We start from the raw sequence: 56,134 nt of genomic DNA on the forward strand, positions 1-56,134 counted from the left end.
TGACGGCCTTGCCGCGCTGCATGACGAACTTGAACACGCCCGTGACGCTGGGCCCCTCGAGCAGCGCGTAGACGGTCATCGTGGTGGTGTTGCCCGCGGCCGGCGTTTCGAAATAGAAGCGCGTGAAGTTCGGGAACTCCTCGGGCTTGTCGGGCACCGCGACGTCGAGCGCGATGCCGCGCGCCGACAGGCCGTATTGGTAGAGCTCGCCGATGGCGCGGAAGTACGAGGCGCCGAGAAAGGCGACCCAGTCGTTCTTCTGCCAGTCGAGCTTGCCCTTGTCGCCCAGGCGGCTTTCCTGCAGGCGAAAGCCCGCGAAGCCGGCGCCTTCGGGCAGTGCGCGCGCGGGGCTGTCAGGGGGCATCGAGAAGTACGACGGGCTGTAGAGCACCTCGCGCGCAAAGCTGTCGCCGCCGGCGGTCTCCAGCACGTGCATGCGCACCGGCGTCTGGAAGAAGCGGCCGAGGTGGAAGAACGTGACGGGAAATGCGCCAGGCCCGTCGCGGAAGAGGGCGTTGGCGGGGTCGAAGCGGATCTTGCCGTGCGCGTCGTAGTCGATGCGCTCCAGCACCTGCGGCGCCAGCGGCGCGGCGGCGGTGTAGGGGCGGGCCGCGAGGCGCTTGGCCTGCGCGACGAGCGCATCGAAGGAGAAGGGCGCCGGCTGGCTCAGTTGCAGGCCGTTGGCGGCCAGCGCCTCTTCGGGCAGTCCCAGGGCGGCGAGTGCGGCGGCGGCACTGCCGGCGGCGAGGAAGGATCGGCGATCAAGCATGGGTTCTTGAGGGGCGGCGAAAGCCTTTGGAGGAGAAGGGAAAAGAGAAGCGTCGGGGAGACGGGGGAAAACAACGCCAAGCATGCCCCGGACCACAGGGTACGGCGCGTCAGCCATTCCGCGCAAACGGGGCCGGACAAGGCCCCGCGCTGTCTTGCGGCAGCGGGCGCCGATCGGGCCCTTTTCGGGGCGTCGCCGAGTATTCTCGCGCCATCGAAAGTGCCAGGAGACAAAGGACATGTACACGGAACAAGGCGGCGAAGGCCCGGACCTGCTGGTGCTGCTGCACGGCATGGGCGCGACAAGCGCGGTGTGGTCGCCGCTGTGCGCGCAGGCGGATGCGCGATGGCGCGGCCGTTGGCTTGCGCTCGACCTGCCCGGGCACGGCGCATCGGACCGGCAGGCCTCCTACGCCATCGGCCAGCACGCCGCCACCGTGGCGCGCGCGGTGCTGCCGCATCTGCAGCCCGAAGGCCGCCTCGTGGTGCTCGGCCATTCGCTGGGCGGCGTGATCGGCCTGGCGCTTGCGACGGGATGGTTTGGCGTCGTGCCGCACGCGGTGTTCGCGGCGGGCATCAAGGTCGGATGGAGCGATGAAGAAGTCCGCCGCATGGAGACGCTGGCGACGCAGCCCGCGAAGAAGTTTGCTACGGAAGAAGAGGCTCGGGACCGCTATCTGAAAGTCTCCGGTCTCGCGGGGATCGCCGACGCGACGGCGCCCGTCGTGGCGCGCGGCGTGACGAAAGATGAGGAGGGTTGGCGCCTCGCGATGGACCCGCGCGCCAACGCCGTGGGCAAGCCGCCGCTGTCCGAACTGGTCGGTCTGGCGCGCTGCCCCGTCCATCTCGGCCGGGGCCGCCACGATGCGCTGGTGACGATGGAACAGACCCGTTCCCTCGACCCCGACGCCCGCGACCTGGGCCCGCACGGCCACAACGTGATGGTCGAGGTGCCCGGCGCGGTGTGGGACTGGATGGCCTCGCTCAGCTGAGCCGCTCGTCGGCGCGGCGGATCGGCACCGTCACCCGCACCTCGGCCGCGCGTGCCCGCAGCTGGCCGCAACCGCCGTCGACGTCCTGGCCGGCCGAATAGCGCAGCTTCGTGAGGATGCCGCGTTCGTGCAGCGTGCGGGCCATCTGCTCGCAGCGCTCGCGTGACGGGCGGCCGAAGGCCACGCCGTCCACCGTGTTGAACGGGATCATGTTCAGCACGCCGTACTTGCCCGACAGCAGACGCACGATGCCCTCGACTTCCTCGGGCCCGTCGTTCACGCCTTCGAGCAGCGTCCACTGGTACTGGATGGGGTAGCCGGTGGCTCGGGCATAGCGCTCGCCCGCGTCGATGAGGGCTTCAGGCGTCAGGTTCGGTGCGCGCGGCAGGAGCTTCTTGCGCAGCTCGGCATTGGTGGTGTGCAGCGAGAGCGCCAGCGCGGGCCGCACGCGCGCTTGCAGCAGCCGCTCGAACACGCGCGGATCGCCCACGGTGGAGAACACCAGGTTCTTGTGGCCGATGTTGCCGACCGTGCCGAGCAGCTCGATGGCCTCGATCACGTTGTCCAGGTTGTGCGCCGGCTCGCCCATGCCCATGAACACCACCTTGCGTACGGGCCGGCGCAGGCGCGCGAGCGCCACCTGGGCAATGATTTCGGCGCTTTCGACCTGGCGCAGCAGGCCGTCGCGGCCCGTCATGCAGAACTGGCACCCGACGGCGCAGCCGACCTGTGACGACACGCACAGCCCGTCGCGCGGCAGCAGCACGCTTTCCACCGTTTGGCCATCGGCCAGCGCGACGAGGAGCCGCTCGGAGCCGTCGGCACCGGGGTGAACCGCGTGGATGCGCGCCAGGCCCGCAAGCTCGGCCTCGATGGCTGGCAGGGCCTCCATCAGCGACGATGGGAAGAAGGTGGCCGGCAGGCGCCTGCCGCTGTTGCGCGGCAGCGCATGCGACCACAGTCGCAGGATGCGCTGCTCGTGGCTGGGGCCGGCCCCGGCCTCGCGGAGTCGTCGTTTCAGTTCGTGGATTCGCATGCGCGGCGTGGGGCAGAGGGGCTCTGGTCTCGGGAGCGCCGATTGTGCACGGCAGGCGTGCGAAGGCGCAGCGCGCCAGAAACGGTGCGCTGCGCCTTCGTGTGCGCGAATTGGAACAAAGGGGAGGGCCGTTGCCGGCCTCTCCCTCCCTTCGGTCAGCCCAGCAGGCCGTGCAGGATGTTCGTCACGGGCGCCAGCGCGGAGCCTGTGCCGCTGTGGTCGACCAGGCTGGTGATCGGGGCCACGACCTCACACACCAGCGGCGTGACCGCGTGCTCGACGGTGTTCACCACCTCGGCGACCACCGGGGCAACTGCCGAGCTGGCGCCGGCCAGGATGTCGGCCGCGGGCACCGCGGCGCCGGATGCGGCTTGCGTGGCCTCGGCCACGACCGGTGCCACGGCATCGCTTGCATGGCAGAGCACCGACGACACCGGCTCCAGGATGTCCGCGACGGGGCTCTTGCCTCCGAGCAAGCCGCCGAGCAGGCTGCCCACGAGGCCGTCTTCGCCGACGATGCCGCCGAGCAAGCCGCCTTCGCCGCCACCGAGGACGCCGCCCAGCAGGCCGTCGTCACCGAGCACGCCGCCGAGCAAACCGCCGTCCCCGCCAAGGACGCCGCCCAGCAGGCCGTCGTCACCCAGTACACCGCCGAGCAGACCACCGTCACCACCGAGGACACCGCCCAAGAGACCGTCGTCACCGAGCACGCCGCCGAGCAGCCCACCGTCACCGCCGAGGACGCCGCCCAGCAGGCCGTCGTCACCGAGCACGCCGCCGAGCAGACCGCCGTCACCGCCGAGGACGCCACCCAGCAAGCCATCGTCGCCCAGCAATCCACCGAGCAGACCACCGTCGCCGCCGAGGACACCGCCCAGCAAGCCGTCGTCACCCAACACGCCGCCAAGCAATCCGCCGTCGCCGCCGCCGAGCAGGCTGCCCAGCAGGCCTTCGTCACCCAGCAAGCCGCCGAGCAGGCCTCCCTCGCCGCCGAGGACGCCACCCAGCAGGCCGTCGTCACCCAGTACGCCGCCGAGCAGGCCACCGTCGCCACCGAGGACGCCGCCCAAAAGGCCGTCGTCGCCGAGTAAGCCACCCAGCAAGCCGCCGTCACCGCCGAGCAGTCCGCCCAACAAGCCATCGTCACCCAGCACACCGCCGAGCAGGCCGCCGCCGTCGCCGCCAAGGACGCCATTCAACAGGCCGCCGACCGGGCCTTCGGCACCGAGGATGCCGTCGTCGCCCAGCACACCGCCCAGCAGGCCGTCGTCACCGAGGACGCCACCCAGGAGCCCGTCATCGCCCAGCAGGCCGCTGAGCAAGCCGTCTTCGCCGCCGAGCAGGCCGGCCAGCGGGGTCGCGTTCAGCAGGGAGCCGACTGCGCCGTCGGGACCGAGCAGGCTGTCCACGAGCCCGTCGCCACCGAGCAGTCCGCCGGTGAGGCCTTCGCTGCCGAGCAGGCCGGACAGGGCGCCGTCGCCGCCGAGCACGCCGCCCAGGATGCCTTCGTCGCCGAGGAGGCCGTTGACAAGGCCATCGTCGCCCAGCACGCCCCCGAGCAAGCCACCTTCGCCGCCGAGGACGCCACCCAGCAGGCCGTCGTTGCCCAGCACGCCCCCGAGCAAGCCACCTTCGCCACCGAGGACACCGCCCAGCAATCCGTCGTCGCCGAGCACACCGCCGAGCAGACCTCCATCGCCACCGAGCAAGCCACCCAGCAGGCCGTTGTCACCCAGCACACCACCGAGCAAGCCGCCTTCACCGCCGAGGACGCCACCCAGCAGGCCGTCATCGCCCAGCACACCGCCGAGCAGGCCCCCGTCGCCACCGAGCAAACCGCCCAACAGGCCGTCGTCACCCAGCACACCGCCCAGCAAGCCGCCTTCGCCACCGAGCACTCCACCCAGCAGGCCGTCATCGCCCAGCATGCCACCGAGCAGCCCGTCATCGCCCAGCAACTGCCCGATCAACCCGTCTTCGCCGAGCACGCTGCCCAGCAGGCTGCCGTCACCCAGCAGCCCCTCGAGCACCTGGCCGACGACACCGTCCGTGCCGAGCAGGTCGTCCACGAGGCCGTCCAGGCCCAGCGGGGTAGTGATGCCGCCGAGCAGGCCTTCGCTGCCCAGGACGTTCTCCAGCGCATTGCCCAGCGCGTCGGTCAGGTAGTCGACCTGGCCAATCAGCGAGCCGACGAGGGCGTCGGTCAGGCCTTCGCCGAGCAGGCCGTCGACCACGGGGGTCAGCACGCCGCCCACGTGAACGGCAATGTTTTCGACCGCGTTGTCCACCGGTTCGAACTCATTGGGATCGTTGGGCTTGAACTCCTCGCCGGTGACCGGCGAGAGCAGGTCGTCGACCAGGTCGGTGAGGCCGTCGGCCACCGGCATCAGCGAGGCCAGCGTGCCCGACGAGCCGGAGGCGCTGCGCACGTTGGTCGCACCGCCGCCCAGGCCGAGCGCGTTGTCGAGGGCGCCCAGCAGGTGCCCGGCGAGGCCGTCGCCCGGATCGAGCAGGTGGTCCGCGTCGGCATCGGCATCCGCGTCCGAATCGGCGTCCGCATCAGCGTCGGCGTCTGCATCCGAATCCGCGTCGGCGTCCGAATCGGCATCGGCATCGGCGTCTGCATCCGAGTCGGAGTCGGCGTCTGCATCGGCATCCGAATCGGCATCCGCGTCGCTGTCGCCGATGCCCGAGACGAACAGGGGAAAGCCGCCGCCGTCGCCGCCGCCACCGCCGCTCAGTGCGGCGCCCAGCCCGATGGCGCCCAGCGCGCCGAGTGCGAATTCGCCCAGGCCGATGCCGCTGCCGGCTGCGGTCTTCTTGCTCACGGCGAGCGCCGCGGCTTCCGCGTCGCTGTCGGGCGAGGTGACATCGAGGTTGCCGGCGGCCACGTCGACGTTCACCTGCTCCAGGCCGCTGGACAGCTTGGTCGAGGTGATGGTGGCGTCGGTGCCGCCCGCGAACACACCGGCCAGCGGCGCCTTGTTGGTGGCCGAGCCGGGGAAGAGCACGTTGGCTTGGCCGCCGTCGGGCACGATCACCCGGTCGCCGGCGACGAGGGTCTGGTTGCCGTCCACCGGCATGCGAAATCCGTCGCGCATGACGACCGTGCCGGGCGTGGCGTTGGACAGGGTGCCCAGGCTGGTCGGCCCGGCGGGCGCGGCCATGGGGGCGCCCGATCCGACGGGGCCCAGGGGGGTGACGCTGGCCTGTGCAAGCACCACGGGGGCGCCGCTTTCGGCGGCGGCGGGGATCGAAGCGATCGGCGATACGGTGGTGGTCATGCGGCCTCCTCGTCAAATAAATGACTACAGAGGGCAACATGCGTGCCGCCTTCGACTTCAGCCGTCAGCGACGGGCCGAAAACGCCGTATCCCGTTGATTCGAAACGAATTTTGTGCGAATGGCCCTGTCAGGCCCGTGGTGCAAAACGGGCAGCTGTCGCCACTCGTTACGTAACACGGCGCACGCTTTGGCCGGAACGCCGGGCGCGTTCAGCGCGGTTCAGCCGCGCAGCCGGACCTGCAGGCTCTTCAGGTTCGCCAGCCACGCAAGGTAGTCCTCGTCGTCCTCGCCCAGCTCGGCCCAGGTGTCGTGCCCGTCCGCATCGGGGTCGTCGAGGATGGCCTGCAGCGCGTCGGCGGCGGCATGGCGCAGGTCGGTGGGCGGCGCGGCCTTGCCGGCGCACCAGTCGACGGCATCCGGGTGCACGTCGGCGCTGCCGTGTCCGGCGAGCAGTGCCAGCACTTCGGCCGCGGCGACGGTGCCTTCGGTCGAACCTGAATCCAGCGTCTCGCGGATGAAGGCGAGGGCGTCATCGGCTTCCTGCAGTTCAGCCAGCCAATCGAGTGCCTCGTCGTTGCCGAAGCCTGCTGTCGACCATGTACCCATTCGTTTGACTCCCGTGTGTGGCGTGTCGCGGTGCGGCCACGGTTTGAAGATGCGGTGATGCTAGCGGCGCGAATCTCGTGATCGCGCGGCCTCGCAGAATTCGTCAGAATGCCAGGCGACGCTTCCCAGTAGCATGGCCGCGCCCCTGACATGGGGGCGCGTGATCATCCAGTCCGTGAGCCGCCGGGGAACACTTCCCTTGGGCCGGCGTTGCGGCGGTGTCCTTCCAGGACACGCCGCGGTCACGGCCGATCTGCCGTGCATGGCCCACGGAAGCAGATGCCGGGCCGCTTACCCATTCACAACCACGGTTTCAGGGAGAGATTCAGCATGTCATTCGTTTTTTCGTCGTTCACCGATCACCTGGGCGCGTTGCCGCCCGAACGCGCGCGCCACGGCGATGCCTTGCGCGCACGCGTGCAGCAACAGGTGCAGGCACCGTTGCATGCCGACCTGTCGGCCTTTTCCTTCCTGCCCGACCAGGCAGACCACCCCGACCACGAAGACGCACCGCAGGTGTTCGCGCAGGCGGTCGAGCAGATGTACCTGCCCAGGCCGTGGCTGGGCGACGAAATTCCGCTCTTCTTCCTGGGCTACCACGCGATGAACCGGCTCAGCGGCAAGCGCACCTCGCAAGGCCTGCTGCTGACCGACCAGGCGGTGTACGTGCAGGACGACTTCACCGTGCTGTCGGCCGCACCGCCGCCGGCGCAGGGCCATGCCTTGCCTGCGCGCGCGGACGATGCACCTTCGTTCGTCTCGATGCTGCTCGCGCGCTTCAAGGCCTGGAAAGACTGGTCCGGCGTGGCCGACGCGCCCGAGCCGGTGCTGCTCAAACGCTGCGGCGAGTTGCTGGCGCCGACGGTCGCGGCGGTGGTCGCGTACCACGCGGAAAACGGCAGCCAGCGGCAGGCGCAGCAGCGCGTCTGGACGCTGGCCGAGCTGGTGGCCGACCACGGCGCGACCGACACCTTGCTCGACCCCGCCAACCCGAAGCTGGCCAAGAAGCTGGGCAAGGTGACGGACAAGTTCCAGATTCCCGCGGGCGAGACGCTGCAGTTCGCGCTGGCCGACTTTCCGCTGTTCGGCGGCCCCTACGGCGTGGCGCTCACGGCGCAGGCGCTGTACGGCAAGGATCTGATGGAGTCGCCGCTGCGCATCGCGCTGGAGCGCGTGGAAGTGCGCGCGCTGCAGATCGGAGAGAAGGGCGACCAGCTGCTGACGGGCTCGACCCCGCCGATGGCGCTGCCCGCGCACATGAAGGAATCGCTGCGCGCACCTTTCCTCGCGTTCCTGCAGCAGGAGGTTGTGCGCCTGCAATCGAAGGCCTGATTCGCCCGCGCGGCATTCAACAAATCTCGGAGGAGTTTTCATGGGGTTCAAGGACACGCTCGCGCACGCGATGCTCGACAACGACAAGCTCAAGTTCGACGCCGCCGCGTCAGCGCTTTCCGCGCAGGAGCAGTGGCTGGTCACATTGAGCACGCCGCTGTCGGCCTTCAACGGCGACTGCGTGAACGCGGTGCTCACCGGCAAGGACAACGACACCCTGCGCGAAGGCATCGCGCAGGTGTGGAACGTGAGCGACCGCGCGAGCTTCGAGCAGACCGCGCGCTGGCTGACCGAGGACGGGCAGCGCGCGAAGTACCTGCCGGCCTGGAAGGCCATCGGCGCGATCGATGCGGCGGTGCAGTCCACGCCCGGCGTGCTGCGCCTGGTCATGGACGCGTGGTTTCCCGCGTTCTTCCAGATCAAGGCGCGCGAGCACCTGGACATGCGGGCGCTGTCCGCGCAGACCGGGCACTCGAGCGCCGAGCTGAGCCAGCTGATGACCGGCAGCCAGAGCTGGGTCAGCGCCCTGCGCAAGCACTTCGGCGTGGCGCCGGACCAGCTGACGAACCTGGTGGCCTGGGACGCGGTGCGCCTGGCCAGCCTGTCGCGCTGGGCGGTGCAGCTGGGCTTCATCGAACGCGCGGAGTTCGCGGACTTTGCGGGCGGCCTTGCATCGCAGGTGCGCGCGGCCTATGCCAGCTGGTCGCAGGTGAGCGCCGCCTACATCGCGGCGGGCCTGATCTGGCAGTACTCCGACGCGCGCGAAGAGCATCTGCTGCGCACCAACCGTCTGCTGCTGAGCGACACGCGCAGCCCGTGGCGCAGCGTGCCTTTCGCTTGAACCAGTTCTAGTCCTTCGCCCTCAGCGCGTACACCGCATAGATCGGCACGCCGAGAAAGAACAGCACCATCGGTGCGAACAGCGTGTAGGGCCAGCCGATGCCTTCCATCACGCGGTAGGTGCCGTCCAGGTGCAGGCGCGGATGAGGCTGCGTGAGGTCTTCGTACCGGCGCAGGCCCCACTGGAATTCCGCGCCGGTCGCGCGCACCGAAGGGTGCTGGCGCGCGCGGCCCACGGCCAACCAGCACATCGCGTCGAAGGCCAGCACCGAGCCCGCAGGCGCGCGTTCGCCGAAGGTGGTGAACACGGCGTTCACCTGCTCGGGCGTGAGGTACATCAGCACGCCCTCGGTGAACAGGAAGACCGGCTGCGCCTGGCGCTTGCGCGGCAGGCCGAGCTGCTCCCACCAGCCGGGCGCCGTGAGGTCGAGTTCACGCAGGTCGTGGCGCGGATGCGTGTCGGGCAGCAGCTCGCGGCGCAGGGACAGCACCTCGGGCAGGTCGGCATCGGTCATGCGCGACTTGCCGTCGTCCAGCCATTGGAAGTAGTGGCTCAGGCCGCAGCCCATGTTCACGACGCGCGCGCCCGGGTGCAGCTTGAGGAAGTCCTGCGCCAGGCTGCGAAAGCGCCGCGTGCGCGCGAGGATGCCGTAGATGGTCGTGCGGTCGTCCGGCAGGGCATGGTCGTCGTCGCGGATCTGCTCGAGGATGCCGGCGGCGTAGGCGTCGCGCACGGCCATCTGCGGAAAGAGCGCATCGCCCGAAGCCCGCGCGGCCAGCGGAATTCGCAAGGTGGACGGCACGGCCGAGAGCTTGCGCGCGGATTTGCCGGTGGTCATGAATGCGGGGGCAGGGCCATGCGCAAAGTCTGGCCGCTCCCGCGCGTGCGGGCAAGTCAGTCTTTGGTGTTGCCCGCGGGCGGGCGCTGGCGCGCGAGATGGCGGTACACGGTGCTGCGGTGAACGCCGAGCCGGCGGGCCGCGCGCGCCACGTCGTGGTCGCAGGCGCGCAGCGCTTCGTCGATGGCGTGGCGCGTGATGGTCTGCAGGGGCGCGTTGGGTTGCGACAGTGTGGCTTCGCTGAAGTCAGCGAGGGGTGCGGCGTCTTGCAGGTGCGCGGGCAGCGCATCGGCCGTCACCGCATCGCCCGGGTCGGCCAGCGCCACGAGCGCACGCAGCACGCTGCGCAGCTCGCGCACGTTGCCGGGCCAGCGGTAGGCGGCCAGGCGTTCGAGCGCGTCGTTCTCCAGGCACAGGTGCTTGGCGGCGCCACCCGATTCGAGGAACAGCCGCGCGATCAGCGCGCGCCGGTCGGCGCGCTCGTGCAGCGCGGGCAGGGCGACGGTGAAACCGGCCACGCGGTACATCAGGTCGGCGCGAAAGCGCCCGGCCTCGACCAGCGCGGGCAGGCCGGCGTGCGTGGCGCAGACCAGATCGAAATCGACCGCCACGCCCTGGCCGCCGCCCAGCGGCGTGACCACGCGGCCTTCGAGCACGCGCAGCAGGCGCGTCTGCAGCGCGAGCGGGATCTCGGCGATCTCGTCCAGAAACAGCACACCGCCGTGCGCTTCGCGGATGCGACCCGGCATGCCCTTGCGGCGCGCGCCGGTGAAGGCGCCTTCTTCGTAGCCGAACAGTTCGGCCTCGATCAGCGTCTCGGGCAGCGAGGCGCAATCGACCGCCACGAACGGGCCCGCGCTGCGGCGGCTGGCGGCGTGCAGGCGGCGCGAGAACACCTCCTTGCCGCTGCCGGTCTCGCCGTTCACCAGCACCGGCACGCCTTCGTTGAGCACGCGCACGGCGCGCGCCAGCAATGGGCGCACCACGTCGTCGTTGTCGACGGGCGCGGCGTTCGCGGCCATCACCTGCCGCGCGCCGGTGCGGCCCGTGCCGCTGTTCGCTGTGCCCGTGCGCTCCATGACCGTCGCGATCTGCCGTCCGCCCGGCAACGTGAGCAGGCTGCGCCGGTGCTCCACGCGTGGCCACTGCGCGCCCAGGAATTCTTCGGCGTCGAGGTCGAGCAGGCCCTCCCACGAGCGCCCGAACAGGTCGAGCGCCACGCGGTTGGCCGCCACGATGCGCCCGCCCTCGATCACCATCAGCCCTTCGCGCGCGGTGCCGATCAGCGCCGGCCGCGCATGGAAGCGCAGCACGTGGCCCGAGGCCTCGGCCAGCAGCATGCGGTGCTCGACCTGCTGCGCCGCCATGCGCACCAGGCCCAGGGCATGGTGGTTCACGCGCGCGGTCTCGCCCGAGATGTCGAGCGCGCCGGCCAGCTCGCCGCGCCCGCTGAAGATGGGCGCCGCCGCGCAGCCCAGCCGGCCGTTCTGCGCCAGGTAGTGCTCGCCGCCCAGCACCATCAGCGCCTCGCGCTCGGCCAGCGCCGTGCCGATGGCGTTGGTGCCGCGGTGGCTCTCCGACCATTCCACGCCGGGCTGCAGCGCCACGCGCTGGGCCTTGGGCAGGAAGTCGGGGCTGCCGATCTCCTCGAGGATCAGGCCGCTGGCGTCCGACAGCGCGACGATGCAGCCGTTGCCCACCGCGTGCTCGGCGAGCCCGTCGAGTTCGGGCTGCGCGCAGCTGAGCAGGCGCATCGCCTGCTCGCGGCGCTCGTTGAGCAGCGAAGGCGCCATCGGCGTCGGGTCGATGCAATGCGGATCGACCGGCCGGCTGCGCTGCCACGAGCGCGAGATGTGCGGCGCGATCCACGGCGCCGGGTCGCGGCCCTGCGCGAAGAACAGCTCGCGCGCCTGCGCGACGCTGACCGATGGCGCGGAAGCTTCACTCGTCATGCGTGACTCCGTGGACGGGGATTGCCGGCGATTCGCCTTGTGCGACATCGTAGTCGCCACCGTCGCGCCCATCTGTCGCAGATTGCGAATGGAAACCCTCTGCGCGGGCCGCGCCCCTGTGGCGCGGGGCTTGGGGATTGTCCCGATCCCGACGGGTATGCCGCTTGCGGTGCCTGTGCGGGCCGCCGCATGTCGTGGCGCCGCCTGTTCACACCTTACCCAACGGAGACAACCCATGGACATGCTCGAACCGGGCAAATTCGGTACCGCGGTGCCTTTCAAGGCGCGCTACGGCAACTACATCGGCGGCGAATGGGTCGCGCCGGTGGAGAACCAGTATTTCGGCAACATCACGCCCGTCACCGGCAAGGTCTTCTGCGAAGTGCCGCGCTCCAGCGCCGCCGACATCGAGCGCGCACTCGACGCCGCCCACAAGGCCAAGGCCGCCTGGGGCCGCACCTCGACCACCGAGCGCGCCAACATCCTGAACCGCATCGCCGACCGCATGCAGGAAAACCTGGCCATGCTGGCCGCCGCCGAGACCTGGGACAACGGCAAGCCGATCCGCGAGACCATGGCCGCCGACCTGCCGCTGGCCATCGACCACTTCCGCTACTTCGCCTCGTGCGTGCGCTCGCAGGAGGGCGGCATCAGCGAGATCGACCACGAGACCTTCGCGTACCACTTTCACGAGCCCATCGGCGTGGTCGGCCAGATCATTCCGTGGAACTTCCCCATCCTCATGGCCGTGTGGAAGCTCGCGCCCGCGCTGGCGGCCGGCAACTGCGTGGTGCTCAAGCCCGCCGAGCAGACGCCGGTGTCGATCCTGGTGCTGCTGGAGGTCATCGGCGACCTGCTGCCGCCGGGCGTGCTGAACGTGGTCAACGGCTTCGGCGTGGAGGCGGGCAAGCCGCTGGCGTCGAGCAACCGCATCGGCAAGATCGCCTTCACCGGCGAGACCACCACGGGCCGGCTGATCTCGCAGTACGCGAGCCAGAACCTCATTCCGGTCACGCTGGAGCTGGGTGGAAAGTCGCCCAACATCTTCTTTGCCGACGTGATGGAGCGCGACGACGCCTTCTTCGACAAGGCGCTCGAAGGCTTCACGATGTTCGCGCTGAACCAGGGCGAGGTCTGCACCTGCCCGAGCCGCGCGCTCATTCAAGAGTCGATCTACGACCGCTTCATGGAGCGTGCACTGAAGCGCGTGGCCGCCATCAAGCAAGGCAGCCCGCTCGACGCGGCCACCATGATCGGCGCGCAGGCCTCGAGCGAGCAGCTCGAAAAGATCCTGTCGTACCTGGACATCGGCCGGCAGGAGGGCGCGCAGGTGCTCATCGGCGGCGAACGCCAGCAACTCGAAGGCGACCTGGCCGACGGCTACTACGTGAAGCCGACCGTCTTCCGCGGCCACAACAAGATGCGCATCTTCCAGGAAGAGATCTTCGGACCCGTGGTGTCGGTCACCACCTTCAAGGACGAGGAAGAAGCGCTGTCCATCGCCAACGACACGCTCTACGGCCTGGGTGCCGGCGTGTGGAGCCGCGACATGAATCGCGCCTTCCGCATGGGCCGCGGCATCCAGGCGGGGCGCGTGTGGACCAACTGCTACCACCAGTACCCGGCGCATGCGGCCTTCGGCGGCTACAAGCAATCGGGCATCGGGCGAGAGAACCACAAGATGATGCTCGACCACTACCAGCAGACCAAGAACCTGCTCGTGAGCTACAGCGAGAACAAGCTGGGCTTCTTCTGATGACCGGCGAGGTCCTGCGCGTCACCGCGACCGATGCGGCGCTCGCGCTTATCGACGACCTCGCCGCACGGCACGGCCCGCTGATGTTCCATCAGTCGGGCGGCTGCTGCGACGGCAGCGCGCCCATGTGCTACGCCCAGGGCGAGTTCATCGTGGGCGACTACGACCGGCTGCTGGGCCGCATCGGCGGCATGCCGTTCTACATCAGCGGGCCGCAGTTCGAGTACTGGCAGCACACGCAGCTGATCATCGACGTGGTGCCGGGGCGCGGCGGGATGTTCTCGCTGGAAGGGCCGCTGGGGGTGCGCTTCCTGACGCGCTCGCGGCTGTTCACGGAGGCGGAGTGGGCGGTGCTCGAGGCGGAGGCGGCGGGGTAGGGCCCCGGCCGGTCGTCAGTTCGACGAGGCGAGCAGCTGCCGCACCAGCAGCTGCGTCGCCGGCGTCAGCGCCGCGCCCGTCTTCGTCGCCATCAGCAGGCGCCGCGTGGCCCACGCGTCCTTCAGGTGCACCACCTTCAGGTCGAGCGCGGCCACCTGCGCCTTGCAGGCGGCGAGTGGCACCACGCCGATGCCGAGGTTGGCCGCGATCATGTGGCACATCGCATCGAAGCTGCGCACCTGCACGCGCAGCCGCATCGGAATGCCGGCCTGCTCGGCCGCGCGCGAGGTCAGCTCGAGCAGCGAGCTGCTGCGGTTCAGCCCCACGAACTCGTGCGCCAGGCAGGTCTTGAAGTCGACCTGCTTCGCACGCAGGCGCGCCAGCGGGTGCGGCCGGGCGCACAGCACCACGAGCTCGTCGGTCTGGAAGGGCGCGACGTCGAGGCCGTAGGCGGGCGTGTTCTCGGCGAATACGCCGACGTCGGCGAGGCCATCGACCAGCGCGCGCACGATGTCGCCGCTCAGCTGCTCCTCGACCTCGACGCGGATATCGGGATGCTGTCCCAGGAACGCCGCCAGCGTGGTCGGCAGGAACTCCGTCAGCGCCGACATGTTGGCCCACAGCCGCACATGGCCGCGCACGCCGCTGGCGTAGTCGCCCAGCTCGTTGCTGAACTGCTCGAAGCCCTGGAAGAGGCGCATCGCATGCTGCATCGCCACATGCCCGGCCGGTGTGAGCGCGATGCCCTGGGCGCTGCGTTCGAGCAGCTTGGAGCCCGTGGCGGCTTCGAAGTCGGACAGGCGCCGGCTCGCCGCCGAGAGCGCGAGGTGACACGCCTCCGCACCCTTGGTGATGCTGCCCGACTGCGCCACGGCGCAGAACAGGCGCAGCGTCACGAAATCGACACGCGCGGGGTTGATGGTGCTGGCCATCGGCGGATTCTAGAGAGCGCGCCAGTGCCGAAAGTCATGCGCACGGGTTAAAAGAATTTTTGACATGTTATGTCGCTGCACCTATAGTGAATCCATCGAAGCATCGCGCGCTTCCCACGGTAGACAACCCAAAGGAGAGGTATGCAATCACTGCTGGATCAACTCGAAGGCCTCGATGTGCTGGCCGGTGCCGCGATGGGCGGGCTGTCTGTTCAGCTGCAGCCGATTCCGGGCAGCACGCCGGTGGTCCAGGTGAGCATCGAGGGGCGCGATGAGCTGCCGATCTTCGTCACCAGCTCCGACATGCAGATCATCTGCATCTGCTACCTCTGGACCGAAGAAGACGTGAAGCCCGCGCGGCGCACCGAGCTGCTCGAATCGCTGCTCGACCTCAACCCGTCGGTGCCGCTGTCGTCCTTCGGGCGCGTCGGCGGGCGCTACGTGCTCACGGGGGCGCTGGGGCGCAACGCGAGCGTGGAAGACATCGCACGCGAAGTGGCCGTGCTCAGCGACAACGCGCTCGATGCGCTCGACGCCTTGTCCGAATTCCTGAACTAAGCGGAGATCACCATGACAGTCATCAAGAAGCTGGTCACCTTGCTGCGCGGCAGCGCCCGCGAAATCGGCGAGAGCGTGATCGACAGCAATGCCACGCGCATCTACGAGCAGGAAATCATCGACGCCAAGCACAGCATCGAGAAGGCCAAGGGCGACCTCACCGGCGTGATGGCCAAGGAGATGCAGTCGGCCCGCGAAATCGAACGCCTGAAGGGCGAGGTCGCGCGCTACGAAGGCCTGGCGCTCGAAGCGCTCAACAAGACCCAGGAAGGCCTCGCACTCGATGTGGCGGCCAAGGTCGGCACGCTCGAGCAGGAGCTCGAGGAGCAGGCCAAGGCCCACGCCTCGTACGCGCTGCAGGTGTCGCGGCTCAAGGACCTGATCAAGTCGGCCGAGGCGCGCATTCGCGAGCACGAGCGCGAGATCGGCATCGCCAAGACCACCGAGAGCGTCTACCGCGCCACGCAGTCGATCTCCGAGAACATCGGCAGCGGTGGCTCGCGCCTTGCCAGCGCGCGCGAGTCGCTGGAGCGCATCCGCTCGCGCCACGAAGACCTGTCGGACCGCATGGCGGCGGGCCAGCAGCTCGAGGACGAATTCGGCCACAGCGCGCTCGAGAAGAAGCTGGCCGCGGCGGGCATCGGCAACGACGCCGACCGCACCGGCAAGGTGATGGAGCGCATCCGCGCCCGGCAGGCCAAGCCGTCCGAACCGTCCAAGCCGGTTCAGGAGTGACGATGGTGCGGGTCAAGCCGGTACGCTGGCAGGGCTCGGACGAGGCGATCCGCGCGGTCCAGGTGGCCTTCGACGTGGAAGAGGCCGTGCTCGAGGCCGTGCGCACCGCGGCCTTCGAGCAGCACGTGTCCACGCCCGACCAGATCCGGCAGGTGCTGGGCCTGGCGACCACCTCGAAGCCGAAGCGGCCGCGTCTCACGGTGTCGTTGAACACGGCCGACTACGAATTCCTGGCGGCGCGGTATGGTCTGTCACCCGACGACCGTCTGGCCATCAAGGAGAGGGCCACGCGCGAACTGATTGCCTTTGCAGGCAAGGCGAACAAGAAGAACACCGGCACGAAGAAGCCGGGCGGCAGGTAAGAAGAAAAGAGAACAACAACCAACCCGCACGCGGGAGGATCAATGGGCGATTTCATGGGAGCGGTGACGGGGTACCCCACCGCGATCTACACGGTGCTGCTCGGCGTCGTGGTGATCTATTGGGTGCTCGCGGTGGTCGGCATGGTCGACTTCGAGAGCAGCGGGATCGACGTCGACCTGCAGACGCATGCCGACGGCGACACCAGCGACATGGGCCAGATCGCGAGCTACGTGGTCGCCTTCGGCCTGAACGGCGTGCCGTTCTCGGTGGCCGTGAGCCTGCTGGTGCTCGTGGCCTGGACGCTCTCGTGCCTGGGCGGCGAGTGGCTGCTGCCGCTGGTGCCGACGATGGTGCTCAAGCTGGTGGCCGGCACGGTGCTGCTGGTGGCCAGCGCGGCCCTTGCCATCCCGGTGACGGCGGTGGCCATCCGACCGCTCAAGGGCCTCTTCGTGAGCCACACGGCCGTGAGCAATGCGGCGCTGGTGGGCCAGGTCTGCCGCGTCGTCACCGGCGTGGTGAACGAGAAAGACGGCCGCGCCGAAGTGGCGCGCCGCGGCGCCAGCCTCAACATCCGCGTCTGGGCGCCCACGCCCAACGCCCTCAAGCGCGGCTCGCACGCGCTCATCCTCGAATACGACGAGGTGGCCGCGCGCTACCTCATCGCGGCGCACGAAGACATCGTCTGAGAAGGCGTGAACGACCCCGCCATGTCCGCTCATCGGCCACGACGGATTCATTCACACCTTCTGCCCGCGCGCATCCCTCACCCAAGTTCGTTCGCTCGCTCTTAAAGCATCTGGAGAAAAAATGGAGCCCATCATCTTCGCCGTGGTCATACTGGCCGTCGTCATCCTCGGCCTGTTCGCGATGTTCGCCAAGTTCTATCGAAAGATCGAACAGGGCCACGCACTCATCGTGAACACGCTGCGCGCCGAGCCCGAGGTGACCTTCACCGGCCGCATGGTCTACCCGATCATCCACAAGGCCGAGCTGATGGACATCTCGGTCAAGACCATCGAAATCGACCGCTCCGGCAACGAAGGCCTCATCTGCCGCGACAACATCCGCGCCGACATCAAGGTGAAGTTCTTCGTGCGCGTCAACAAGACCGCCGACGACGTGCTGAAGGTGGCGCAGGGCATCGGCTGTGCGCGGGCCTCCAACCACGAGACGCTCGAAGAGTTGTTCTCCGCCAAGTTCTCCGAAGCGCTCAAGACGGTGGGCAAGTCGATGGACTTCGTCGACCTGTACCAGGCGCGCGACGGCTTCCGTGACGAGATCATCAGCCAGATCGGCAACGACCTCTCGGGCTACGTGCTCGAAGACGCCGCGATCGACTACCTCGAGCAGACCCCGCTGTCGGAGCTCGACGCCAACAACATCCTCGATGCGCAGGGCATCAAGAAAATCACCGAACTCACGGCGGTCGAGCATGTGCGCACCAACGAACTGCGCCGCAACGAGGAAATGCAGATCAAGAAGAAGAACGTCGAGACGCAAGAGGCCTTGCTCGAGCTCGAACGCCAGCAGGCCGATGCCACCGCGCGCCAGCAGCGCGAGATTGCCAGCGTGCGCGCCCGCGAAGAAGCCGAAACCTCCAAGATCCAGTCCGAAGAGCGTACCAAGTCCGAAACCGCGCGCCTGATGGCCGAGCAATCCGTCTCGGTGCAGCAGGAGAACGTGCAGCGCGAAAAGGAAGTGGCCGAGAACAACCGCAAGCGCGCGGTGGCCATCGAGGAAGAAAAGGTCACGCGTGCTCGCGACCTCGAAATTGTCGATCGTGAGAAGGAAGTGACCCTGCAGCGCATCGAGAAGGACAAGGCCGTCGAAGTGCAGAAGAAGGCCATTGCCGACGTGATCCGCGAGCGCATCGTGGTCGAGCGCACCGTGGCCGAACAAGAAGAAGCCATCAAGGAACTGCGCGTGGTCGCCGAAGCCGAGCGCACCAAGAAGTCGGTCGTGATCATGGCCGAAGGCCAGGCCGAAGAGAAGATGGTGCTCGACGTGAAGGCCGCCGAAACGCAAGAGAAGCGCGCCCGCCACAAGGCCGCCGAAGAACTCACGCTGGCCGACGCCAAGCTCAAGGTCGCCGAGCGCGACGCCGAATCGAAGAAGCGCGAAGCCGAGGGCGTGGAAGCCATTTCCGCCGCACCGGGCCTGGCCGCTGCCAAGGTCGAAATCGCCACGGCCCAGGCCAAGCTGGCAAGCTTCGAAGCCGAGGCTTCGGGCAAGGAAAAGCTGGGCTTGGCCGACGTGCATGTGCGCCAGGCCGATGCCGACGCGATCCTCAAGGCCGGCCAGGCCGACGCGCAGGTCATCGAGGCCCGTTCGCAGGCCGAAGCGGCCGGCATGCGTGCCAAGTTCGAGGCCGAGGCCTCGGGCAAGGAAAAGCTCGGCCTCGCCGAAGTCAACGTGCGCACGGCCGATGCCGAGGCCACGCTCAAGTCGGGCCAGGCCGATGCGCAGGTGATCGAAGCGCGCTTCAACGCCGAGGCCAAGGGCCTGCACGAGAAGTTCGAGGCCATGAAGTCCATGAGCCCCGAAACCCGCGACCACGAAGAGTTCCGCATGCGCCTGGAAAAGTCGCACATCGAAACCATGAAGGGCATCGACGCGCAGACCTCCATCGCCAAGGAACAGGCCGACGTGCTGGGCACGGCACTCGCCAACGCCAAGATCGACATCGTGGGCGGCTCGGGCGACTACTTCGACAGCTTCGTGCGCTCGCTCTCCGTGGGCAAGGGCATCGACGGCGTCATCTCCAAGAGCCAGGCGGTGCAGGTCGCCTTCAAGGAACAACTCTCGGGCGAGCGCGACGTGGTGAAGGACCTGCGCGACATCGTCGGCGCGCTGGGCAATTCGTCGGGCGAAATCCAGAACCTCAGCGTCGCCTCGCTGATGAGCAAGATCGCCAACGACGGCACCGAAAGCCAGAAGTCGGCGCTGCAGAACCTGATCTCCTCCTTCCGCAACTGAGCCGGGGGCGCGCGATGAACCCGAACCTGAAGTGCAGTTGCACCGCCCATGCCGCGATGCAGCCCGTCGCGCTCGCCGAAGCCCTGCTCGGCGTGCAGTGCGGCGACTGCCACGGCATGGTGATGGACATGGACGACTGGCGCAGCTGGAAGGCCGCCGACCCGAAGCGCGTGCCGCATGAGGTCGACGATGAGGTGATCGAGGTGTTCGACATCGCCGCCGTGCGCCACTGCCCGGAATGCGAGCGCCTGATGCAGCGCCTGCGCGTGAGCGCGGGGCCCGACTTCCGCATCGACCGCTGCGTCGCCTGCCAGAACCTCTGGTTCGACCAGGGTGAATGGCGCGCCCTCGTGAGCCGCGGCCTGGCCGGCCGGCTCGACGAGCTGCTGTCCGACGGCTGGCAGCGCCGGCTGCAGACCGAAGAGGTGCGCGAGGCGCGCCTGGCCGCGCTGCGCCGCCGCTACGGCGACGACTGCATCGACGAGCTGGACCGCATCCGCGCCTGGCTCGACACCCAGCCTCACCGCGACGAATTGCTCGCACTGCTGCGCGCGGACTGACCGCGCCGATCCATGCAACCCACCGACGACACCGCAGCGCCGCCCGGCGCCCAGGCCCCCATCGACCAAACCGAAGCGCTGGTCTCCGGCAGCGGCAGCTACGACCTGCTGAAGAAGCGGCTCGAAACCCAGGGCGAGGGCCTGCTGAAGAAGACGCAGGCGCTCAACGAGCAGCGGCTGGCCGAGTTCGGCCGCTCCGACCAGGCGCTGATCCTGCGCACCCGCGCACGCACCGAGAACAACGCCGTGGCGCGCGACATCGTGCGCATCGGCGACCTGCTGCTGTTCGGCTACAACGTCTTCATCGGCCTGCGCAAGGAAACGGCCGTGGGCGACGTGTTCGGCCTGTACCGGCTCGCATCGCCGGGCGAAGCCGCCACCGAGAACGACGAGCTGCAGCCCGTGCCGCTGGCCGGCACCTTCCTGGAAGACGCGCGTTTCGCCTCCGACTTTCGCGAGCTCTACGCCTACTACAAGCAGGCCACGCTGCTGCAGCTGCGCGTCACGCAGGACAAGCTGCTCGCCTCGTTCCAGATCGGCCAGCAGCTGCACGACGTGCGCGTGTTCCGCTGGGCCATCGAGCGCGACGGCAGCATCAATTACATCGACAACCGCGGCGAGCGCGACATCGCCTTGCCTGCGAGCCACGATTTCGAGTGGACCGTGGCCACGCGCGAAGACCACGTGGGCGGCAAGCATCCGCACGTGAACGTGCTCGACACCGTGTTCGTCGAGACGCTGGGCGGCGACCTCACGGTCAAGATCGAGAACAACACCGAGACCGGCTTGGGCATCTACAGCGAGCCGGTGGAGGACAAGAGCCAGTCGCTCACCGACGCCGAGATCGCCTGGGCCAAGCTGGGCATGCTGATCCTGCTGCGCGTGAAGCCCTACCGCGAGCAGGTCACGCGCTACCTGGTGTTCAACATCCGCACGCAGCAGGTCGAGCGCATTGACGCCATCGGCGGCTCCTGCGTGCAACTGCCCGAAGACCACGGCATCATCTTTCCGGGTGGCTACTACCTGCAGTCGGGCGAGTACAAGCGCTTCGACCTGCCGGCCGAGGTGGTGGAAAACCTGCGTTTCAAGCGCATGCTGCGCTCGCCCAACGGCGAGGACGTGGCCTATGTCTTCTACGACCCGAAGCCCGGGCGCTATGCGCTGTTCAACTACAACCTGATCGACAAGAAGCTCGCCACGCCGATCATCGCCAACGGCTACGCGCGCTTTGCCGACGGCCGCATGCTGGTGTTCAACGGCGACGACGTCGAGCCCACGCGCGTGCACCCGATGCAGCTGTGGCAGACGCCCTTCGCCAGCGAAGAGCACGTGAGCGCGCAGCCGCCCGCCACCGGCTTCTTCGGCAAGATCGGCAACGCCGAGCTGGTGCGCGGCGTGAGCGACCTCATGGGCATCGCCCGCGCGGTGCGCGAGCAGGCGCCCACGCGCGCCGCCTACGAAGACCTGATCCGCCAGTGCACCCGCGTGAGCGACGCCTACTTCTGGCTCGACGCGCCCGAGGCCACCGGCCTCATGGGCGAGCTGCGCAGCATCGCCGAGGTGGCGCGCAGCACGCTGGCCGAGTTCGAAAAAGTTGACACCATCCGCCGCGAAACCGCGCGCGCGCTGGCCCGCGCGGAAGACGAGCAGCACGCGCTGCTGGTCGACATTGCCAGCACCCTCTGGCGCGCCCCCGACGATTTCGTGAAGGCGCTGGGCCGGCTGCGCGAGCGGCGCGGCGCGCTGCAGATGCTCAAGGAGCTGCGCTATGCCGACCTGCCGCGTATTGCCGCGATGGACGCCGCGCTCGAGGTCGAGCAGCAGCGCATCGGCGAGCGCGCGATGCAGTTCCTGGCGGCCGACACGGCCTTCCACGGCCAGCGCCAGGCGCTGGACAAGCTCGCGCTCGAACTCCCCAACCTGGCCACCTCGCCCGCGCTCGGCCAGATGCTCGCCACGCTCGACGAGCAAGCCGCCGGCCTCGACCTGCTGACCGAGCAGCTGGGCAGCCTGCCGGGCGGCGACGCGGTGATTCGCACGTCGATCCTGGACCGCATCTCGCTGATCTACGCCGACATCAACCGCATGCGTGCCGACGCACGCGCGCGGCGCAAGTCGCTGGGCGCGACCGAGGCGCGTGCCGAGTTCGGCGCGCAGTTCAAGCTCTTCAGCCAAGCGGTCGAGAACGCGCTGGAGTTCGCCGACACGCCCGAGAAGTGCGACGACGCGCTCACACGCCTGCTGGCCCAGCTCGAGGAGATCGAAGGCCGCTTCGCCGAGCAGGAAGACTTCCTGGCCGACATCGCCGAAAAGCGCGAGACCGTGTACGAAGCGCTGTCCGCGCGACGCCAGAGCCTGGTCGACGCCCGCCAGCGCCGCGCGCAGGGCGTGGTCGACGCGGCAGGGCGCATCCTCGACGGCATTCCGCGCCGCATCGCGCAGTTCGGCGACCTGACGCAGGTGCACAGCTACTTCGCGGCCGACCCGATGATCGGCAAGCTGCACACGCTGATCGCCGACCTGCGCACGCTGGGCGCCGCGGTGCCGGCCGACGAGCTCGACACGCGCCTGAAGACCGCGCGCGACCAGGCGCTGCGTTCCATCCGCGACAAGCGCGAGCTGGTGAGCGAGGGCGGCGACACGCTGCGCCTGGGCCGCCACGCCTTCACCGTGCACCGCCAGCCGGTCGACCTGACACTCGTGGCCCGCGACGAGGGCATGGCCTATCAGGTGACGGGCACCGACTACCAGAGCCCGGTCGATGAACCCCGGCTGCTGCCGCTGCAGCGCTACTGGAACCAGTCGCTGGTGTCGGAGACCCCCGAGTTGTCGCGCGCCGAGTACCTCGCCGGTCGCTTGCTGGAAGCCTTGCTCGACGGCAAGACCGAGCGCAGCTGGGCCGAGGTGCTCACCTTGCTGGCCGAAGACCCGCTGCATCCGCAGCTGCTTGATATGGTTCGCCGCTTCGCTGCGGCGCGCTACCAGGAGGGCTATCAGAAGGGCATCCACGACGACGACGCGATGCGGCTGCTGGGGGCACTCGTCGGCATGCAGGACCAGGCGGGCCTGCTCGCCTGGGGCCCGACCGAACGCGCGCTGGCCTTGCTCTACTGGCAGCACGGCCACCTGATCGCACACCGCGAGTCGATGCTGCGCCGCGCACGGGCCGCGATGCAGATGCTGGCGCTGTTCGGCCGGCGCGATGCGCTGGAGCAGCTCGAAGGCGATATCGCGCGTGCCTTGAATCACTTCGCCCGCGACGTGGTGCCCGACCTGCTGCCTGTGGCCGACACCGCAAACGACGAAACACGCGACGCGCACGACGGCCGCGTGAACACCCTGTGCGACCAGGCCGCCGCGTACCTCGTGCGCGAACTCGCCGGCCCGCATGGCGGCGAGACCTGGGCCGTGTCGGGCGCGGGCGAGGACCTCGCGGCGGCGTTGCTGCGCGAGCTGGAGCGTGGCGGCCGGCGCGATGCGTGGCAGCACGACCTCGATGCCGCACCGCCCGCCGAGCGCTGGCGCCTGGCGCGCGACTGGGTGCGCGCCTACGCGACGCATCAGGCGCCGCAATCGGTCGACTGGACCGACGACGCGGCCAGCGTGCTGGCCATGCCGTTGCAGCGCACCCGCGTCAACGCGGCGCTCGACCGCACCGTCGAGGGTCTGCGTGGCGAACACCCGCGCGTCGCCGAAGGGCGCCTCACGCTGAACCTCAACGACTTCTGGCGCCGCTTCCTGTTCCACACCCTGCACGCGGTGCCGGGCTACGAGGCGCTGCACAGCCTGCGCCACGAGCTGCTCGAACGCGAGAAGGCGCGGCTCAAGCTGAGCCAGTTCCAGGCCAAGCCCCTGTCGACCTTCGTTCGCAACCAGCTGATCGACGAGCTGTACCTGCCCATCATCGGCGACAACCTCGCCAAGCAGATCGGCTCGGCGGGCGAGGGGAGCCGCACCGACCGCATGGGCCTGTTGCTGCTGATCTCGCCGCCCGGTTACGGCAAGACGACGCTCATGGAGTACGTGGCCGACCGCCTCGGCCTGATCTTCGTGCGCATCAACTGCCCGGCGCTGGGCCATGGCGTCACGGCCATCGACCCGGTGAACGCGCCCAACAGCGCCGCGCGGCAGGAGCTGGAAAAGCTCAACCTGGGCCTGGCCATGGGCAGCAACGTGATGCTGTACCTGGACGACATCCAGCACACCAGCCCCGAGTTTTTGCAGAAGTTCATCGCGCTGGCCGACGGCACGCGCCGCATCGAGGGCGTATGGAACGGCGAGCCGCGCAGCTACGACATGCGTGGCAAGCGCTTCGCGATCGTGATGGCGGGCAACCCGTACACCGAGTCGGGCGACGTGTTCAAGATCCCGGACATGCTGGCCAACCGCGCCGACATCTACAACCTGGGCGACGTGCTCTCGGGTCGCGAGGCGGCGTTCGCGCTCTCGTACATCGAGAACAGCCTGACCTCCAACCCCACGCTGATGCCGCTGGCCTCGCGCGACCCGAAGGACGTGCAGCTGCTGGTGAAGATGGCGCAGGGCCACGACGTGCCGAGCAGCGCGCTCTCGCACGCCTACAGTTCGGTCGAGCTGGAAGAGATCAAGGCGCTGCTGCAGCGCCTGTTCCGTGCGCGCGACCTGCTGCTGAAGGTGAACCTCGCGTACATCGAATCGGCCGCGCAGCAGGAAACCTACCGTGTCGCGCCGCCGTTCAAGTTGCAAGGCAGCTACCGCAACATGACCAAGCTCGCGGGCAAGATCACGCCGCTGATGCGCGACGACGAGCTCGACGCACTGCTGCGCGACCACTACCGCGGCGAGGCCCAGACGCTGACCACCGGCGCGGAAGAAAACCTGCTGCGCCTCGCGCAACTGCTCGGCAGCCCGACGGCCGAGGAGAGCGCACGCTGGACCGCCATCTGCGACGAGTTCGTGCGTCAGCGCAAGCTCGGCGGCGCCGACGTCGACGGCAGCCAGCGCATCGCGAGCAGCATGCTCGACGTGGCGCGCGCGGTCGATGCACTCAAGCCCGAGCCCACGCCGCCGGCCGAGGGACCGAGTGAAAGCCAGCGCCTGGCCGACGCGATGCTGCAGATCGCCGTCACCTACCGTGAGCTGATCCTGCCGCTGGTGACCGCCACCGAACGTCGGCTCGAACTCGACCGCTCGATCAAGCAGGACATGGAGCGCCTCGCGGCCGAGGTGCAGGCCACGCGGGCCGCGCCCAAGCGCGTGCCACCGCCGCCATCCCCGCCCAAAGCCGACAAGGATCACTGATGTCCGCACTGCCCGAACTGCTGGCCCAACTCGACGCCACCCTGGCCGACGCGCGCCTGAGCGACGACGAGCGCCGCGTGCTGGTCCACACCCTGCGCGAAGCCTCGCCCCCCGAAGACGGCCTGCGCCAGCTGCGCAACCGCGCCTTCGACCTTGTGCGCTCGCGCACCGCCGACCCCGAGCAGCTGTCGCTGCTCAAGTGGCTCGAAGGCGTGGTGCGCGCGATCGACACGGGCCGCTCGCCCGACAGCGTCACGGTGCGCTCGCAGGCCTATTTCAGCCCGGGCACCGCCTGCCTGCAGGCGATCAACCAGCAACTGCGAACGGCGAAGCGCGCGGTCGACCTGTGCGTGTTCACGCTCTCGGACGACCGCATCACCGCCGAGGTGCTGGCGGCGCACCGGCGCGGCGTGACGGTGCGCTTCATCACCGACAACGACAAGGAATACGACCGCGGCAGCGACGTCGGCCAACTGCGCGCGACCGGCATTCCGGTGGCGGTGGACCGCACGGAGGCCCACATGCACCACAAGTTCGCGATCTTCGACGGCGCGCGGCTGCTCAACGGCAGCTACAACTGGACCCGCAGCGCCTGCGAGTACAACGAGGAGAACCTGGTGCTGAGCAACGACCCGTCGCTGGTGCGCCGCTTCGCGGACGAATTCGACACCTTGTGGAAAGAACTGCAGGCCCCCTGATGGCAAGACGAATCGACTACGACTGGGAACTGCCCGCCGCCATGCAGCAGCGGCTGGGCGGCAGCACCTATGGTGCGCAGCGCATCATCCACGAGCAGGAGCACCTGATGGTGATCCTGCACGAGCCGCCCTCGGGCACCGGCGCCGAGCGCAAGCCCATCGTGTTCCTGCGCAAGCCCGACGGCGCATGGCTGCACAAGGGCAACAACCCCGGCGAGCGTGCGCTGGCCAAGCTGCTCGAAAGCTACCGCGCGGCGTTCAGCACCTTCGAGATCCGCCACCAGGCCGCCGAGACCTCGGAAGACCTGTTCCAGATCCTCGGCCCGCTGATCCCGCTCAGCCGCGCCGCGCGGAACATGCAGGACACCCTGCAGGCCGCGCGCGATGCGGTGAAGGGCGACCTGATGCTCATCGACCAGCGCGACCTCGCGGTGGAGATCGCACGCGGCTTCGAGTTGCTGCTGGCCGACACGCGCATGTCGCTCGACTACCGGCTCGCACGCGCCGCCGAGGCGCAGGCGCACTCGGCCCTCGAGATGAGCCGTGCGCAGCACAAGCTCAACACCATCGCCGCGCTGACCTTTCCGCTCATGGCCGTCGGCGCGGCCTTCGGCATGAACCTGCACAGCGGGGTGGAGAACCTGCCTTCGTGGGTGTACTGGCTCATCTTCGCGGCCGGCATCTGCTTGGGCGTGATGCTGCGCGGCTGGGTGAAGACGCCGGCCGAGCCGCCGGTGGTTGCCAGGCCTGCGTCCACGCTGAAGAAAAAGTAGGGCGCACCGCAGGGGGCTTCGCGTTTCGCGAAGGCCTGCTGCCATCCGAGCAATTCCGTTCGTCGCCATCTGTTCCTAGAGTCGGGGCAACCCACCTGGAGACAGAGAAAAGATGAACGCACTCGAAGGCCTGAAGGTGCTGGAGCTTGGCCAGCTCATCGCCGGCCCGTTCGCTGGCAAGACGCTCGCCGAGTTCGGCGCCGACGTGATCAAGGTCGAGCCTGCCGGCGTCGGCGACCCGCTGCGCAAGTGGCGGCTGCTGCGTGACGGCACTTCGGTGTGGTGGGAGGTGCAGTCGCGCAACAAGCGCTCGGTGTGCCTCGATCTGCGCAGCGCCGAAGGGCAGGAGGCCGTGCGCGCGCTGGCGCTCGAGGCCGACGTGCTCATCGAGAACTTCAAGCCCGGCACGCTCGAAGGCTGGGGCCTGGGCTGGGAGCAGCTGCATGCGCTGAACCCGCGGCTCATCATGCTGCGCATCTCGGGCTACGGGCAGACCGGCCCCTACCGCGACAAGCCGGGTTTCGGCGTGCTCGGCGAATCGATGGGCGGGCTGCGCTACCTCAGCGGCGAGCCCGGCCGGGTGCCGGTGCGCGTGGGCGTCTCGCTCGGCGACACGCTGGCCGCGCTGCATGGCGTGATCGGCGTGCTCACCGCGCTGCACCACCGCACGGCCCACGGCGGCGAGGGCCAGTTCATCGACGTGGCGCTGTACGAATCGGTCTTCAACGTGATGGAAAGCCTGCTGCCCGAGTACGACGCCTTCGGTGCCGTGCGCGAGCGGGCCGGCAGCGCCTTGCCGGGGATCGCGCCGACCAACGCCTACCGCTGCAGCGACGGCCACTACGTGCTGGTGGCGGGCAACGGCGACAGCATCTTCCGCCGCCTGATGCGCGCCATCGACCGCGCGGACCTGGAGACCGACCCCGGCCTCGTGCACAACGACGGCCGCGTGCTGCGTGTGGAAGAGATCGACGCCGCCATCGAAGCGTGGACCCTGCAGCGCAGCCGCGACGAGGTGCTGGCCGTGCTCGACGCGGCGGGCGTGCCGGTCGGGCGCATCTACACGGTGGCCGACATCGCGACCGATCCGCAGTACCTGGCGCGCGAGATGATCGTGCAAGCGCGCGGCTCCGACGGCGCGCTGCTCAAGGTGCCGGGCGTGGTGCCCAAGCTCAGCGCCACGCCGGGGCGCATCGCGCATGCGGCGCCGCGGCTGGGTGAACACACGGCGGACCTGCAGGGCGCGGGCTGGCCGGTGCGTGGCGTGGAAAGCGAGGCCGTATGAAAACCGGCAACGGCACGCGGCTGTTCATCAACGAGGTCGCCACGCGCGATGGCTTCCAGATGGAAAGCCGCTTCATTCCCACCGACGACAAGGTCGCGCTCATCGACCGGCTCGGCACGCTCGGCTACGCCAAGATCGAGGTCACTTCGTTCACTTCGGCCCAGGCCATTCCCGCGCTGCGCGATGGCGAAGAAGTGATGCAACGCATCGCGCGCCGGCCTAGCGTGGTCTACACCGCGCTCGTGCCGAATGTGCGCGGCGCCGAGCGCGCACTCGAAAGCCGCATCGACGAGTTCAACATCGTCATGTCGGTCAGCGAGACGCACAACCTCAGCAACCTGCGGATGACGCGCGAGCAGTCGTTCGCGCAACTGGCCGAGGTGATCGCGCTGGCGAGGCAGGCGAGGGTGCCGGTGAACGTGTCGCTCTCCTGCGTGTTCGGCTGCCCGATGGAAGGCGAGGTGCCGCTGGCAACGGTGCTCGGATGGATCGACCGCTTCGCGGCGTTGGGCGTGCAGGGCCTCACGCTGTGCGACACCACGGGCATGGCCTATCCGACGCAGGTGCAAGCGGTGTGCGAGGCCGTGCGTGCGCGGCATCCGGCACTGGAATGGACGGCGCATTTCCACAACACGCGCGGCATGGGCCTGGCGAACACCATCGCGGCAGTCGAAGCGGGCCTCGATCGGCTCGACATGTCGCTCGGCGGCATCGGCGGCTGCCCCTATGCGCCGGGCGCGACGGGCAACGTCGCGACCGAGGACGTGGTCCACATGTTGCAGTGCATGGGCTACGACACCGGCATGGACCTAGATGGCCTGATCGGCGCAGCGGCTGAACTCGAATCGCTCGTGCAGCACGAACTGTCGAGTCAGGTCTCGCGTGCCGGTCACCGACTGACGCGGCATGCACCGCCGGCTGATTTCAACGCCATCGTCGAACGCGCAAAGGCGCGCCCCATCAAGAAGGAGAACGCATGATCGACCACCTGGATCACCTGGTGCTCACGACCGCCAACGAAGAAGCCTGTGTCCGCTTCTACGTGGAGACGATGGGCATGACGCTGGAAACCTTCGGCGCCGGCCGCAAGGCCTTTCGCTTCGGCAACCAGAAGATCAACCTGCACGTGAAGGGTCACGAGTTCGAGCCCAAGGCCGAACTGCCCACGCCCGGTTCGCTCGACCTGTGCTTCATCGCAAGCGTGCCGCTCGAAGAAGTCGTCGCGCGGCTGCAAGCGCAGGGCGTGCCGATCCTCGAAGGGCCCGTGATGCGCACGGGCGCCACGTCGCGCATCCGCTCGGTCTACGTGCGCGACCCCGACCTGAATCTCATCGAGATTTCGGAGCTGGCGTCCTAAAGCCCGCCGCCCGAAGACAGTCCACAAAAACCACCGGAGACAAACCCATGAACCCCGCTCACCGCCTGCTCGCGGTCGGCCTCGCGCTGGCCGCTGCCGCCTCGCACGCCGACACTTGGCCTTCCAAACCCCTGACCTTCGTGGTGCCCACGGCACCCGCGGGCTCCACCGACATCATGGCGCGGCTGGTCGCCGACCCGCTGCAGCGCGCGCTGGGCCAGCCGGTCGTGGTCGACAACAAGCCCGGCGCCAGCGGCAACATCGGCACCGAGTTCGTGGCCCGCGCCGCGCCCGACGGCTACACGCTGTTGCTGCAGTACTCGGGCTACCACGTCGGCAACCCGTCGCTGTACCCGAACCTGCGCTGGAGCCCGACGAAGGACTTCGTGCCGGTGGCGATGGTGATGCGCGCGCCGCATGTGGTCGCGGTGAGCGGCAAGCTGCCGGTGACCTCGATGAAGGAACTCATCGAGTACGGCAGGAAGAAGGAGGGCGGCCTGTTCTACGCCTCGTCGGGCAACGGCTCGATCCAGCACATCGCCGGCGAGCTGCTGTCGCGCCAGACCAAGCAGCCGGCCACGCACGTGCCCTACAAGGGCTCGGGGCCGGCCATCAACGACCTGGTGGCGGGCAATGTCGACATCTTCATCACCACGCCGCCCTCGGTCATCGGTCACTTCGCGGGCGGGCGCATCAAGCCGCTGGCGTACACCGGCAGCAAGCGGCACGCGTCGATGCCGAACGTGCCGACCTCGGCCGAGGCCGGGTTGCCGGGCTACGAGGTCGAGTCGTGGTTCGCGGTGTTCGCCCCGGCGAAGACGCCGCCCGAGGTGGTGAACAAGCTCAGCGCCGAGATCAGGAAGATCGTCGAGAGCGAGGCCTTCCGCAAGAAGGTGGACGAGCAGGGCGCCTTCGCGACCTACATGGACCCGGCCACGCTGGGCAGGTTCGTCGACCAGGAACTCGCAGCCTGGTCGAAGGTGATCAAGGGCGCCGACATCAAGCCGGAGTGAAGGCCCCCGGCCAGGCTCAGGGCTTGACGCCCAGCACCGACAGGATCACCGCCGCAAGGCCGAGCGCCACGGGCACCTGGTGCCCGGCCAGCGCGCGGGCCTGGGCCACGGACAGCCTGGTTTGCTGAAGGAGGTTCTTTTCCGAATGAAGGGGTGTGGACATGGTGTCTGCTCCTGTGTGGGGCGAACGGTGTGTTCGCGTGGGTTCCACGATAGGCCTCTCGATGGGCGATGGCGCATGGGTTTTGTCGACACGGCGTTTCCGTTTTCGCAACGATCCGGGGCCTCTGGCAGGGAACTTCTGCCCAGAACTCAGAATGGAGTCATGCAACGGAAAGAACGAAACACTCGCATGAAGGGTTTGACGATGCGCACGGCCACCCCGGCGGACGCCGTGCCCTGGCCGCTCCTGTTCGACGCGGACGGCCCGCGCCCCGAGATCGAAAAGTACCTGCTGCGCGGCGAGCAATGGCTGGCCGAACAGGCCGGCGAGGTTGTCGGCCAGATGGTGCTCATGGCCACGCGCGTCGACACGTGGGAAATCATGAACATCGCCGTGGCTGAAGCCCACAAGGGCCAGGGCATCGGCACCGCGATGCTGAAGAAGGCGAAAGCTCTTGCCAGGCAGCGCGGCGCGCACCGGCTCGAAGTCGGCACAGGCAACAGCAGCCTGCGCGAGCTGGCCTTCTACCAGCGCTTCGGCTTTCGCATCGTCGGGGTCGACGTCGACTACTTCGTGCGCCGCTGGGGCAAGGCGACGAAGCAGAACGGCATTCCGCTGCGGGATCTGGTCCGCATGGAGATGGTGCTCTAGCGCGCCCCGCACCACGACCGCACTCGGTGTGCGCAGGACACTGGGTGCTTCCCGCAGCGAAATCAAGGAGGAGGGGCGAAGCCCCGGGGGACATTCGCGGAGGGAAGTACCCGGTGGCCTGTGCACGCGCCCTGAAGGAATCACCCCGCAATCAACTTCTGCACCAGCTCCGCAGTCGTCGCCGCCGCGTACTTGCGCATCAACCGCGCCCGATGCAGCTCCACCGTGCGATGGCTGATGCCCAGAGCCTTCCCGATCTCTTTGGAAGTCAGCCCGCGCATCACCTGCGCCGCCACCTCCCGCTCGCGCGGCGTGAGCTCCGCCTTCACCGCGCGTCGCGAACCCAGGTCCTCGAAGGTCCAGATGCCGGCTTCGTGCGGCGCCGCGCGGTTCATCGCATGGCCGGTGACGTGGCACCAGAAGGTCTCCCCGGCCAGCGCACCGTGCAGCCCGCCCAGGCGCTTCATCATGCGGTTGTCGGCGTAGTGGCCGCTGGCGTTCAAAAAGGGCTCCATGCGCTTGCCGATGCGCTCGAACTCCGCCACGCTGGGGTACAGGATGCTGAACGAATGCCCGACCAATGCAGAGGGCTCCGCGCCGAAAATTTCGCACACGCGCTGGTTGCAGGCGACGATGGTGCGGTTGCTCGAGACCACCATGCCGACGGGTGCATGTTCAAAAGCCAGCCGGTAATCGATCTCGGGCATCGGGTGTCACCATTACGAAATACTACGTATACGAGTAGGTAGTATCGTTGAAGCCTTTCCCACCCACTCTCCACCACCCATCAAGGAGCCCGAGTGAACAAGATTTATCCCTCCGCAGACGCGGCACTCAAGGGGGTCGTGGCCGACGGGCAGACGCTCGCGGTCGGCGGCTTCGGCCTGTGCGGCATTCCCGAAGCGCTGATCGACGCGCTGAAGGATTCCGACGTGCAGAACCTCACCGTCATCTCGAACAACGCGGGCGTCGACGGCTTCGGCCTCGGCAAGCTGCTCGAGACGCGCCAGATCAAGAAGATGATCGCGTCGTACGTGGGCGAGAACAAGGAGTTCGAGCGCCAGTACCTGGCCGGTGAACTGGCCCTCGAATTCACGCCCCAAGGCACGCTGGCCGAGAAGCTGCGCGCCGGCGGCGCCGGCATTCCCGCCTTCTTCACGAAGACCGGCGTGGGCACGCAAGTGGCCGAAGGCAAGGAGCTGCGCGAGTTCGGCGGCGAGACCTACGTCATGGAGCACTCGCTGGTGCCCGACGTGGCACTGGTCAAGGCCGACGTGGCCGACAAGGCCGGCAACCTGCGCTTTCGCCTCACGGCGCGCAACTTCAACCCCGCCGCCGCCATGGCCGGCAAGGTCTGCATCGTCGAGGTCGAGAAGATCGTCGAAGTGGGCGAGCTGGCCCCCGACGACATCCACCTGCCGGGCATCTACGTGCACCGCCTGGTGCTCAACGCCACGCCCGAGAAGCGCATCGAGAAGCGCACCGTGAGCGCCTCGGTCGATGCCGCCGCCGCCAAGGTCGAGGCCCAGACCGCCATCGCCCAGGCCGCCGCCGCCGGCAGCGAATCGGCCGTGAAGGCCGTCAACAAGAAAGAAGGAGCCTGAGATGCCCTGGACCCAAGACCAGATGGCGGCCCGTGCCGCCCAAGAACTCGAAGACGGCTTCTACGTCAACCTCGGCATCGGCATTCCGACCCTGGTGGCCAACCACACCGGCACCAAGGAAGTCTGGCTGCAAAGCGAAAACGGCATGCTCGGCATCGGTCCGTTCCCGACCGAAGACAACGTCGACGCCGACCTCATCAACGCCGGCAAGCAGACCGTCACCACGCTGCCCGGCTCGGCCATCTTCGGCAGCCATGACAGCTTCGCGATGATCCGCGGCGGCAAGATCAACCTGTCGATCCTCGGCGCCATGCAGGTCAGCGCCAAGGGCGACCTCGCCAACTGGATGATCCCCGGCAAGATGGTCAAGGGCATGGGCGGCGCCATGGACCTCGTGGCCGGCGTGAAGCGCGTGATCGTGCTGATGGAACACGTGGCCAAGAAGAAGGACGGCACCGAAGACCTGAAGATCCTCGAGCAATGCACGCTGCCGCTGACCGGCGTGGGTGTGGTCGATCGCATCATCACCGACCTGGCCGTGATGGACGTCGTGCCTGAAGGCCTCAAGGTGATCGAGCTGGCGCCGGGCGTGAGCTTCGACGCGCTGCAGGCCAAGACCGGTGCGAAGCTGATCCAGTAAGCCATCGGCACAAGGTCGCGAACGCAACGACAACAACAAGGGCAGGGCCGCGCAAGCGGACCCTGCCTTTTTCATTTCTTTTTTTCCTTCCCTGAAGGGGCGACGCATGGCAACGAGTGAAGAAGTCCTGGCCGGTCTCTGGCAACTGGCGGGGTTGCCCGCCGAGGCGCTGGCTTTCGCGCGGCTCACGGGCGCCGACCCGGTGCTGCCGTCGTCCTTCGCGGTCGGCCTCGCGGCGCAGGCCAGCATCGCCGCCGCCGCGCTCGCGGCCTGCGAGCTGGGGCACCGGCGCGGCGTGGCGCGGCAAGAGGTGGCGGTCGACACGCTGCACGCCGCGCTCGACTGCACGGGCTGGTTCAGCCTCGACGGCCGCGTGCCCGATCTGTGGGACACCTTCTCGGGCGTGTACCGCTGCGCCGACGGCTGGGTGCGCATCCACGCCAACTTCAAGCACCACCGCGAAGGCGCGCTGCGCCTCATGAAGCTGGACCCGACCAGCGCCACGCGCGCCGACGCCGAGGCCGCGATGGCCGGTTGGCGCGCGATCGATTTCGAATCGGCCGCCGCCGCGCAAGGCCTGGTGGCGACCGCACTGCGCCGCTTCGACGAATGGGACGCCTCGCCCCACGGGCAGGCGGTGGCGGCGCAGCCGCTCTTCACCATCGAGCGCATCGGCGACGCACCGCCGCGCGCGCTGCCGCCGCTGCGGGGCGACCAGCGTCCGCTCGAAGGCCTGCGCGTGCTCGACCTCACACGCATCCTCGCGGGGCCGGTCGGCGGCCGGGCGCTGGCGGCGTATGGCGCCGACGTGATGCTGGTCAATTCACCGAACCTGCCGAACATCGAATCCATCGCCGACACCAGCCGCGGCAAGCTCTCGACGCACGTGGACCTGTGCACGGACGAAGGCCGCGCCGTGCTGCACGGCCTCGTCGCCGACGCGCATGTCTTCGTGCAGGGCTACCGCCCCGGCGGCATCGCGGCGCTGGGCTTCGGCCCCGAGGCGCTGGCGCGCGAGCGGCCGGGCATCGTCTGCGTCTCGCTCACGGCCTACGGCACGCAGGGGCCGTGGGCCGATCGGCGCGGCTTTGATTCGCTGGTGCAGACCGCCATGGGCTTCAACCATGCGGAAGGCGAGGCCGCGGGCGACGGCAAGCCGCGCCCGATGCCGATGCAGATCCTCGACGAGGCCAGCGGCTACCTGATCGCCCTCGGTGCCGCCGCGGCGTTGTGGCGCCAACAGCAGGAGGGCGGCAGCTGGCATGTGCAGGTGTCGCTGGCGCAGACGGGGCAGTGGCTGCGCGGGTTGGGCCGCGTGGACGGCGGGCTGTCGATCGCGCGGGCCGATGTCGCGCCGTACGTCGAGACCTCGGCCTCGGGCTTCGGCGAACTGGCCGCGGTGCGCCACGGCGCGCAGCTGTCGCGCACGCCGGCCGCCTGGCCGCGGCCGTCGATGCCGCCGGGCAGCCATCCGCCGGTGTGGCCTGCCGCTGCCGGGGGATGAGAAACTGGGCGCATGGCCTATCTAGACATCGACAACCTCCAGAGCATTTTTCTTGACGGCGAGACGCTGCGCGCACGGCATCTGCAGCGCCAGCCTTGCGGGGCCCTGAACATCACGAGCGGCCGCATCGTGGCCTGCGATCCACTGGTGCAGCCCGAGCGCGAGCCTTTTGTTCGCAGCGTGAGCGGGCGCGGCGCATTCCCCGTGGAGGTGCTGCAAGGCGGCGGCCGCCATGCGCTGGCCGTGCTGTGGCTGCGTGAGCGAGGCAGTCTGCAGGCGAGCGAGTTGCACTGGGAGGCGGCGCTGCTCGAAGGGCAATCGCAGGACGAGCTCGGCAGCGACGAGTTCTATGGCTACCCGGTCGATGCCGGCGTCGGCTGCTTCATGGACGCCGACGGCGCCAAGGCCATGGCCGAGCGCGAGGCGCGCGAGTCCGCCACCAACCCCGAGTACGTGAGCTACTACGACGATGTGCTCGGCGCCGACCTCGCTTCGGCCGACATCGCCGATCACTACCCGTTGGGCGCGGGCAGCGCGAACAACGTGCTGATCTTCAGCGCCGGCTGGGGCGACGGCAGCTACCCGAGCTTCTGGGCGCTCGACGCCGCGGGCGAGCCCGTGGCGCTCGTGACCGACTTCATGGTCATGCAGGGTGGCGACGCGCGCGACGAGGACGACAAGCGCAGCGACGCCTACCTGGCCAGCCTCTCGCCCGAGAAGCTGGCAGCGCTTGAGGCGCTGGGCGCGGCGGCGGTCGCAGGCGATGCAGCGGCGATCCAGCCCCTGCTCGACGGCGGGCTCGCGCAGCCCAACGAGATCATTCCCTCGCTCGGCGAGACCGCGATCATGAGCGCCATCCGCATGAACCAGCTCGACGCGCTGCGCGTGCTGCTGGCGGCGCTGCCAGGCCAACTGCCGATGCCGCCGCAGTTCTACCGCATGGACGAGGAAGAGAGCTACCTCGACTACGCGCGCCGGCTGAAGAAGCCGCGCGTGGAGGGGCTGATCGAGCTGCTCGAAAAGGCCGCGGCGCCGGCGCCGGCGGCCAAGCCTGGGTTCCTGAAGCGCCTGTTTTCCTGAGCGCGCGAGCCGGTCACCTGGCGTTCGCCGCGCTGTCGGGCAACAGCACCTGCTGTTGCGCCGTGGCCGTCGCGCGCAGGAATTCCCACACCGTCTGCATGCGCGCCAGGTGCTTCGTTTCCGCCGGCATCGACATCCAGAAGGTCCGCGTGAAGTTCGCCGCGTCCGGCAGCACCGGCTTGAGCGCGCGGTCGTCCTGCGCGATGAACGCCGGCAGCACCGCAATCCCCGCACCCGCCGCCACCGCCCGGTGCTGCGCCAGCACGCTGGTGCTGCGCAGCGCAAAGCTGTCGGGGCGGTGCAGTTCGTCCAGGTACTGCAGCTCCTTGCTGAACAGCAGGTCGTCCACGTAGCTGATGAAGGTGTGGCCGCGCAGGTCTTCGCGCGTCTTGATGGGCTTGTGCGCCGCCAGGTACTGCTTCGACGCGTACAGGCGCAGCGTGTAGTCGGTGAGCTTGGTGACCACCACCGGCCCGCGCGCCGGCCGTTCGAGCGAGATCACGATGTCGGCCTCGCGCCGCGACAGGTGCACCAGCCGCGGCATCGCGAGAAGGTCGATGGTGAGCTTCGGGTGCTGCACCGCGAACAGCGCCAGCTGCGGCGCCAGCACCACCGTGCCGAAGCCCTCCGTGGCGCCGATGCGCACCAGCCCCGACAAGCCTTCTTGCGAGGCCGGCGCGGTGCTCTCCACGGCCTGGAAGGCGCTCTCCATCGCCTCGACCTGCGGCTGCAACCGGCGGCCCGCCTCGGTGAGCCGGTGGCCGCCGGCCTCGCGCGAAAACAGGGGCGCACCCACCTCCTTTTCGAGCGCCTGGATGCGCCGCGCGACGGTGGTGTGGTCGACCTCCAGCCGGCGCGCCGCGCTCATCAGCGTGCCCGAGCGGGCGAGTTCGAGAAAGTAGCGCAGGTTGTCCCAGTCCATGTGCGTGCGGCCTCGTGCAGGGTGGCGTGCGGTGCTTTGCATTTTTGCAAAGCGATGACGCATATTTGTCTATTGTCATGGCAAATCTGCAAAGCTAGGATGCCGGCTGCACCGGTTCGAACCGGTCCCGTATTCACAGGAGACAAACCCCCATGGACGCCACCACCACCCCCTCGACGCAGGTCGCCACCGTCAAGCTGCTCATCGGCGGCAAGTTCGTCGAATCGAAGACCACCGAATGGCGCGACGTCGTCAACCCGGCCACGCAGCAGGTGCTGGCCCGCGTGCCCTTCGCCACCCAGGCTGAACTCGACGCTGCCGTGGCCTCCGCCAAGGAAGCCTTCAAGACCTGGCGCAAGACCCCCCTCGGCGCGCGCGCCCGCATCTTCCTGAAGCTGCAGCAGCTCATCCGCGAGAACATGGGCGAACTCGCCGCGATCCTCACGGCCGAGCAGGGCAAGACGCTGCCGGACGCCGAAGGCGACGTGTTCCGCGGCCTCGAAGTGGTCGAGCACGCCTCGAACATCGGCAACCTGCAGCTCGGCGAGCTGGCCAACAACGTGGCCAACGGCGTCGACACCTACACGCTGCTGCAGCCGCTGGGCGTGTGCGCGGGCATCACGCCGTTCAACTTCCCGGCCATGATCCCGCTGTGGATGTTCCCGATGGCCATCGTCACCGGCAACACCTTCGTGCTCAAGCCTTCCGAGCAAGACCCGATGGTCACGATGCGCCTGTGCGAACTGGCGCTCGAAGCCGGCGTGCCGCCGGGCGTGCTGAACGTGGTGCACGGCGGCGAAGCCGTCGTCAACGGCATCTGCGACCACAAGGACATCAAGGCGGTCAGCTTCGTGGGCTCGACCAAGGTCGGCACGCACGTCTACAACCGCGCCACGCTGGCCGGCAAGCGCGCGCAATGCATGATGGGCGCGAAGAACCACGCCATCGTGATGCCCGACGCCAACAAGGAGCAGACGCTCAACGCACTGGCCGGCGCGAGCTTCGGCGCGGCGGGCCAGCGCTGCATGGCCGTGTCGGTCGCGGTGCTGGTGGGCGAGGCGCGCAACTGGGTGCCCGAGCTCATCGAGAAGGCCAAGACGCTGAAGATCGGTGCGGGCACTGAAAAGGGCGTGGACGTGGGCCCGCTGGTGTCTTGCGCAGCGTACGACCGCGTGAACAGCCTCATCGAACGCGGCGAAGCCGATGGCGCCAAGCTGGTGCTCGACGGCCGCAAGCCGACGGTGCCCGGCTACGAGAAGGGCAACTTCGTCGGCCCGACGATCTTCACCGGCGTGAAGCCCGGCATGACGATCTACGAACAGGAAGTGTTCGGCCCCGTGCTGTGCATTGCCGACGCCGAGACCATCGACGAAGCCATCGACCTGATCAACAGCAACCCGAACGGCAACGGCACGGCGATCTTCACGCAGTCGGGCGCCGCGGCGCGCCGCTTCCAGGAAGACATCGACGTCGGCCAGGTCGGCATCAACGTGCCGATCCCGGTGCCGGTCCCGATGTTCTCGTTCACCGGTTCGCGCGCCTCCAAGCTCGGCGACCTGGGCCCGTACGGCAAGCAGGTCATCATGTTCTACACGCAGACCAAGACCGTGACGGCACGCTGGTTCGACGACAGCACCGTCTCGCACGGCGTCAACACCACGATCAGCCTCAAGTGAGGCAGGGGCTTCGCGTCGCAGCCTGGGCCGCCGCGGCGGCGCTTGCCCTGCTGGCCGGCGGGGCGCAGGCGGCCGGCTCCGACGAGCCGGTCGACTGCAACCCCAACGGCAACCAGCAGCAGATGAACGACTGCGCGCTGCGCGATTTCCGCGCGGCCGACGCCGAGCTCAACATCCGCTACGGCGAGGTGATGAAGACGCTCTCGCCGCAGATGCGCGTCGCGCTGCGCACCGAGCAGCGGGCCTGGCTCAAGGGCCGCGACCCGGGGTGCAAGCGGGCCGCGAAGGCGAACGAAGGCGGCTCGATCTGGCCGCTGGTGTTCAACGCGTGCCTGGAAAAATCGACCCGCAAACGCACCGCCGAACTGGACCTCTGGAAGGGTCGTCAACCATGAATTTCGAACTGTCCGAAGAACAGAACGCCTTTGCACAGACCGCGCGCGATTTCGCGCAGGCCGAGTTCGCACCGCACGCCGCGCAGTGGGACGCCGAGGCGGTCTTTCCGCGCGAGGCCATCGCCAAGGCCGGCGAGCTGGGCTTTTGCGGCCTGTACGCGCCCGAGCGCATCGGCGGCCTGGGCCTGCCGCGGCTCGACTCGGCGCTGGTGTTCGAGGAAATGGCCGCGGTCGACCCGTCGACCACGGCCTTCATCACGATCCACAACATGGCGACGTGGATGCTCGGCACCTGGGCCACCGACGCGGTGGCGCAGCAGTGGGGCGAAGACCTCACGAGCGGGCGCAAGCTGGCGTCGTACTGCCTGACCGAACCGGGCGCGGGCTCCGACGCGGGTTCGCTGAAGACGCGCGCCGAACTGCAAGGTGCCGAGTACGTGATCAACGGCAACAAGGCCTTCATCTCCGGCGCCGGCTCGACCGACGTGCTGGTGCTCATGGCCCGCACGGGCGGCGCGGGCGCCAGCGGCATCTCGGCCTTCGCGGTGCCGGCCGACGCGCCGGGCGTGAGCTACGGCAAGAAGGAGCACAAGATGGGCTGGAACAGCCAGCCCACGCGCACCATCAACTTCGACAACGTGCGCGTGCCGGCGCAGAACCTGCTGGGCAAGGAAGGCGAGGGCTTTCGCATCGCCATGAAGGGCCTGGACGGCGGGCGCATCAACATCGCGACCTGCTCGGTGGGCGCGGCGCAGGGCGCGCTCGACGCGGCGCGCCGCTACCTGCACGAGCGCCAGCAGTTCGGCAAGCCGATCGCGAGCTTCCAGGCGCTGCAGTTCAAGCTGGCCGACATGGCGACCGAGCTGGTCGCCGCGCGGCAGATGGTGCGGCTGGCCGCCAGCAAGCTCGACGCGGGCCATGCGGATGCGAGCACCTATTGCGCGATGGCCAAGCGCTTCGCGACCGATGCGGGCTTCAATGTCTGCAACGACGCGCTGCAGCTGCACGGCGGCTACGGCTACCTCAGCGAGTTCCCGCTCGAGCGCCTGGTGCGCGACACGCGCGTGCACCAGATCCTCGAAGGCACCAACGAAATCATGCGCGTCATCGTTGCGCGAAAATTGCTGGAAGGCGACAGCGACATCCGCTGACTCCGCCGCACCCAGGACCTGAAAACAATGACCGACAACGTAGTTCTCTTCAACGAAATCAAGACAGCCGGCGGCCAGCGTTTTGCTGTGGCCACGCTCAATGCGCCGGCTTCGCTCAACGCACTGTCCGTGGACATGGTGCGCCTGCTCACGCCCAAGCTGCGTGAATGGGCGGCCGACGCCGGCATCGTCGGCGTGCTGCTCGACGCGGCGGGCGAGAAGGCCTTCTGCGCTGGCGGCGACCTGCGCCAGCTGTACCAGACGCTGCTCGACTGCGGCCCCGAACGCAACACCTACGCTGAAGACTTCTTCCGCGAGGAGTACGAGCTCGACCACCTGATCCACACCTTCCCCAAGCCCTTCCTGTGCTGGGGCCACGGCATCGTGATGGGCGGCGGCGTGGGCCTGCTGGCAGGCGCTTCGCACCGCGTGATGACGCTGCAAAGCCGCATCGCCATGCCCGAGATCAACATCGGCCTGTACCCCGACGTGGGCGGCAGCTGGTTCCTGCGCCGCACGCCGGGCCGCACGGGCCTGTTCCTGGCGCTCACGGCCGCCAACATCAACGCGCACGACACCATCTTCTGCGGCCTGGCCGACGTGCTGGTGCCGCAGGAGCGCAAGGCCGACGTGCTCGCGGCCATCGCGTCCACGCAGTGGGCCGGCGGCGACGCCAAGGCCGACCGCGCCACGCTGTCGCGCATCCTGGCCCAGGCGGGCGAGGGCGCCGAGATGCCCGCGTCGAAGGTGCGCGAGCACTACGACACCATCAACGCGCTGATGGCCGGCGACGACCTGCTCGACATCGCCAAGCGCCTGCGCGAGGTGCAAAGCGACGACGCCTGGCTGCAGACTGCTTCGAAGACCTTCGCCAAGGGCGCGCCGAGCTCCATCGCGCTGAGCTTCGAGCTCTGGCAGCGCGTGCCGCGCATGTCGCTGGCCGAGGTGTTCCGCCTCGAGTACTGGGCCTCGCTGGGCTTCTGCGCGAACAAGGATTTCGCCGAAGGCATCCGCGCCGTGCTGGTCGACAAGGACCGCAACCCGCGCTGGAACCCCGCCACGCTCGAAGAGATCACGCCGGCCTTCGTCGAAGACCACCTGCGTCCGCGCGGCGAGATGCCGGCGGAACTGGCCTCGCTGACCTGACCGGCCCCATTCCCTGCACAGAACAACGGAGACAAGACACATGAAGATCGCATTCATCGGCCTGGGCAACATGGGCGGCCCGATGGCCCTGAACCTGCACAAGGCAGGCCACACGCTCAGCGCCTTCGACCTCTCGGCCGAAGCCTGCAAGAAGTTCGCTGCCGAAGGCCTGCCGATCGCCAAGTCGGCGGCCGAGACCGTGGCCGGCGCCGAGGTGGTGATCAGCATGCTGCCCGCCAGTGCGCACGTCGAGGGCCTGTTCCTCGGCGGCGCCGGCAAGCCCGGCCTGCTTGACAGCATCCAGGCCGGCACGCTCGTGATCGACAGCAGCACCATCGCCGCCGCCACCTCGCGCAAGGTGGCCGAGGCCGCCGCGGCCAAGGGCGTCGCGATGATCGATGCGCCCGTGTCGGGCGGCACCGGCGGCGCCATTGCCGGCACGCTGACCTTCATGGTCGGCGGCGACACCCAAGACCTGGAGCGTGCGCGCCCGGTGCTCGAGAAGATGGGCGCCAACATCTTCCACGCCGGCGCGGCCGGCGCGGGCCAGACCGCCAAGATCTGCAACAACATGCTGCTCGGCATCCTGATGATCGGCACCTCGGAAGCGCTCGCACTGGGCGTGGCCAACGGGCTCGACCCGAAGGTGCTGTCCGAAATCATGCGCCGCAGCTCGGGCGGCAACTGGGCGCTCGAGAAGTACAACCCCGTGCCCGGCGTGATGGAAGCAGCGCCGGCCTCGAAGAACTACGCCGGCGGCTTCGGCACCGACCTGATGCTCAAGGACCTGGGCCTGGCGCAGGAAAATGCCACCGCGGTGCGCGCGGCCACGCCGCTGGGCGGCCTGGCACGCAGCCTGTACGCAGCGCACAGCCTCGCGGGCCACGGCGCGCTCGATTTCTCGAGCGTGCTGAAGCTGGTTCAGAAAGCCGGCTGAACGGCGCGCCGGCCGCGCCGTGCCATCGCGAGCAGCAGGCCGGCCGCCACGAGGTTGGCGCCGATCGCCACGAGGATCGGCAGCAGGTAGCTGCGCGTGAGGTCGAAGGCGAAGCCCGCGGCGCTCGGCCCGATCAGCGTGCCGATGGCGACGCTGGTGTACAGGATGCCGATGATCGCGCCGATGTGGCGCCCGCCGAACCAGTCCATCACCAGCGCGGGCAGCAGCGCCACGAAGCCGCCGTAGAACACGCCGTAGGCGAAGGCGAACAGGGCCAGCCCCCAGAACCCGCCCGACACGGCCCACACCACCAGCGACAACGCCATGCCCGCCGACATCAGCGGCAGCGCATGGTCGCGGCCCATGCGGTCGGCCAGCCCGCCCAGGAAGAAGCGGCCCGCCGTGCTGCCCACGCCGATCGCGCCGAGCAGCAGCACCGCCGACGACGCCGCCACGCCGTGGTCGAGCGCGTAGGGCACCAGGTGCACGAAGGGCACGAACAAGCCGAACGAGCTGATGAGGCAGGCCGCGTACAGCCCCGCGAAACGGCCTGAGCCCACGGCCTCGCGCACTGAGGCGCCGGGCGGCAGCGCGGTGGCGGCCTGCGCCTGCGGCGGGTCGCCATCGGGCCCGAGGCCGCGTGCGCGCGGATCGTTCTCGACCAGCAGCGCCATGCCCACGCCCACCACGGCCGCAAGCACGCCGAGCGCCAGGTAGGCATCGCGCCAGCCCAGCGTATCGATGAGCCACGAGGCCAGCGGCGGCATCGCCAGCGTGCCCACGCCGATGCCGCTCACAGCCAGCCCCGAGGCGAAGCCGCGCTGGCGCACAAACCAGCGCTGCACCGCGCCCAGCACCGGAACGTACGAGGCACCCACGCCAAGGCCGACGCCAAGACCGTAGGCCCAGAAGATCTGCGTCAGGCTGCGCGCCTGCCCCGCGAGCACCAGCCCGAGGCCGACCAGCACCATGCCCGCGACGGCGAGCCGCCGCGCGCCCCAGCGGTCGGCGAGCGGGCCGCTGAACACGCCGAGCCCGAAGTACAGGAAGCCCGCGAGCGAGAACACCAGCGACACCTCGCCGCGCGAGGCGCCGAAGTCGCGCTGCAGCGCATCGAGGAACGCGCTGAAGGTGTAGGCGCAGCCGAAGCCCACGAACATGACGGCGAAGGCGCCGGCGACCACGAGCCAGCCGTGGAAGAAGCGGGGGCGTGGCGCGGCGGGGGAGTCGGGCGTGTTCGGCGATGTCATGGGGCGATCCGTGGTGGTGGTCGATCTTCAGGCCGTGCACCACCACGCACTGGCCGGATTCGGACGTGATCCTCCCGCCCTCGGGCTCACAGCAATTCGATCCCCGGCAGGCTCTTGAAGCAGCTCTCGCGCGTGACGCGCACGAAGTCGTCCAGCCAGGGCCGCGCCGACGTCGCCTGCGTGCAGGCCATGTACAGCCGCCCCGTCAGGCCCCGGGCGCCCACGCGGCGCGCCGTGACGTAGCCGCGGTCGAGGTAATTCTGCACCGCCCACAGCGGCAGCGTGGCCACGCCGCGCCCGCTGGCCACCAGCTGCAGCATCGCCACCGTGAGCTCGGTCGTGCGCCGGTGCGCGGGCTCGACGCCGGCGGGCGCCAGCACCTGGCGCACGATGTCGAGCATCTCGTCGGGCACGGGGTAGGTGATGAGCGTCTGGTCGGCGAAGTGCCGGGCCGTGAGGTGGGGCTTGGCCGTCAGCGCATGGTCGTTGGCCAGCAGCGCGACGATCTCGAAGCGGAACAGCGCGTGGTAGTCGACCGTTTCATCGGGGTCTTCCTCGGAGACGATCGCCACCTCGGCGCGGTTCTGCATCACGAGCGCGATCGGGTCGGGGTGAAAGCCCGAGACGATGTCCAGCTCGATCTCGGGCCAGCGCTGGCGAAAGGCGTCCATGGCGGGCATCAGCCAGTCGAAGCAGGTGTGGCACTCGACCACGATGCGCAGCTGCCCGCTGCGCCCCAGCGCGAGCCGCGCCACGTCGCGCTCGGCTTCTTCGACGAGCGGCAGCGCGGTGTCGGCCAGCTGCAACAACCGCAGCCCCATGGTGCTGAACTGCGGCGGCACCGACTTGCGCTCGAACAGCTGCGCGCCGTAGCGCTCTTCGAGCAGCTTGATCTGGTGCGACAGCGCCGACTGCGTGAGGTTGAGCAGCTGCGCCGCGCGCACCAGGCTGCCGGTGTCGCGCAGCGCGGCCAGCGTGCGCAGGTGGCGGATCTCGAGGATGGACTGCATCATGAAAATGATTCAAGCGAACGGGCAAAAGGTTTCGTTTGAATCATATGCGCCAAACGCCGACCATCACCGCTTTCCAAGACCAGCGACCGGATTACCTGCAATGACCACCCGTACCCACATCCTCGGCTTTCCGCGCATGGGCGCCCACCGGGAACTCAAGTTCGCCCTCGAGAAGCACTGGCGCGGCGAAACCGGCCACGCGGCGCTCGAAGCCGTTGGCGAGGCGCTGCGCGCGCGCCACTGGCAGGCGCAGCGCGACGCGGGGCTCGACTTCGTGACCGTGGGCGACTTCGCCTTCTACGACCACGTGGCCAACCACATCCAGCTGCTGGGCTGCGAGCCGGCGCGTTTCAACTTCAGCGGCGACGAGCCCGAGCTGTCGCGCTACTTCAAGATGGCGCGCGGGGTGGAAGACGAGGCGGGCCACGTGCACGACGACAGCTGCAACCACGGCGCCGAAGGCACCTTCGCGCTCGAGATGACCAAGTGGTTCGACACCAACTACCACTACCTCGTGCCCGAGTTCGATGCGGCCACGCAGTTCAGGCTGGCATCGACGCGCCTGTTCGACGAGGTCGCGCAGGCGCAGCAGGCCGGCCACGCGGCCAAGGCCGTGCTGCTCGGGCCGCTGAGCTTCCTGTACCTGGGCAAGGAGAAGGCGGCCGGCTTCGACCGCTTCTCGCTGCTCGAATCGCTGCTGCCCGTGTACGAGCAGGTGCTCGGCCGGCTCAAGCAGCAGGGCGTGGAGTGGGTGCAGATCGACGAGCCGATTTTGGGCCTCGACCTGCCCGAGGCCTGGCGCAACGCCTTCGAGCGCGTGTACTGGCAGATCGCGCGCAATGCGCCGAAGCTGCTGCTGGCGAGCTACTTCTCGCCGCTGTCCGAGAACCTGCGCCTGGCCTGCCAGCTGCCCGTGGCCGGGCTGCACGTCGATGCCGTGCGCGCGCCGCAGGAGCTGACCGGCGTGGCCGACTGGCTGCCGGCGCACAAGGTGCTGTCGGTCGGCGTGGTCGACGGCCGCAACATCTGGCGCACCGACGTCGACGTGGCGCTGGGCAAGCTCAGGCCCGTGGCCGAGAAGCACCAGGGCGAGCTGTGGATCGCGCCGTCGTGCTCGCTGCTGCATGTGCCGTTCAGCCTCGCGGCCGAGACGAAGCTCGACACCGAACTGACCTCGTGGCTCGCCTTCGCCATCGAGAAGCTCGACGAGTTGCGCGTGCTGCGCGCCGCCGTCGAAGGCCACGAAGCCTCGGTGGCCGCCGAACTCACGGCCGCGCGTACTGCTGTGGCCGCGCGCCGCGCCAGCCCGCGCGTGCACCGCGCCGACGTGGCGCTGCGCTTGGCACGCAGCGTGGCCGGCGACGACTGCCGCGTGTCCGCTTTCCCGCAGCGCCAGCAGCTGCAGCGCACGCGCTTCGCATTGCCCGCGCTGCCGACCACCACCATCGGCTCGTTCCCGCAGACCGCCGAGATCCGCGCAGCCCGCGCCGCCTTCAAGCGCGGCGAGCTCGATGCCGCCGGCTACCGCGAGAAGATGCGTGCGGAGATCGCACTGGCCGTGCGCAAGCAGGAAGCTCTGGGCATCGATGTGCTGGTGCATGGCGAGGCCGAGCGCAACGACATGGTCGAGTACTTCGGCGAGCAGCTCGACGGCTTTGCCTTCACGGCCAACGGCTGGGTGCAGTCGTACGGTTCGCGCTGCGTGAAGCCGCCGGTGATCTTCGGCGACGTGGCACGCCCGGCGCCGATGACGGTCGAATGGACCGCCTACGCGCAGAGCCTCACCAAGTTGCCGATGAAGGGCATGCTGACCGGCCCCGTGACGATCCTGCAGTGGTCCTTCGTGCGCGACGACCAGCCGCGCGCCACCACCTGCGAGCAGATCGCCTGGGCAATCCGCGACGAAGTGGTGGACCTCGAGGGCGCCGGCATCGGCATCATCCAGATCGACGAGCCCGCCATCCGCGAAGGCCTGCCGCTGCGCCGTGCGGGCTGGCCCGCGTACCTGAAGGCGGCCACGCGCGCCTTCCGCATCAGCGCCTCGGGCGTGCGCGACCAGACGCAGATCCACACGCACATGTGCTATTCGGAGTTCAACGACATCCTGCCGGAGATCGCCGCGATGGACGCCGACGTGATCACCATCGAGACCAGCCGCTCGGACATGGAGCTGCTGCGCGGCTTCGGCGGGGAGGGCGGCTTTCGCTACCCGAACGAGATCGGCCCCGGCGTGTACGACATCCACTCGCCGCGCGTGCCCTCGGTCGACGAGATCGTGCGCCTCATGCGCAAGGCCGCGCAGGTGGTGCCGGGCGAGAACCTCTGGATCAACCCCGACTGCGGCCTCAAGACCCGCGGCTGGCCCGAGACCGAGGCGGCGCTGTCGAACATGGTGGCGGCCGCGAGGCTGCTGCGCGGGGAGCTGGCGCAGGCCTGATAAAGGGCGCGGGATCGCGGCGTGCCAATAATGCGGGATGTCCTTGCTGTCCCGTCTGTCGCCGTCCCGTTGCCTCTTGTTGCTGTCGTTGCTCCTCGCCCCCTTGACGGGGTGGACGCAGGACCGCGCGCAGGCCTTGCTCCAGTTCGAGGGCGTGCAGGCGCGCTACCAGAACGCCTACGGCCCCGGTGCCGTGTCGCGCGGCGCGCGCGAGCTGCTGGAGCCGCCCGACCTGGCCATTGCCGACAAGGCCCTGCAGTCGCTCGACGTGGCGGCCGGCCGCGCCTTCGACGTGAACGCCTCGGTGGCCGCGATCCGTCAGGACGTGGCGGCGGCCGGGCAGGGCGCCGCCGCGCCGGCGCCGCAGGTGCTGGAGGCCGTGGCGCGCCTGGCGAAGCTGCGCGCCGACTACGCCGCGATGGACGAGCCCGCCAAGGTGACGTTCTTCCACCAGCAGCACGCGCGGCCAGCCGACCCGGCGCGCGTCGAACTGCTGGCGCGCATGACGGTGGCCGAGGCGCGCGAGATCGATTTCTCGAGCCAGCTGCTCATGAGCGCGGTGGTCAAGCAGCTGGCGCGCGGCAATGCCGGGCAGTTCAGTTCGCTGCCCGACCGCACGCTCGACACCGCGCTCGATTCGCTGTGGTCGCGCGGCGTGACCTCGCCGCGGCCGCGCAACCTGATGACCGTGGCGCGCGAGTTCGAAAAGCTGGTCACGCAGGCGCTGCTGCTGGCGCTGCCCGACGCCGACGTGGCCGCCTTGCTCGCCTGGCGCAACGAACCGCAGGCCGCCGCCGAGCGCGAGGCGCTGCTGGGCAGCTACCGCGCCGAGGTCAAGGGCAGCGGCGCGGTCGCGATCCGCACGCTGGTGCGCAGCTGGGGGCGGCCCTGAGACTTGACGACAGAGCGCCAAAGTTTGCAAACTCGGGGGCGTTTGTACGAAAAAGTTTCACGCGAACCCCGCATGTCGGAAAGTTCCCCGTGATTGTTTCAATTCCGTGAACACTGCGATTCAGATTGACTGGGGTTTACCCTAGGAATTTGGCGCACACTTCAGGGCATCCAAAGCCCGATCAAGAAGGAATTGAAATGAAGACCTCGAACATCCTCGCCGCCGCTGCTCTCTCCCTGCTCGCCGCCGCTGGCGCCGCCCACGCTGAGACCTACGAAGGCGTTCACGCCGTGACCTCCGGCTACAGCCGTGCCGACGTGGCACCGCAAGCCGTGGCCGCCGCCCGTGCCGGCAACGAATACAGCGACGCCGTGTCGGCCAGCGTGGCCCCCGTGCTGGCCTCGTCGGTGGACCGCGCTTCGGTCCGCGCCGAAGCCGTGGCAGCCGCCCACGCTCCCGGCCAGAACCTGCGCCGCGAATCCTTCGCCGGCAGCGTGATCCCCTCGCAGGCACGCAGCTTCACGCGCCAGGCTGGCCTGTGATCGACGGCGGCGCGAGCCGCCTCGGTTAACAAGACCACCACCCGAAAGAACCGGACCGTGCAATAGCACCGTCCGGTTTTTTCACGTCTGTGCTGTGCTCAGGCGCGCCGATGGCTGCGGTGGCAATGGCAGTCGGGCGCGTGGTCGTCGACGATGCCCGTGGCCTGCATCCAGGCATAAACGATCACCGGTCCGACGAACTTGAAGCCGCGCTGCTTCAGCGCCTTGGACATCGTTTCGGACAGCGGCGTCTGCGTGGGCACCGTGCCCGTCGTGTTGACGACCGGCTGGCCGCCCGCCAGGCCCCAGACGAAATCAGAGAAATCTTCGCCCGCCGCCTGCATGGCCAGGTAGGCCTTGGCGTTGCCGATGGCGGCTTCGATCTTGGCGCGCGAGCGCACGATGCCCGCGTCCTGCATGAGGCGTTCGACATCGGCCGGCGTGAAGCGCGCCACGGTCTCGGGCACGAAGCCCTCGAAGGCCGCGCGAAAGGCGTCGCGCTTGCGCAGGATGGTGAGCCACGACAGGCCGGCCTGGAAGCCGTCGAGCATCAGCTTTTCCCACAGCGCGCGGCTGTCGCGTTCGGGCACGCCCCATTCGGCGTCGTGGTAGCTGGCCAGCAGCGGATCGGTGCGGGCCCAGGCGCATCGCTGGGGCGAAGATTGGCTGTCGTCGTGAGGCATGGCTCGGCTATCGTCGGGGAATGTTTTCGGAATGAGGGGGTGACCCTGATGCAGCAGTCTCGTTTTTCATTGTCGGCGCTTTCGCTGGCTCTCATGGCGCTCGCCGTCGCTGTCCCGGCCGGTGCCGAGACCCTCAAGAAGCCCGCGCTCGACCAGCTCGCCGCCGCCTGGAAGGGCGGCCGCACGGCGCCCGATTTCAAGGCCTTCCTGGCGCAGGCCGCACAGGCCCAGCCCGCGCTGCAGCCCAGCGTGGCGGCCTACGCCGGCGGCAAGTCGCTGGCGGGCGACGACCTCGTCAACATCGCGCGCCTGCTCGGCCTGTACAACCGACTGCAGAACCAGCAGGCCGTGATCGCCAGCATCGGCACCATGGTGGCCTTGCCCACGGTACGCAACGTGCAGGTGCCGCCGCACGAGAGCCCGCCGATGGTCGCGTTCGGCCAGCTGGTCGAGAAGATGGCGAAAGATTTCGGGCTGGGCTACCGCAACGTCGACGGCCGCATCTTCGAAGTGAGCCTCAAGGGCCGCGGCAGCGAGGAGTTCGGCATCCTCACGCACGCCGACGTGGTGCCGGCCGTGCTGTCCGAATGGGTGCTCGACGACGGCACGCGCCTGGATCCCTTCGCGATGACGCGCGTGGGCGACTTCCTCTACGGGCGCGGCACCATCGACGACAAGGGCTCCATCGCCGCCGTGCTCTACGCCATGAAGGCCGTGAAGGACAGCGGCCTGCCGGTGGAACGCGGCGTGCGCCTGATGATCGAGACCACCGAGGAAACCGGCGGCGACGCGATGCAGTACTACCGCGACAAGACGCCGCTGCCGGCCTACAACATCGTGCTCGACAGCAAGTACCCCGCGGTCGTGGCCGAGAAGGGCTCGGGCGCGCTCAAGGTGTTCTTCCCCGCGGAAGCGGCCGACCCTGCCGCAACCGCCATCACCGCGATGAGCGGCGCCGCTTCGGCGAATGCGATCCCGCAAACCGCGACCGCCACGCTCAAGGGCGGCGACCTTGCGGCCGTGGCCGCGAAGCTCGAAGCCGCCAAAGCCGCCTTCGTGCGCAAGTACGAAAGCCAGGGCGGCAAGTTCGCGATCGACATCGCGCGCGGCGCAGAGGCCGTCGAGCTGAAGGTCACGGGCACCTCGGCCCACGGCTCGCGACCCGAAGAAGGCGTGAACCCCGTGCCGCGGCTGGCGCTGTTCCTGAAGGAGTCCGGCGTGCCGCTGGCCGCCAACCCCTACCTGCGGGCCGTGCAGTACATCGATGCGCTCTACGGCACCGGCTACCTTGGCGAGAAGATGGGGCTGGGCTACCAGGACGACTTCATGGGCCCGCTCACGATGTCGCCCACGCTGGTGCGCATGGGCGCCGACGGCCGCCTCGAGGTGACGGCCAACGTGCGCATGCCGCGCGGCCGCACGCCCGACGAACTGAAGGCGCAGGCGGCGGCCAAGGTCAACGGCTGGGCCACGGCCAGCCAGGTGAAGCTGGAGTTGGCCTACGACCAGGGCAACTGGATGGCGCGCGACCCGAAGGGCGCGTGGCTCTCGACCCTGCTCAACATCTTCGGCGACACCACTGGCCTCGAAGCCAAGCCCGTGCCCACCGCCGGCAGCACCACGGCCAAGCTGATGCCCAACGCCATCAACTTCGGCCCCGCGATGCCCGGCAAGAAGTACACGGCGCACAATGCCAAGGAATACAAGGAAGTGCCCGACCTCGACGCCGACATGCAGATGTTCACCGAGATGCTGGTGCGCATCGGCAACCTGCAGCAGATGCAGTAGCGGCCCGCGCCGCGGCGCGTCAGGATTTCGATGTCGCCAGGGGCACCAGCGGTGCCCCGTTCTTCGTCTTGGCCTGGATTTCCGCGATGGTGCGCCGCATCGCGACGAAGCGTTTGGCGGAGCTCGGCGGGGGGCTCATGAAGCCCTTCTTCCTCGCGCCGGCCGTGTGCACCCCGAGCTCGCGCCAGATTCGTTCGGCGCCGTCGATGTCGTAGCCCGCCGCGGCCACCATGTAGAGGCCGAGGTAGTCGGCCTCGGCGTCGAACTGCTGCGAGAAGGGCGACGACAGCGCCTCTTGCGCCAGCCCGGTGCCGCCCAGCGCGCCATCCACGATGCCGGCCGCGATGCCCACCGCGCGCGTCTTGCCGCCATGCGACAGCACGCCGTTGGCCAGCTCGTGTCCCAGCACGATCGCGAGGTCGCGGTTGTCGGGAAAGAAGCGCATCAGCGCCGAGTTGACGACGATCTCGTGCCCGTCGTTCTCCGCATGGACCTCGTTCTTCATGCGCGTGACGGCGGTGTAGTTGCACGCCGTGGTGTACGGCAGGCGCAGCGCCGTCGACTGGCCCTCGCGCTGCACCACGGCTTCCAGCCAGCCTTCGCGTTTCGCGGGCTTGGTGCGCGCGGCGTCGATCAGCACCGCGTTGAGCCGATCGATCCCTTTCTCACCCGCGGGCAGCGGCTTGCCGCCGACGGAAAGCAGCACGTCCCCGGCGCGCAGCGGCGTGGCCGGCGCCTGCTTCCTGTCGAGCGTCCACAGCACGGTCAGCCGGTCGTCCAGGTGCAGGGTCTGCTTCGCCGCCGCGCGTTCTTCCTTCTCGAAGCTCCTCAGGCTGGCGATGTGCGCGCCCAGGCTGGCCCGCACGTCGCCGCCGCAGAACGGCGCGCTGTGCTCCAGGAGCGGGATCGCCACGTCGTCGAGCCGGCGCTGCAGCGTCATGCGGTGGTTCAGTGACAGCGACTGCTGCAGGGATTGTTCCTGCACGACGTCGGGGTCGTCGCTGGCCGGCCGGATGGAGGCGGCGCAGGCCGTGAGGACAAAGGTGGCTGCGATCGACGCGCAGGCCGGGAAGAAGGACGGGCGAGGGTTGTTCATTCGCTCAAGAGGTGCTCGGCATCGGTCGCATCCAGGCGCGGACGCGATGCCAGATGCCATCGAGGGAAGGGGAGTTGCCCGGTGGCGATGGCGACCGGGCGTTCCAGGCAAGGCGAGGTGCCGCGCCCGCTTGGCATTGTGGGAGCGCGAGCGCGCTCCAAGCTGAAGATCAGATGAAGGCTCAGCCCGTCTTGCGTGAACGCAGCGTGGCCGAGGGCAGCTCGCCGAAGCGCTGCTGGTAGGCCGCGGCGAACAGGCCGAAGTTGGCGTAGCCCCACGCCTGCGCCACCGAGCGCACCGTCGCGCCCGCGTCGGCCATCAGCAGTTCGGCGCGCACGCCCTGCAGGCGCTGCTCGCGCAGCGCGCGCATCGGCGTGGCCTGGCGGTATTCGCGGAAGGCGCTGTTCAGCGTGCGCACGCTGACGCCCGCCACGCTCGCCAGTTCGCCGAGCGTGGGCGCGTGCTGGGCGTGCTCGCGGATGTGGCGCTCGGCCGCCAGCACATGCCGCGGCGCCATGCGGTGCTGCACCGCTTCGGCCGGGTGCTCCAGCTGCGCGCGCCACTGGGTCAGCACGTGCACGCCGATCATCTCCTCGAGGTGCCGCCCCAGCGGACCGGCGTCGACCGCCTCGGGCAGCTCGGTGACGCAGCGGCACGCATACGACAGCAGCGCGATCCAGCTCGAGTGGGCGCCGCCGAACTTGAACTTGCGCGTCCACAGCCGCTCGTCCGCGGGCGCGCCGAACCAGCGCGCGTGCAACGCGGCCAGCGCGTCGTGCGAGAAGCTGAGGTTCACCTGCAGGTGGTTGGCATCGAAGTCCACCCAGTAGTGCGTGCGCGAGGTGTCGACCACGAAGGCGTCGCCCACGCCCGTGTCGGCATAGGCGTTGGCTTCGGACCAGTGGCGGCCCGCGCCGCGCACGGTCGTCAGCACCATGCCGACGCCGCTGTCGGGCGAGAAGTCCTTGATGTTCACCGGAATGCCGTAGTGGAAACGGCTCAGCGTGAAGTGCCCGATGCGCGTGGCGTCGAGCACCGAGTCGGGCGTGCGCGCCCGCCCGATGGGCGTGACGCGGTAGGGCATGTAGATGCGGTCCGACCAGCGCCGGATGTCGTCCCAGTCGTGCGAGGCCACCAGGCGGTGGCGCTCGCTCGGCTGCCCGCGGGCGTCGGTGACCAGCACGTTGCGGATCGCATCCATCGCGCACCTCGGTTCGGAAAGAAGAAGGTGCGCGCCCCGGGGCGCGCACCGCTCAGCGGCTCAACGGTGATGGTAAACCGCGGTCTCGAAAGCCACGAAGCCCGGGTAGCTCGCGCAGTCCTGGAACGGCAGGATCTGCGTCGCCCAGCAGCCGCCGATGCCGTTCTCGCGGTCGATCCAGAAGAAGCTGTTGGCCAGGCCCGCCCACATCAGCGAGTTGGCGGGGCGGCCCGTGGGCGCGCGCTCGCGGTTGGTCATGAAGGTGTAGGACCAGCCCTTGTCGGTGCCGGGCAGGAACTCACCCGTATTGCTCAGCGCGGGCACCGACGTGCGCCAGCCGCCCACCGACAGGTCCATGGCGGCCAGGCCGTCCTGCGCCATGCGCTGCACCGTGTCGGCCTTCAGCACGCGCCCGTGCGGCCCGGCGCCGTCGTTCAGCACCATGCGGATGAACTTCATGTACTCGCCCACGGTGGCGTACAGGCCGTGGCCGCCCATGTCCATCGGCGGCGGCTCGGGCAGCACCAGCTCGGGCAGCGGCGTGAGCCGGCCGTCGGCGGCGCGGTCGTGGATGGTCACGCGGCGCGCCTTCATCGATTCGGACATGCCGAAGCCGATGTCCTGCATGCCCAGCGGCTCGAAGACGCGCTCCTTCATCACATCGCCCAGGCGCTTGCCGCGCTGGTGCTCGACGATGCGGCCCAGCCAGTCGATGTTGGCGCCGTAGGTCCAGGCCGCGCCCGGCTCGTGCAGCAGCACGGTGCGGATCGATTCGAAGCTGCCCGACACCACCGTGGGAATGTTCAGCGCGGCGCGGTACTTCAGGTCGTCTTCGCTGAAGAACTCGTAGCCCAGGCCCGAGGTGTGCAGCATCAGGTCGTTGACCGTGATGCGCCGGCGCGGCGCGCGCGTGCGGGGCCGGCCGTCGGCGTCGAAGCCGTCGAGCACCTGCAGTTCGTCGATCTCGGGCACGTAGGCGCCGGCCGGGTCGGTGAGGGAAATCTTGCCTTCCTCGACCAGCTGCATCACGCAGGTGCCCGTGATCGCCTTGGTGGTCGAGAAGATGGCGAACACGCTGTCGGTGGCCATCGGCCGGTCGAGCCCGAGTTCGCGCGTGCCGGCGGCGCCTTCGTAGAAATTGCCCGTGCGGTCGGTCGCCATCGCGACGACGCCGGGGGCGCCGCCGTGGCGGTGAACGGTCTGGTGCAGCGTTGCGTTGAGCGCGGTCTTCAGCCTGTGCGAGGTCATGCCTTCTTGTCTCCTGTGTGAGGAGGCCGGGCGTGTGTGAAGGGTTGCCTGCGCGCCGGCCTGCCATGCGAAATTCCGCAGGCAGCGGCAATCTAGGGCCGCAGGCTCACCAATCCTGTTCGCAAATGGCGGGCGGCTGTGCGGATCTGGCAGTCATTGCACGCGCGTGACCCGCGACGCGCGTGCGGCGTGATTCAGCCCACGCCGTGCGCTTGCAGCACCGCCTTCAGCCGCCGCACCTCGTGCTGCAGGTCGAGGATCAGCGCGGCGGCGTCCAGGTTCACGCCGAAGTCGCGTTCGAGCCGGCGCGCTTCAAGCGCGTGCTGCAGGTCGGTGCTGGAAAACTCCCAGCGCTCGGGCGGTGCGTCGGTCGTGCTGACCTGCACGATGCCCACCTCGACCAGTTGCACGACCCAGGCGGTGTCGGCGCCGCAGGCGTGCGCCAGTTCGTTCGCGGCCAGCGGGTGCGAGACGCCGATGGCCGTGGTGGTGGTCACGGAAGAAAAGTTCGCCATGCTCAGACTCCCAGGTGCTGGCGGGGGTTGAACGAGGAGGTCGCCTGCGCGAGTTGCGCGTAGGCGTTGCGCGCGGCCTCGCTGTCGGCGGGCGGCAGCGCGATCTCGAGCAGCAGGTACAGGTCGCCGGGCGTCTTGCCCGCGAAGCCGCGGCCCTTGAGCCGCAGCTTCATGCCGCCGCGCGCGTTGGGCGGCACGGTGACCTCGACCACGCCGCCGGTGGGCGTGGGCACCTGCACCTGCGCGCCCAGCGCGGCCTCGGCCGGCGTGACGGGCAGCGTCATGTACAGGTCGCGCTCTTCCACGCGGTACAGCTTGTGCGGCGCGATGCGCACCTCGAGGTACAGGTCGCCGGCCGGCTCGCCGCCGTGGCCGGGCATGCCCTGGCCCGCGAGGCGGATGAACTGGCCGGGGTGCACGCCGGGCGGGATCTTCACGGCGAGCGTGCGCTTCTCCCACTGCGGATGGCCCTGCGCGTCGAGTGTCTGGGCGCGCAGCGTGAGCTCGCGCTCGGCGCCGTTCAGCGCGTCTTCGAGCGTGATCTCGATGGCCGCGTGGTGGTCTTCGCCGCGCGCGCGGTAGTTCTGCCGCGTGGCACCGCGCCGCTCGGCGTCGCCGAACATCGACGAGAAGAACTCGCTGAAGTCGGCGTGGTCGGCCGGGCCCTGGCGCGGGCCGCGGTGAAACTCGTAGCCGGTGTCCCAGCCGGGCGGCGGCTCGAAGCTGCCGTCGGGCCGGCCGCCGCGTGCGACACGGTCGGCCAGCGTGTCGTAGGCGGCGCGCTTGTCCTTGTCGCCGAGCACGTCCTTGGCCTCGTTGATGTCGCGCATGCGCTGCTCGGCGTCGGGCTCCTTGCTGACGTCGGGGTGGTACTTGCGGGCGAGCTTGCGGTAGGCCTTGCGCACCTCGTCGTCGGACGCGGTGCGTTGGACGCCCAGTGCGCTGTAGTAGTCCTTGAATTCCATGGTGGGTGGTGATTCCTTTCAGGACGGCGTACAGATCAACCGGGAGCCAGGTCAGGCCAGGGCTGCTCCGCCGTCGGCGTGCCGCTGTTGCAGCGGCGTCACGGCCCATGTGGGGCCGGCACGTGTGAAGCGCAAGGGTTGCGCGTTGCCGAAGATGCTCGCATCGACCGCCACGCCCAGCAGCGCGGCCAGCGCGTAGAGCGTGCCGCCGTGCGCCACCACCAGCACCGGCGCGGGCTGCGCGGCGAGCGCGGCGGCCAGCGCCTGGCGCTTGCGGTCGACGAACTGCGCCAGCGTCTCGCCGCCCTCGGGCTCGCAGGC

General features: G+C 69.0%; 51 protein-coding genes (2 of these 51 cut by a window edge). 32 read left to right on the plus strand and 19 right to left on the minus strand.

Annotation, left to right across the window (positions count from 1 at the left end; all coding sequences use genetic code 11):
- Positions 1-769: the beginning of an OpgD/OpgG family glucan biosynthesis protein gene (locus AC1RL8_RS11320; protein WP_492685340.1), read on the minus strand. The gene continues 830 nt to the left of window position 1, outside the view; only the first 769 of its 1,599 coding nucleotides appear in the window; its start codon is at positions 767-769; the stop codon falls past the left edge of the window.
- A gap of 238 nt (positions 770-1,007) precedes the next feature.
- Between AC1RL8_RS11320 and AC1RL8_RS11325 the strand changes: the two genes are divergently transcribed.
- A complete protein-coding gene (locus AC1RL8_RS11325) occupies positions 1,008-1,760 on the plus strand; it encodes an alpha/beta fold hydrolase (RefSeq protein WP_492685341.1) in 753 nt (250 codons plus the stop codon).
- Here the strand turns inward: AC1RL8_RS11325 and AC1RL8_RS11330 are convergent.
- From AC1RL8_RS11330 to AC1RL8_RS11340, 3 genes are all read right to left on the minus strand, one after another.
- The gene (locus AC1RL8_RS11330) at positions 1,753-2,796 is read right to left on the minus strand and encodes an RNA methyltransferase (RefSeq protein WP_070059358.1); all 1,044 of its coding nucleotides are present in this window, start codon (positions 2,794-2,796) and stop codon (positions 1,753-1,755) included. The genes AC1RL8_RS11325 and AC1RL8_RS11330 overlap by 8 nt on opposite strands.
- Before the next feature lie 155 nt (positions 2,797-2,951).
- Complete coding sequence (locus AC1RL8_RS11335; RefSeq protein ID WP_492685342.1) at positions 2,952-6,080, minus strand: hypothetical protein; 3,129 nt, start codon at positions 6,078-6,080, stop codon at positions 2,952-2,954.
- 220 nt (positions 6,081-6,300) lie between these two features.
- Positions 6,301-6,687: a DUF4259 domain-containing protein gene (locus tag AC1RL8_RS11340; protein ID WP_082818166.1), complete on the minus strand. Its 387-nt coding sequence runs from the start codon at positions 6,685-6,687 to the stop codon at positions 6,301-6,303.
- 330 nt (positions 6,688-7,017) lie between these two features.
- On the opposite strand from AC1RL8_RS11340, the gene AC1RL8_RS11345 reads away from it, so the two are divergent.
- Together AC1RL8_RS11345 and AC1RL8_RS11350 are read left to right on the plus strand one after the other, a co-directional pair.
- Entirely contained in the window at positions 7,018-8,019 is a 1,002-nt protein-coding gene (locus tag AC1RL8_RS11345) for a hypothetical protein (RefSeq protein WP_492685343.1), read from the plus strand.
- Positions 8,020-8,059: 40 nt separating this feature from the next.
- A complete protein-coding gene (locus AC1RL8_RS11350; protein ID WP_492685344.1) occupies positions 8,060-8,860 on the plus strand; it encodes a DUF1266 domain-containing protein in 801 nt (266 codons plus the stop codon).
- A gap of 7 nt (positions 8,861-8,867) precedes the next feature.
- Here the strand turns inward: AC1RL8_RS11350 and AC1RL8_RS11355 are convergent, their stop codons facing one another.
- Positions 8,868-9,698, minus strand: coding sequence for a class I SAM-dependent methyltransferase (locus AC1RL8_RS11355; protein WP_492685345.1), 831 nt, complete (start codon positions 9,696-9,698; stop codon positions 8,868-8,870).
- Between the two features lie 56 nt (positions 9,699-9,754).
- Positions 9,755-11,650, minus strand: a complete 1,896-nt coding sequence (locus AC1RL8_RS11360) for a sigma-54-dependent Fis family transcriptional regulator (protein WP_492685346.1) — start codon at positions 11,648-11,650, stop codon at positions 9,755-9,757.
- 235 nt (positions 11,651-11,885) lie between these two features.
- Here AC1RL8_RS11360 and adh point away from each other — a divergent pair, with 235 nt between their 5' ends.
- Positions 11,886-13,406, plus strand: a complete 1,521-nt coding sequence (adh, locus tag AC1RL8_RS11365) for an aldehyde dehydrogenase (protein WP_492685347.1) — start codon at positions 11,886-11,888, stop codon at positions 13,404-13,406.
- Positions 13,406-13,783: a DUF779 domain-containing protein gene (locus AC1RL8_RS11370; RefSeq protein WP_062476386.1), complete on the plus strand. Its 378-nt coding sequence runs from the start codon at positions 13,406-13,408 to the stop codon at positions 13,781-13,783. The genes adh and AC1RL8_RS11370 overlap by 1 nt, the downstream gene beginning before the upstream one ends.
- 15 nt (positions 13,784-13,798) lie before the next feature.
- Here the strand turns inward: AC1RL8_RS11370 and AC1RL8_RS11375 are convergent, their stop codons facing one another.
- Entirely contained in the window at positions 13,799-14,716 is a 918-nt protein-coding gene (locus tag AC1RL8_RS11375; RefSeq protein WP_354347730.1) for a LysR family transcriptional regulator, read from the minus strand.
- 141 nt (positions 14,717-14,857) lie between these two features.
- On the opposite strand from AC1RL8_RS11375, the gene AC1RL8_RS11380 reads away from it, so the two are divergent.
- The 13 genes from AC1RL8_RS11380 (at position 14,858) to AC1RL8_RS11440 (ending at position 30,314) form a co-directional block, all read left to right on the plus strand.
- The gene (locus AC1RL8_RS11380; RefSeq protein WP_062476391.1) at positions 14,858-15,274 is read left to right on the plus strand and encodes a YjfI family protein; all 417 of its coding nucleotides are present in this window, start codon (positions 14,858-14,860) and stop codon (positions 15,272-15,274) included.
- Positions 15,275-15,286: 12 nt separating this feature from the next.
- Positions 15,287-16,009: a PspA/IM30 family protein gene (locus AC1RL8_RS11385; RefSeq protein ID WP_492678311.1), complete on the plus strand. Its 723-nt coding sequence runs from the start codon at positions 15,287-15,289 to the stop codon at positions 16,007-16,009.
- Between the two features lie 2 nt (positions 16,010-16,011).
- Positions 16,012-16,371 (plus strand): hypothetical protein, encoded by a 360-nt coding sequence (locus AC1RL8_RS11390; RefSeq protein WP_062476395.1) that lies wholly within the window; start codon positions 16,012-16,014, stop codon positions 16,369-16,371.
- Between the two features lie 42 nt (positions 16,372-16,413).
- Positions 16,414-17,058, plus strand: a complete 645-nt coding sequence (locus tag AC1RL8_RS11395) for an OB-fold-containig protein (protein ID WP_095744901.1) — start codon at positions 16,414-16,416, stop codon at positions 17,056-17,058.
- A gap of 121 nt (positions 17,059-17,179) precedes the next feature.
- Complete coding sequence (locus tag AC1RL8_RS11400) at positions 17,180-19,348, plus strand: flotillin family protein (RefSeq protein ID WP_062476401.1); 2,169 nt, start codon at positions 17,180-17,182, stop codon at positions 19,346-19,348.
- A 14-nt stretch (positions 19,349-19,362) separates the two neighbouring features.
- Positions 19,363-19,908: a TFIIB-type zinc ribbon-containing protein gene (locus AC1RL8_RS11405; RefSeq protein WP_492685348.1), complete on the plus strand. Its 546-nt coding sequence runs from the start codon at positions 19,363-19,365 to the stop codon at positions 19,906-19,908.
- Positions 19,909-19,920: 12 nt separating this feature from the next.
- Positions 19,921-25,188, plus strand: a complete 5,268-nt coding sequence (locus AC1RL8_RS11410) for a DNA repair ATPase (protein ID WP_492685349.1) — start codon at positions 19,921-19,923, stop codon at positions 25,186-25,188.
- Positions 25,188-25,886 (plus strand): phospholipase D-like domain-containing protein, encoded by a 699-nt coding sequence (locus tag AC1RL8_RS11415; protein ID WP_492685350.1) that lies wholly within the window; start codon positions 25,188-25,190, stop codon positions 25,884-25,886. Before AC1RL8_RS11410 ends, AC1RL8_RS11415 begins: the two co-directional genes overlap by 1 nt.
- A complete protein-coding gene (locus tag AC1RL8_RS11420; RefSeq protein ID WP_492685351.1) occupies positions 25,886-26,659 on the plus strand; it encodes a hypothetical protein in 774 nt (257 codons plus the stop codon). Before AC1RL8_RS11415 ends, AC1RL8_RS11420 begins: the two co-directional genes overlap by 1 nt.
- A gap of 112 nt (positions 26,660-26,771) precedes the next feature.
- Complete coding sequence (locus tag AC1RL8_RS11425) at positions 26,772-27,944, plus strand: CaiB/BaiF CoA transferase family protein (protein ID WP_492685352.1); 1,173 nt, start codon at positions 26,772-26,774, stop codon at positions 27,942-27,944.
- Complete coding sequence (locus AC1RL8_RS11430; protein WP_492685353.1) at positions 27,941-28,924, plus strand: hydroxymethylglutaryl-CoA lyase; 984 nt, start codon at positions 27,941-27,943, stop codon at positions 28,922-28,924. Before AC1RL8_RS11425 ends, AC1RL8_RS11430 begins: the two co-directional genes overlap by 4 nt.
- Positions 28,921-29,301 (plus strand): VOC family protein, encoded by a 381-nt coding sequence (locus tag AC1RL8_RS11435; RefSeq protein ID WP_492685354.1) that lies wholly within the window; start codon positions 28,921-28,923, stop codon positions 29,299-29,301. The genes AC1RL8_RS11430 and AC1RL8_RS11435 overlap by 4 nt, the downstream gene beginning before the upstream one ends.
- A 47-nt stretch (positions 29,302-29,348) precedes the next feature.
- Positions 29,349-30,314, plus strand: a complete 966-nt coding sequence (locus AC1RL8_RS11440) for a Bug family tripartite tricarboxylate transporter substrate binding protein (RefSeq protein WP_159272228.1) — start codon at positions 29,349-29,351, stop codon at positions 30,312-30,314.
- Between the two features lie 16 nt (positions 30,315-30,330).
- Here AC1RL8_RS11440 and AC1RL8_RS11445 read toward each other — a convergent pair whose 3' ends face one another.
- Positions 30,331-30,477, minus strand: coding sequence for a hypothetical protein (locus tag AC1RL8_RS11445; protein WP_167395007.1), 147 nt, complete (start codon positions 30,475-30,477; stop codon positions 30,331-30,333).
- Positions 30,478-30,666: 189 nt separating this feature from the next.
- Here AC1RL8_RS11445 and AC1RL8_RS11450 point away from each other — a divergent pair, with 189 nt between their 5' ends.
- Positions 30,667-31,128 carry a GNAT family N-acetyltransferase gene (locus tag AC1RL8_RS11450; protein ID WP_492685355.1) on the plus strand — a complete coding sequence of 154 codons (462 nt, stop codon included), beginning with the start codon at positions 30,667-30,669 and terminating at the stop codon, positions 31,126-31,128.
- 140 nt (positions 31,129-31,268) lie between these two features.
- Here the strand turns inward: AC1RL8_RS11450 and AC1RL8_RS11455 are convergent, their stop codons facing one another.
- The gene (locus AC1RL8_RS11455; protein WP_062476432.1) at positions 31,269-31,835 is read right to left on the minus strand and encodes a LuxR C-terminal-related transcriptional regulator; all 567 of its coding nucleotides are present in this window, start codon (positions 31,833-31,835) and stop codon (positions 31,269-31,271) included.
- Between the two features lie 93 nt (positions 31,836-31,928).
- On the opposite strand from AC1RL8_RS11455, the gene AC1RL8_RS11460 reads away from it, so the two are divergent.
- The 4 genes from AC1RL8_RS11460 (at position 31,929) to AC1RL8_RS11475 (ending at position 35,956) form a co-directional block, all read left to right on the plus strand.
- The gene (locus AC1RL8_RS11460) at positions 31,929-32,732 is read left to right on the plus strand and encodes a CoA transferase subunit A (protein ID WP_492685356.1); all 804 of its coding nucleotides are present in this window, start codon (positions 31,929-31,931) and stop codon (positions 32,730-32,732) included.
- Between the two features lies 1 nt (position 32,733).
- Positions 32,734-33,372: a 3-oxoacid CoA-transferase subunit B gene (locus AC1RL8_RS11465; RefSeq protein WP_070059338.1), complete on the plus strand. Its 639-nt coding sequence runs from the start codon at positions 32,734-32,736 to the stop codon at positions 33,370-33,372.
- 106 nt (positions 33,373-33,478) lie between these two features.
- Positions 33,479-34,876, plus strand: a complete 1,398-nt coding sequence (locus AC1RL8_RS11470) for a CoA transferase (protein ID WP_492685357.1) — start codon at positions 33,479-33,481, stop codon at positions 34,874-34,876.
- 12 nt (positions 34,877-34,888) lie between these two features.
- Positions 34,889-35,956, plus strand: coding sequence for a DUF4241 domain-containing protein (locus AC1RL8_RS11475; protein ID WP_492685358.1), 1,068 nt, complete (start codon positions 34,889-34,891; stop codon positions 35,954-35,956).
- 13 nt (positions 35,957-35,969) lie between these two features.
- Here AC1RL8_RS11475 and AC1RL8_RS11480 read toward each other — a convergent pair whose 3' ends face one another.
- Positions 35,970-36,878 (minus strand): LysR family transcriptional regulator, encoded by a 909-nt coding sequence (locus AC1RL8_RS11480; RefSeq protein ID WP_062476442.1) that lies wholly within the window; start codon positions 36,876-36,878, stop codon positions 35,970-35,972.
- Positions 36,879-37,030: 152 nt separating this feature from the next.
- On the opposite strand from AC1RL8_RS11480, the gene AC1RL8_RS11485 reads away from it, so the two are divergent.
- Genes AC1RL8_RS11485 through mmsB form a run of 5 tightly spaced genes read left to right on the plus strand, consistent with a single transcriptional unit; the run spans position 37,031 to position 42,183 of the window.
- Positions 37,031-38,554 (plus strand): CoA-acylating methylmalonate-semialdehyde dehydrogenase, encoded by a 1,524-nt coding sequence (locus AC1RL8_RS11485; protein ID WP_492685359.1) that lies wholly within the window; start codon positions 37,031-37,033, stop codon positions 38,552-38,554.
- Complete coding sequence (locus tag AC1RL8_RS11490) at positions 38,551-38,949, plus strand: lysozyme inhibitor LprI family protein (protein WP_492685360.1); 399 nt, start codon at positions 38,551-38,553, stop codon at positions 38,947-38,949. The genes AC1RL8_RS11485 and AC1RL8_RS11490 overlap by 4 nt, the downstream gene beginning before the upstream one ends.
- The gene (locus AC1RL8_RS11495) at positions 38,946-40,100 is read left to right on the plus strand and encodes an acyl-CoA dehydrogenase family protein (RefSeq protein WP_070059332.1); all 1,155 of its coding nucleotides are present in this window, start codon (positions 38,946-38,948) and stop codon (positions 40,098-40,100) included. Before AC1RL8_RS11490 ends, AC1RL8_RS11495 begins: the two co-directional genes overlap by 4 nt.
- A gap of 27 nt (positions 40,101-40,127) precedes the next feature.
- Positions 40,128-41,246 carry an enoyl-CoA hydratase/isomerase family protein gene (locus AC1RL8_RS11500; protein WP_492685361.1) on the plus strand — a complete coding sequence of 373 codons (1,119 nt, stop codon included), beginning with the start codon at positions 40,128-40,130 and terminating at the stop codon, positions 41,244-41,246.
- 40 nt (positions 41,247-41,286) lie between these two features.
- A complete protein-coding gene (gene mmsB / locus AC1RL8_RS11505; protein ID WP_062476455.1) occupies positions 41,287-42,183 on the plus strand; it encodes a 3-hydroxyisobutyrate dehydrogenase in 897 nt (298 codons plus the stop codon).
- Here the strand turns inward: mmsB and AC1RL8_RS11510 are convergent.
- Both AC1RL8_RS11510 and AC1RL8_RS11515 read right to left on the minus strand, forming a co-directional pair.
- On the minus strand, positions 42,168-43,433 hold the full coding sequence (locus tag AC1RL8_RS11510) for an MFS transporter (RefSeq protein ID WP_492685362.1): 1,266 nt from the start codon (positions 43,431-43,433) through the stop codon (positions 42,168-42,170). The genes mmsB and AC1RL8_RS11510 overlap by 16 nt on opposite strands.
- 86 nt (positions 43,434-43,519) lie before the next feature.
- On the minus strand, positions 43,520-44,446 hold the full coding sequence (locus AC1RL8_RS11515; protein WP_492685363.1) for a LysR family transcriptional regulator: 927 nt from the start codon (positions 44,444-44,446) through the stop codon (positions 43,520-43,522).
- Between the two features lie 100 nt (positions 44,447-44,546).
- Between AC1RL8_RS11515 and metE the strand changes: the two genes are divergently transcribed.
- The 3 genes from metE to AC1RL8_RS11530 all read left to right on the plus strand — a co-directional run bounded on the left by metE (position 44,547) and on the right by AC1RL8_RS11530 (position 48,317).
- A complete protein-coding gene (gene metE, locus AC1RL8_RS11520; protein WP_492685364.1) occupies positions 44,547-46,883 on the plus strand; it encodes a 5-methyltetrahydropteroyltriglutamate--homocysteine S-methyltransferase in 2,337 nt (778 codons plus the stop codon).
- A gap of 103 nt (positions 46,884-46,986) precedes the next feature.
- Complete coding sequence (locus tag AC1RL8_RS11525; protein WP_492685365.1) at positions 46,987-47,775, plus strand: hypothetical protein; 789 nt, start codon at positions 46,987-46,989, stop codon at positions 47,773-47,775.
- Between the two features lie 197 nt (positions 47,776-47,972).
- Positions 47,973-48,317: a hypothetical protein gene (locus tag AC1RL8_RS11530; RefSeq protein ID WP_062481853.1), complete on the plus strand. Its 345-nt coding sequence runs from the start codon at positions 47,973-47,975 to the stop codon at positions 48,315-48,317.
- 98 nt (positions 48,318-48,415) lie between these two features.
- Here the strand turns inward: AC1RL8_RS11530 and AC1RL8_RS11535 are convergent, their stop codons facing one another.
- Positions 48,416-49,000: a DNA-3-methyladenine glycosylase I gene (locus AC1RL8_RS11535; protein ID WP_095744920.1), complete on the minus strand. Its 585-nt coding sequence runs from the start codon at positions 48,998-49,000 to the stop codon at positions 48,416-48,418.
- 48 nt (positions 49,001-49,048) lie between these two features.
- Here AC1RL8_RS11535 and AC1RL8_RS11540 point away from each other — a divergent pair, with 48 nt between their 5' ends.
- A complete protein-coding gene (locus AC1RL8_RS11540; protein ID WP_492685366.1) occupies positions 49,049-50,788 on the plus strand; it encodes a dipeptidase in 1,740 nt (579 codons plus the stop codon).
- A gap of 19 nt (positions 50,789-50,807) precedes the next feature.
- Here AC1RL8_RS11540 and AC1RL8_RS11545 read toward each other — a convergent pair whose 3' ends face one another.
- From AC1RL8_RS11545 to AC1RL8_RS11570, 6 genes are all read right to left on the minus strand, one after another.
- Positions 50,808-51,884 (minus strand): M48 family metalloprotease, encoded by a 1,077-nt coding sequence (locus tag AC1RL8_RS11545; RefSeq protein ID WP_492685367.1) that lies wholly within the window; start codon positions 51,882-51,884, stop codon positions 50,808-50,810.
- A gap of 181 nt (positions 51,885-52,065) precedes the next feature.
- Entirely contained in the window at positions 52,066-53,085 is a 1,020-nt protein-coding gene (locus AC1RL8_RS11550; RefSeq protein WP_307637008.1) for an AraC family transcriptional regulator, read from the minus strand.
- 60 nt (positions 53,086-53,145) lie between these two features.
- Positions 53,146-54,333 (minus strand): serine hydrolase domain-containing protein, encoded by a 1,188-nt coding sequence (locus AC1RL8_RS11555; protein ID WP_492685368.1) that lies wholly within the window; start codon positions 54,331-54,333, stop codon positions 53,146-53,148.
- A gap of 194 nt (positions 54,334-54,527) precedes the next feature.
- A complete protein-coding gene (locus AC1RL8_RS11560; protein WP_307637010.1) occupies positions 54,528-54,848 on the minus strand; it encodes a chaperone modulator CbpM in 321 nt (106 codons plus the stop codon).
- Between the two features lie 2 nt (positions 54,849-54,850).
- Positions 54,851-55,813, minus strand: coding sequence for a DnaJ C-terminal domain-containing protein (locus tag AC1RL8_RS11565; protein WP_492685369.1), 963 nt, complete (start codon positions 55,811-55,813; stop codon positions 54,851-54,853).
- Positions 55,814-55,864: 51 nt separating this feature from the next.
- Positions 55,865-56,134: the end of a histidine phosphatase family protein gene (locus AC1RL8_RS11570; protein WP_492685370.1), read on the minus strand. The gene runs 384 nt beyond the window's last position; only the last 270 of its 654 coding nucleotides appear in the window; its start codon lies off the right edge, out of view; it ends in the stop codon at positions 55,865-55,867.

It is taken from the genome of Variovorax sp. GW822-FHT04E09 (genome assembly GCF_058800845.1).

Bases quoted from the DNA above. Each gene is read 5' to 3' on its own strand.
- AC1RL8_RS11325 (WP_492685341.1), top strand. From the start codon at position 1,008: ATGTACACGGAACAAGGCGGCGAAGGCCCGGACCTGCTGGTGCTGCTG.
- AC1RL8_RS11330 (WP_070059358.1), bottom strand. From the start codon at position 2,796: ATGCGAATCCACGAACTGAAACGACGACTCCGCGAGGCCGGGGCCGGC.
- AC1RL8_RS11335 (WP_492685342.1), bottom strand. From the start codon at position 6,080: ATGACCACCACCGTATCGCCGATCGCTTCGATCCCCGCCGCCGCCGAA.
- AC1RL8_RS11340 (WP_082818166.1), bottom strand. From the start codon at position 6,687: ATGGGTACATGGTCGACAGCAGGCTTCGGCAACGACGAGGCACTCGAT.
- AC1RL8_RS11345 (WP_492685343.1), top strand. From the start codon at position 7,018: ATGTCATTCGTTTTTTCGTCGTTCACCGATCACCTGGGCGCGTTGCCG.
- AC1RL8_RS11350 (WP_492685344.1), top strand. From the start codon at position 8,060: ATGGGGTTCAAGGACACGCTCGCGCACGCGATGCTCGACAACGACAAG.
- AC1RL8_RS11355 (WP_492685345.1), bottom strand. From the start codon at position 9,698: ATGACCACCGGCAAATCCGCGCGCAAGCTCTCGGCCGTGCCGTCCACC.
- AC1RL8_RS11360 (WP_492685346.1), bottom strand. From the start codon at position 11,650: ATGACGAGTGAAGCTTCCGCGCCATCGGTCAGCGTCGCGCAGGCGCGC.
- adh (WP_492685347.1), top strand. From the start codon at position 11,886: ATGGACATGCTCGAACCGGGCAAATTCGGTACCGCGGTGCCTTTCAAG.
- AC1RL8_RS11370 (WP_062476386.1), top strand. From the start codon at position 13,406: ATGACCGGCGAGGTCCTGCGCGTCACCGCGACCGATGCGGCGCTCGCG.
- AC1RL8_RS11375 (WP_354347730.1), bottom strand. From the start codon at position 14,716: ATGGCCAGCACCATCAACCCCGCGCGTGTCGATTTCGTGACGCTGCGC.
- AC1RL8_RS11380 (WP_062476391.1), top strand. From the start codon at position 14,858: ATGCAATCACTGCTGGATCAACTCGAAGGCCTCGATGTGCTGGCCGGT.
- AC1RL8_RS11385 (WP_492678311.1), top strand. From the start codon at position 15,287: ATGACAGTCATCAAGAAGCTGGTCACCTTGCTGCGCGGCAGCGCCCGC.
- AC1RL8_RS11390 (WP_062476395.1), top strand. From the start codon at position 16,012: ATGGTGCGGGTCAAGCCGGTACGCTGGCAGGGCTCGGACGAGGCGATC.
- AC1RL8_RS11395 (WP_095744901.1), top strand. From the start codon at position 16,414: ATGGGCGATTTCATGGGAGCGGTGACGGGGTACCCCACCGCGATCTAC.
- AC1RL8_RS11400 (WP_062476401.1), top strand. From the start codon at position 17,180: ATGGAGCCCATCATCTTCGCCGTGGTCATACTGGCCGTCGTCATCCTC.
- AC1RL8_RS11405 (WP_492685348.1), top strand. From the start codon at position 19,363: ATGAACCCGAACCTGAAGTGCAGTTGCACCGCCCATGCCGCGATGCAG.
- AC1RL8_RS11410 (WP_492685349.1), top strand. From the start codon at position 19,921: ATGCAACCCACCGACGACACCGCAGCGCCGCCCGGCGCCCAGGCCCCC.
- AC1RL8_RS11415 (WP_492685350.1), top strand. From the start codon at position 25,188: ATGTCCGCACTGCCCGAACTGCTGGCCCAACTCGACGCCACCCTGGCC.
- AC1RL8_RS11420 (WP_492685351.1), top strand. From the start codon at position 25,886: ATGGCAAGACGAATCGACTACGACTGGGAACTGCCCGCCGCCATGCAG.
- AC1RL8_RS11425 (WP_492685352.1), top strand. From the start codon at position 26,772: ATGAACGCACTCGAAGGCCTGAAGGTGCTGGAGCTTGGCCAGCTCATC.
- AC1RL8_RS11430 (WP_492685353.1), top strand. From the start codon at position 27,941: ATGAAAACCGGCAACGGCACGCGGCTGTTCATCAACGAGGTCGCCACG.
- AC1RL8_RS11435 (WP_492685354.1), top strand. From the start codon at position 28,921: ATGATCGACCACCTGGATCACCTGGTGCTCACGACCGCCAACGAAGAA.
- AC1RL8_RS11440 (WP_159272228.1), top strand. From the start codon at position 29,349: ATGAACCCCGCTCACCGCCTGCTCGCGGTCGGCCTCGCGCTGGCCGCT.
- AC1RL8_RS11445 (WP_167395007.1), bottom strand. From the start codon at position 30,477: ATGTCCACACCCCTTCATTCGGAAAAGAACCTCCTTCAGCAAACCAGG.
- AC1RL8_RS11450 (WP_492685355.1), top strand. From the start codon at position 30,667: ATGAAGGGTTTGACGATGCGCACGGCCACCCCGGCGGACGCCGTGCCC.
- AC1RL8_RS11455 (WP_062476432.1), bottom strand. From the start codon at position 31,835: ATGCCCGAGATCGATTACCGGCTGGCTTTTGAACATGCACCCGTCGGC.
- AC1RL8_RS11465 (WP_070059338.1), top strand. From the start codon at position 32,734: ATGCCCTGGACCCAAGACCAGATGGCGGCCCGTGCCGCCCAAGAACTC.
- AC1RL8_RS11470 (WP_492685357.1), top strand. From the start codon at position 33,479: ATGGCAACGAGTGAAGAAGTCCTGGCCGGTCTCTGGCAACTGGCGGGG.
- AC1RL8_RS11475 (WP_492685358.1), top strand. From the start codon at position 34,889: ATGGCCTATCTAGACATCGACAACCTCCAGAGCATTTTTCTTGACGGC.
- AC1RL8_RS11480 (WP_062476442.1), bottom strand. From the start codon at position 36,878: ATGGACTGGGACAACCTGCGCTACTTTCTCGAACTCGCCCGCTCGGGC.
- AC1RL8_RS11485 (WP_492685359.1), top strand. From the start codon at position 37,031: ATGGACGCCACCACCACCCCCTCGACGCAGGTCGCCACCGTCAAGCTG.
- AC1RL8_RS11495 (WP_070059332.1), top strand. From the start codon at position 38,946: ATGAATTTCGAACTGTCCGAAGAACAGAACGCCTTTGCACAGACCGCG.
- AC1RL8_RS11500 (WP_492685361.1), top strand. From the start codon at position 40,128: ATGACCGACAACGTAGTTCTCTTCAACGAAATCAAGACAGCCGGCGGC.
- mmsB (WP_062476455.1), top strand. From the start codon at position 41,287: ATGAAGATCGCATTCATCGGCCTGGGCAACATGGGCGGCCCGATGGCC.
- AC1RL8_RS11510 (WP_492685362.1), bottom strand. From the start codon at position 43,433: ATGACATCGCCGAACACGCCCGACTCCCCCGCCGCGCCACGCCCCCGC.
- AC1RL8_RS11515 (WP_492685363.1), bottom strand. From the start codon at position 44,446: ATGATGCAGTCCATCCTCGAGATCCGCCACCTGCGCACGCTGGCCGCG.
- metE (WP_492685364.1), top strand. From the start codon at position 44,547: ATGACCACCCGTACCCACATCCTCGGCTTTCCGCGCATGGGCGCCCAC.
- AC1RL8_RS11530 (WP_062481853.1), top strand. From the start codon at position 47,973: ATGAAGACCTCGAACATCCTCGCCGCCGCTGCTCTCTCCCTGCTCGCC.
- AC1RL8_RS11535 (WP_095744920.1), bottom strand. From the start codon at position 49,000: ATGCCTCACGACGACAGCCAATCTTCGCCCCAGCGATGCGCCTGGGCC.
- AC1RL8_RS11540 (WP_492685366.1), top strand. From the start codon at position 49,049: ATGCAGCAGTCTCGTTTTTCATTGTCGGCGCTTTCGCTGGCTCTCATG.
- AC1RL8_RS11545 (WP_492685367.1), bottom strand. From the start codon at position 51,884: ATGAACAACCCTCGCCCGTCCTTCTTCCCGGCCTGCGCGTCGATCGCA.
- AC1RL8_RS11550 (WP_307637008.1), bottom strand. From the start codon at position 53,085: ATGGATGCGATCCGCAACGTGCTGGTCACCGACGCCCGCGGGCAGCCG.
- AC1RL8_RS11555 (WP_492685368.1), bottom strand. From the start codon at position 54,333: ATGACCTCGCACAGGCTGAAGACCGCGCTCAACGCAACGCTGCACCAG.
- AC1RL8_RS11560 (WP_307637010.1), bottom strand. From the start codon at position 54,848: ATGGCGAACTTTTCTTCCGTGACCACCACCACGGCCATCGGCGTCTCG.
- AC1RL8_RS11565 (WP_492685369.1), bottom strand. From the start codon at position 55,813: ATGGAATTCAAGGACTACTACAGCGCACTGGGCGTCCAACGCACCGCG.